Consider the following 57,671-nt stretch of genomic DNA (forward strand, 5'->3'; position numbering starts at 1 on the left):
AGCGAATACCACACGCCCACAACATAATCAGACACTCACACACCACAACCCCGCCCACCTGAAACCTCATCCACGGATCCAGGCTGAGGTGCGAGGAGCGATAGCGACGAGCCACGAAGGGTCTTGGCGACGCATCTCGCCAGGACCCTTCGTGACGGCCTCCGCAAGCTCCGGCCTCCTCAGGGAGCAGGTTGGGCCACAACACGTTCGGGCCGCCTAGCGGTCAGCGCCGAACAGTTCGACGAGCGGCGCCGGGCGGCCGAACAGGAAGCCCTGGGCGTAGTCGAACCCGAACTCCTCGAGCATCGGGAGCAACGCCTCGGATTCGATTCCCTCGGCGACCATCTTCACCCCGGTGGCGGCGGCCATCTCACCGATCGCGCGGACGACGGCGCGGTCGGGCGAGCTGTCGGCCAGTTGCGCGATGAGCGTCCGATCGACCTTCAGGACGTCGACCGGGAGATCGCGGACGTAGCGCAGGGCCGAGAACCCGGCCCCGAGGTCGTCGATGCAGATCGTGCAGCCGAGGTCGTGGAGCGCGTCGATCGCCCGCGACGCGGAGGTGTCGACCCGGATCGCCTGGTCCTCCCGCACCTCGACCCAGACCCTCGACGGCTCGACACCATGACCGTCGATCAGGCCGTGGACGTACGAGACGAGCCCGTCGTCCCACAACTGCTGCCCGGACAGGTTGAGGGAGACGAACGTGCTCGGCCCGACGTTCCGGGTGATCGCCCCCGACAGGTCCCGGATGGCCTCGCCGATCGCATGCCGTCCGATGGGGGCGAGCAGCGAGATCCCCTCGGCCACAGACAGGAACGCGTCCGGAGCCAGCACACCGGACTCGGTGTGCCACCGGAGCAGCGACTCGTACCCGACGACCCGCCGGTCGGGTACCGCGACGATCGGCTGATAGAAGACCGAGAAGTCGCGCTCGACCGATCTGGTGAGCCAACCCGCGAGGTCGACCTCGGCCCGGATGTGGCGCAGCATCGTCGGCGATGCGAATGCGACGGCGGTGCGGCTGCTCAGCGCGATGCACAGGGCGGCATCGGCGTGGCGGACCAGATCGTCCTCGGACTCGGCGGCGAGGTGCACATCGCCGACGGCGACGCCCATGCACACGTCGAGGAACCAGTTGCGTTCCCCGTCGCTCACGGTGTGCGCACCGAGTTTGGTACGGGCCGCCTCGATCAGTGCGTTGCGTCCGCTCTCGTCGTCACCGGCGCCGGTCCACGGGAGGTGGATGAGCCAGTCGAAGTCCGACCGCCGCTGGAAACGCGCCCGCGGACTGATGGGCATCAGCACCTGTTCGATGAAGCGCTCGGCGGCCGCGGCCGACGTCTCGTAGCCATACGCGACGACGGCTCGGTGGTACGGGTCGACCGACACCGCGATCACCGAGGTGCCGAACGTCAACACGACGTCATTCGCTGGTCCGATCCCCCCAGGGCGACGCCGGGGGCGCCGCAGTTCTCCATCGCGGAGATACTACTCAGCCGGTCCGCTTCCGGGAAGGAGGACGAGGCGCCACCGCTGGCGGACCAGGGCCGGCCGTCATGACCGTTCTCACAAATGCCCGCCGCGACGGTTCGACGAAACCGTGTGCAATTTTCGTGGGCCCGGGTCGAGACATCGATTTCTTTTGACAGATGTTCACAAAATCTGAGACCGACGCGGCCGGCGATTCGCCACTATTCTCGGCAGCGCTGCTAACGATTCCGCGAGGTGCGGCAAAACTGCTGGTAAGGTGCTTTCATTGCCTATGCGTAGGACACGAAAGATTACGCGGTTTCCGCCAATGCAGTCGCAGTGGCATTAATGCGAATCTCGGCGAACAAGCGGCTGTCCCCACAGCCGCCGACGGAAAGCGGTCGTGGTAGATGTCGTTGATCAGGAGGGTGCTCCGGCGCTACGACGCCCGGTCGATGGCGACACTGATCAGCACCGGCGGTGTCATCCCGCTGCCGGTCATCAGCGTGCTCGCGCCCGAGACGCTGTACCCGGGCGGCATGCCCATCCTGCTCACCATCTGGTCGTTCATCGCGGTCGTCTTCGCGGTGACGGCCATCCGCGCCCGGCTGACCGACCTCGAGTTCGCGTTCCTGGGCGGGTTGGGGATCGTGGGCATCTGCGGCACCTCGATGATCCTGGCCTCGCCACGATCGTCGACGCTCGTCCTCGCCATCGTCGCGGTCATCCCGGCGATCGGCGCGATCTCGGCGACCACCCGACTCATCCTGTCCCATCTGGCGCTGGCGGTCGTCTGTGCGGCAACCGTCCTCGCGGTGACAACGCCCTCGCTGCCGGAGTACCTGATCAGCTTCGGCGCGATGCTCGGCCTGATCGTGGTGCCGGTCTTCCTGGTCGTCGCATTGCGCAAGTCGATGGAGGCCGTGCTCGATCAGCAGACCCGCCTGGTCGGGATCGACCCGCTGACCGGCCTGCTGAACCGGCGCGGCTTCCTGATCCGCGCATCGCAGCTCCTCTCGGCCGCACGGTCGTCCACCGGTTGGATCGGCATCCTGCTGCTCGACGTCGACCATTTCAAGAAGATCAACGACCAGTACGGCCACCTCGCCGGTGACGGCGTGCTGCTGGCGGCGTCGGCCGCGATCCGCGAGCACGCCCCCGTGGGTTCGGAGGTGTGCCGCTACGGCGGCGAGGAGTTCCTCATGTTCCACGTAGTCCACGACGCGGACGAACTGTGGCTCAGCGCCGAACGCCTACGGGCCGCCGTCGCCGCCGCAGCGCCGGTCACCATCAGCGTCGGCGGTGTCTGCGCGCCGCTTCGCGTCGCCGGCGACCCGCTGGTCTCCGGCCGTTTCGACACCGCCTATTCGACCGACGACGTGATCGGCAACCTCCTGGGCCAGGCCGACGCCTGCGTGTATCAGGCCAAGGAGAACGGCCGGGACACCACGGTCATCAAATCCATCGACGCAGTGACCTGGAACGACGGCGCGCCGAGCGCACATGCCGCCGACGCCGAGCGGACGGTGTCTCCGCCGTCGGCCAGCCTGTACGAGGTCTTCTACCGACGCCCGGCCGACTTCGTCGACATCGACAGCCGGACCAGCGGGCGCTGAGTCGTCGCGGCCTGGAGTGCGTCGGCCTCCCGGCGCATCCGACGCCAGGTCTCCGGGCTGGTGAGGGTGTCGAGCCGGGCGCGGTCCCACCACATGAGCCGGGTGCGGTACCGGTCGTCGGGGAACGGCGTCGCGGACACCGACTCGTCGAGGCGTCCACCACCGGATTGCCAACGGCGCAGAACGTGGTCGGCCGCGGTCGCCATCATGGCCTCGACCCCGGACATCTCCATGATGACCAGCCCCAACCGCGACAACTGACCGGCCACCGACCCCGCGATCGCCGATCGCTCGTCCACCCAGGCCGTCTTGACCTCGACGATGCCGTCGTGCAGGCGTTCTTCGATGGCGTTGACGAGCTGCACCTGACCGGGCTGACCCGCCCATTCGACCAGCGCGTGCGACTGCGCAGCCGCCTCCAACCGGGGTTGGACCCGTAGTCCGCCGACAACCTTGCCCTCGCTGTCGAGCACCGCGAAGAACATCGCGGTGCCCTCGCCGCCGGCGACCTCGTCGTACTCGAGTGCGGCCGCGCACCCGTGGCGGTGGTACGACGCGTCCGCGCCGGCGAGGTACTCACGCCACAGTTCGGGCTCCGACCGCGGGCTCGCCACGACCACCGAGTACTCCGCCCCGGTTTCGGGTGCGATCGATCGCAACATCCCGGTGCGAACCTGATCATTGGTGACTGACACCTTATTCATCGCAGTATTGCCTTCCAGGAATTAGTAAATTTAGAGACGAGATCTCCCCCGACCCCGCGTGTAATGCTGCCACAAGGCCACATTTATGCACTCCCACAAGCGCAGTTCTTTTTGCCCGACCGTCGCTTTGACGGTTGGCGTCGTGCAATCCCGTGCGACACCATGGGCTTATGCACACGCCGCCGGATGCCGCCGCCACCCTCTACTTCCCGGACGAACTACCCGCCGCGTTGACCGCCGAACCGTCCCTCACTGTGTCCGACATCACGGCCGGCGCCGCCCGCGCGCTCGATGAACTCCTCCCGCCCGCCGAGCCCGCTCTCCGGGACGAGACACCTCGTTACGCGCACTTTCCCTGGCGTAACGCCCTCGTCAAGATCCCCGGTCCGCGCACGTTCCGGCGCCTCCGGCTCGACCGCAACCGGCACAAACTGACCGCGTCGCAGCAAGACGCTGCGGGCGAGCTCCGGATCGGTGTCGTCGGTTTGAGTGTGGGACACGCGATATCACTCACGCTCGCACTCGAAGGCCTTACCGGCGAATTACGTCTTGCCGATTTCGACGATCTCGAACTCACGAATATGAATCGAATTCCGGCGACCCTCATGGATATTCACGACAACAAGGCCGTGATCGCCGCTCGACGCATTTCCGAGATCGATCCCTATCTCACCACCGTCGTACATGTGGACGGCATAACAATCGAGAACATCGATGAATTCCTCGACGGCCTGGATCTCGTCGTCGAAGAATGTGATTCTTTCGATGTAAAGGTCCTTGTGCGCCAGAAATGTCGCGAGCGAGGAATTCCGGTCCTCATGGAGACGAGCGACGGCGGAACCCTCGATGTCGAGAGATTCGACCTCGAACCGGATCGGCCTCTTTTCCACGGCCTGGCCGGCGACCTGCGGATCGAAGATCTCGTCGGACTCGACCGCGCGTCGCTCACCCCGCTCGCCGTCCGGGTACTCGAGCCGACGAAGGTGACCGCGCCGATGGCGGCGTCGGCCATCGAGCTCGGGCACACGGTCACCGCCTGGCCGCAGCTCGGCGGCGACGTCCTCCTGGGCGGCGCCACCGTGGCCGCGGCCGTCCGCCGCCTCGTCCAGGGCAAGTCCCTGTCGTCCGGTCGCGTCCGATTCGACCGGGACGCGTGGCTGGACGGCCTCGAGGACCCGATCGACACCCATGCCTCCATACCCGCAGCACAACCACCGGCCGACGCCGAACCGATCCGTCCGCAGGTGCAGCCCGCCGTCGAGGCGATGACCGATCGCGAACTCGTCGTGTACGCCGCGAGCCGGGCGCCGTCCGCCGGGAACCAGCAGCCCTGGCAGATCATCGCCGACGACGACGCCGTCACGATCGTCCTGGACCGCACCCGCACCTCGACCCTCGACGTGGAGCACCGGGCATCTGCGGTGGCGGTCGGCGCCGCCCTGTACAACGCGCAGGTCGCGGCCGCCGCGCGCGGGGTGCTCGACGACATCGAGATCGTCGACGCGGCCGACACGCTGGCCGGCCGGGCACGCCTCAAGGGCATCGACACCGGGTCGCGCTCTGCGGACGCGGAGACCGAACTCGACGCATTGCTCGCCCGCGGCACCCGACGTGGAGTCGGGGACGGATCACCGCTGTCGGCCTCCGATCTCGTCCGACTGCACGATGCCGCCACGAGCGATCGGACCCGGTTGGTGGCGCTCGACGACCGCGCGGACATCGACCGATATGCCTCGATCATCGCCCGATCGGATCGCGCCCGGTTCCTGACGCCCGAACTGCACCGGGAGATGTTCGCCGAGCTCACCACCGATCCGGCCGCCGCCGAGGGCATCGACGTCGCCTCGCTCGACCTACCGCCGGCGATGGCGGGGATGCTCGACGTGTTGCGGCGTGCCGATGTCATGGCGTTGCTCGACGAATGGGGTGGCGGTGCCGCGCTCGGTGCCGATGCCGGCGCCCGGGCCGCCTCGTCGTCGGCGATCCTGGTCTTGGTGCAGCAGGGCACGACCCCCGCCGATTACCTCCGCGGTGGGATCGTCGCGCAGCAGCTGTGGGTGGCCGCCGAGCGTCTCGGCTTCGCGGTTCACCCCATGACACCGACGTTCCTCTACGCCGGGGACGACGCGACCGCGCGAACGCTGTCGAGCAATCACGGCGACGAACTGGCCGCCCTGCGCGACGAGATGCTCGAGACGTGGCCCCTCGATGCCGGCGAGGCGCCGACCATCGTGCTGCGCCTGTCGCGCACGGATGCGCCGGTGGAGGTGAGCCGTCGGCTGCCCGTGCGCCCGCCGACGAGTGCTGGTCAGGCCTGACCGGGGTTGAGCTTGATGAACAGGGCATCCATCTCCGCACAGAGGCGGTCGCCGTCGTGCAGGGTGCCCTTGATGAAGACCTTGCGCCCCTCGATCCGGTCCGCCCAGGCGTGGATTCGCAGCGGCGTGTTCAGCGGTGTGATCGACCGGTATTGCACGGTCAGGTACGCGGTCCGGCTGACATGCTGGATCGCGACCGCCGACGCGAAGCCGCCCACGTCGTCGAAGGCGACCGCGACATGACCGCCGTGCGCGGCGTTGTTCCCGCCGAGGTGGAAATCGCGGAACGTCAGTTCGGCGACGACCCCGTTGTCGTTCACCTCGGTGACCACATACGGCGGCAGGGTGATGTTGCCGCGCGACGGGAGGTCGATGCGGGTCCCCGCCGGTGAGTGCCACTCGTCGATCCGGGAATCGGCGAGCCGGTCGTTGAGCGCCTTCAGTGACTCGATGAGTTCGTCGACGAGCTCGTCATCGGGACAGGCGTAGCGGGCGTTGTCCATCAGCAGGCGGACCTGCTCACTGAACTCGCCGTAGCGGGGTCCGCCGCGGTCGGTGGTGATGGCCGCATGGGCCCGGAAACCACCCTCGTGCGGGTCCTCGTCGACGGTCTCGACGGCGCGATCGTTCGCTTCGCTCACCGGCCAACCGTATAAGAGCCGGCGGTGCCGCGCCCTAGCCGGTGTCGGTGTCGGTGTCGGTTTTCCCCTCCGTGCGACGACGGTCGGCGAGATCCACACACACCCCGCCCCGGGCCAGCCGGCGCGTGGACTCGGGTATGTAGTCCGGCACGCCACGCGGACCGCGTTCCTTTTCGTCCCGGATCCGGACCGCCCTCCCGACGATCACCGCGACCGCCGCGGACACGACACACCACGCGCCCCCGAGGATCAGAATCCACCCCCATACAGCCATACGGACAGCTAAGCATCCGAAACTGAGATTTCGGTGATGTTCGAGCCGAAGACCGGCAGGCATCCAATGGTTGAATGCAATCCGCGTCGAACCCGTCACGACTTCGTGACCTCTTCCGACCAATCCGCCGCTTGCAGGCGTGCGAAGCGCCCGGTCGCCGCGTCGATAGGCTGACCCCATGAGTGCGACGCCCGACACCCAGGGACCCTCCGGCCAACCCTTCGACCCGGCATCGTGGGCGGTGGTGCCCGGCTTCGACGACCTGACCGACATCACCTATCACCGCCACGTCGGCGAGGGCCGCGAGTACGGGATCGTGCGCGTCGCATTCGACCGTCCCGAGGTCCGCAACGCCTTCCGCCCGCACACGGTCGACGAGCTGTACCGGGTCCTCGACCATGCGCGGCGGTCGCCCGACGTCGGCACGATCCTGCTGACCGGCAACGGCCCGAGCCCCAAGGACGGCGGGTGGGCGTTCTGCAGCGGCGGCGATCAGCGCATCCGCGGGCGTAGCGGTTATCAGTACGCCACGACACACGACGACGACGTCGCGGCGGCCGGCGCCGAGACGGTCGACGCGGCGCGGGTGAAGGCCGAGGGCGGGCGGTTGCACATCCTGGAGGTCCAGCGCCTGATCCGGACGATGCCCAAGGTCGTGATCGCGGTCGTCAACGGTTGGGCGGCCGGCGGCGGGCATTCGCTACACGTCGTGTGCGACCTGACCCTCGCCTCGGCCGAGCACGCCCGGTTCAAGCAGACCGACGCCGATGTCGGCTCCTTCGACGCCGGTTACGGCAGCGCCTACCTCGCCAAGCAGGTCGGGCAGAAGTTCGCGCGCGAGATCTTCTTCCTCGGGGAGGCCTACGACGCCGAGACCATGCACCGGATGGGCGCGGTCAACCGCGTCGCCCCGCACGCCGAGCTGGAGGCCACCGCGATCAACTGGGCGCGCCGGATCAACAGCAAGTCGCCGACGGCCCAGCGCATGCTGAAGTTCGCGTTCAACCTCACCGACGACGGCCTCATGGGTCAGCAGGTGTTCGCCGGTGAGGCGACCCGCCTGGCCTACATGACCGACGAAGCCGTCGAAGGGCGTGATGCGTTCCTCGAGAAGCGCGACCCGCGCTGGGACGATTACCCGTACTACTACTGAGCCGGGTGCCCGAGAGTGTCGAACGCACAGAGCATTCATTGAGGGCGGGTGACGACCAGCGTCGCTCGTCTGACGTAGATCGACGTTGGATGTGGGCGATCATTCTTCAGCGGGTTCGACCCCGTCGACAACGCAGCTCACGCTCCTCCGGGTTCTCGACCGGAGTCGTGAGTTGGCCACTCGCAGGCGATTCCGGACGATATTGACACCGCCCTGATCGAACCGGCGGCCAAACCAGGTCCGGTGCGAACGACGCCGCCGAATCGAGCTGAGAGACCACACCCGCCTCGGCGTGCGGCAGTAGTACGCGGTGAACCGTAGGTGCGTCGCGTGGCCTGCCAGTGCGCCAGACACTTCCAGATCGCGGCGCCGCCGCTGTCGTGGCGTCAACTCGACGCGGCGTTGCCGACCTGCACGCGCAGAAATCCAGTCCGCGAAATGATGAGAGGCGCACCGCCTTTCATGACATGATGGCAGGCGCACTCCGCGGCGATGAATTCGAAACGACTCACCGATGATGCTGCGCCGCATAGTACGCCGAAATTTCTTTCCGTAGCGCGACATCACGGCCCTTCTCGGCGAGCTCGGCACGCAGTCTGGTCCGTTCCGCGCGCTCACCCGCCGCCTCGGTCGGGCGGCACCTTGCGATCTCGTGGACGTTGAGTTCCCGTGCCACCTCGGTGACTGGCCCGTCCACCATCAATCACCCGACGAGCAGCGCCTGTGCTCAGTAGTAATCGACCGCTTCCTGGACAAGCAGATACTTCTGCAGCAGAACGACGCGCGACATTCGGTCATACGACAGTCGTTGGTCAGCAGCACATCTACCGTTCTGGGACAGAATACGGTACGTATGTGACAGGATTAGACTACTGACGACGATCGAGGCACAATCAACGAAACATGCTGCACAGTAGTCAGTTTCGCGATTTCCGAGCCTGTGGAAACTCCTCGAAATCGAACCCATGTTCCTGTACCTTGGAGTCATGCCAGAGCTCACCACGCTCCTCGATCAGCTCGTCGAGACCGCCCCACCCGCCGACGATCCCACGGGCAGAGCAACATTCGACGCACTTGACACGTGGCGCCTTATCCGCAACCTCGCCGATCATCAAATCGTCGCCCATGCAGCGCAACTCGACGAACTCGGCGTCACCCAGAAGGCCGGTAGCACCACCAAGAAGCTGCTGATCGAGTCAGGACATGCACCGGCCGCCGCTCTTCGCGCCATGCGCAGTGTCGACGCCCTGCCCAACCTGCCCGCTGTGGCGCGTCACGCTGCCGACGGGCGACTGTCCGGCGAGGTCGTCGATGCCATCGTGCGAGGGATCAACGAGATCGAGAAGCGTTGTCACAAAGCCCTTTCCGATGACGAGCGCGCCCAGTACGAACTCGAACTCATCGCCCAAGCACTCTCCGGCGCAACACCGACAGAAGTGCTCAAGCATGGCCGAGCCATCGCCAATATTCTGGCGGACACCGCCGACACCGGTGTACCGGCCGCCGACGACCCATCTCTCAATGCGGTGAACACGCACACCACCGACGACGGACGCGTCGAAGTCCGCGCCGACCTCACCCAGATCGTCGGCGAGAAGTTCCAGGCCATGATCGACGAACGGTCCTGCCCACGCCCCGAACCCGACGGCGCCGAGGATCGTCGCACCGCCGAGCAACGCCGCGCCGACGCCTTCGAACTGATCCTCGACCAAGCCGCGATCGGCACGAGCATCAACACCGTCGGAAGCCCACGCACGCAACTGATGCTGACCATCCCCGCCACCGGAGACCTCGCAACACTGCCGTGGACCGGATCGGTCAGCCACGCCACCGCGAAACAGGTGTCGTGCGACGGCTCGCTCACGGAGATCATCCTCGATAGTGAGGGCGTACCGCTTCAGATGGGTCACACCCGCCGGTTGTATCCGTCACACTTACGCAAAGCGATCATCGTCCGCGACGCGTGCTGCATCAAATGTGGTGCACCGCAGTCCCATACGCAGGTGCATCACATCAGGCCGTGGGCCGACGGCGGACCCACCGATCTCGACAACGGCTGCCTGCTCTGCCAGCGCTGCCACACACAGGTCCACCACCACGGGTGGGACATCGTGATGGGTTTCGACCGCCACCCCTGGCTCGTACCGCCCGTGTCGATCGATCCGCAACGCCGACCGCTACCCGCATACAACCGACGCACCATGCGCCTCGACGACGCCGCCTGACCGGCCCTCCGACACACACTTTCGCGCAACACCTTTTCGCACCCGGCCATCGCCCGGGATCGCATCTGTCCCTTGACAACTCCACAGTGACGCCCCAGTCGGCTCCGTTCCCGGTCAGATCGTCGGCCGGGGACGGGCCGTCGGGACCACGAGAGAACTCCGCTCTGCGAGCGAGCTTCCCCCCTGCTCCCTGAGCTGAGGAGCCAGGTTGCGAGCGTCCCCATCCGCTCCCTGAGGAGCGAGCTTGCGAGCGTCCCCCTCCGCTCCCTGAGGAGCGAGCTTGCGAGCCCAATTCCTGCTCCCTGAGGAGCGAGCTTGCGAGCGTCACGAAGGGTCTCGGCGAGACGAGTTGCGAAGACCCTTCGTGACGCGCCCTCCGCAAGCTCCGGTCGCTCCTCAGGGAGCAGGGCTGACGCGCCCTCCGCAAGCTCCGGTCGCTCCTCAGGGAGCAGGGCTGACGCACCCTCCGCAAGCTGCGGGCGCTCCTCAAGGAGCAGGGGGGCTGGTCGTTCTTTCGACTAGTGATTAGTGGCTACGCAGAGCCCCCGGGTTCGGCCAGAAGTTTCAGGGCACTTTGGCCCAGTCAGTTCTCCGGCCCGCACGCCGGGACGTCGACGGTGACGGTCGGGTCGTCGACGAGCGGCTGGATCGGGACCTCGGCGTCCCCGTGTGCCGAGGTCGGCTCGTCGATCTTCAGCACGATGGTGGCGGTCTCGCCCGGTGCGATGCCCACGCGGGTGGAGTAGTACGGCCGACCGTGCAGGGCCTGCTCGACGTAGAAGGCCCCGCCCTCGCCGAGGGTCATCTCCTTGAGGACCGCGCCCTTCGTCGCCAGGAACTCGACGTTGGCGAGGTTGGTTCCCTTCTTCACCGACAGTTCGGTCCCGAGGTTGCCGGCGACGTAGTCGGTGGTGTCCGTGGTGTCGAGGGTGTTGGTGAGCTTCACCGTGATCGTCGACTCCCTGGTGTCACCGTCGCACCCGCCCGAGGTGTAGCTGATCTCGCGCCGCAGGAAATAGTCCAGCTTCGTTCCGGACGCATTGCCGATGGCCACCTGCAGATAGGGCGACGACGTGTCGGAGATCTGGTGCCCCAGCTTCGTCGACTCGAGGATCTTCTGATCCTCGGCATCGGTGCTGTACACCATGATCCGCCGCTCGTGCACGCCACGGCCGAGCGCCTCGAGCAGATCCCGCGTGCTGCCGCCGGACGTGACGAGTTTGTTCACCACGGCCTGGGAGATTGCCTGCAGGTAGTCTTTTCGCGCGGCGTTGTCGTCCGCGAAGCGCTGATACGCCGTCGACAGCGTGATCGGGACGACGTTGTCGGCGGTGATCTTCTCCCGTCCCACCGACACCGGGCCGACGACCTCGAGGACATACTTCAGCGCGATCGGATCCAGCGCGATCGCCCCGTCGAGCTGGCGGCCGGTCTGGGCGCGCCAGTTCGCCAGCCAGATCTGCGCGGCGTCGGGGAAGTGGGCGCTGAGGTTGCCGTTCCGGAAGTCGGTGTAGGGGCGGTAGTAGGAGTAGATCGCGTCGTACTCGGGGCCGAGGTTGATCTGCGGGGTGGCCGGGTCGCGGAACTCCGAATTCGCACCGAGCTCGGGGATGGTCACCCGGCCCCCGGTCGCGTTCAGTACCGCGAAACCACCGACGAGGCCGCCGGTTCCACGAGCCTCGGACGGTGTCTGGAACGCCATGAAGTAGTTGCGCGGACCGTCGGCGCCGAGCATCGACGGGACGAGTTCGGCCGCGATGCTCGTCGCCTGCACCGTCGAGTCGGCAGCCTCGACCTGCTCGGCGAGCTGAGCCCGGGCATCAGCCACGACGCCCAGCCAACTCGGTTCGATCGCCGAGACCTGGGCGGCCACCGCCGCCGACTCCTCCGCGACCGACTTCAGCGCCGGCTGCGCATCCCGCAGCAGTGCCAGGTTCACGGTGTTGCCGGTGCGCAGGCGATTCGGGTCGAGCACGGTGGCGAGGTCGGCAGCCGGCACCAGCACGTCGGCCGACAGCGCCGCAACGGCATCGCTCATCTGCTGCACCGATTTCAGCGGCGATCCGACGACCGGCACCGCCGCAGCCGCCGACCACAGGAAACCGTTCGCACGGTCCTGGGCGTCCTCGGCCCGCACCGACGCCGCCTCGGCCGCCTGACGGGCGCCGGCCTGATCGCCGTCGAGCATCAACGCCCGGGCCCTGCTCGCATCCGCGCGCACCGATTCCAGGTCGTCGCGGACCTGGAATGCCGAGTACGCCAGCCAGATCAGCGCGGCGGCGACGAGCAGCAGCACCACCGCGACGACCTGGACGACGCGGTTACCCGCCAGTCGCCGGATCATCGGCTCTCCCCCGTCGCGTGCCGGCCCGGTCGAGTGGCGGAGGCCTGCTCGGCGGACGATTGGCCCGCTCGCTTCGCTCCCGGCGCCGCCAGCCACGTGACCAACGCCTCGACCTTCGGTTCGACCTCGGCGAAAACCCGGTCGAAGTCCTCGCGCGGGCGGCCCATCGGGTCGACGATGTCGAGCAGGTCCGAGTTCGGATCGAGGCGTCCACGCCCGGCGATGATCTCCGGCAGCGCGCCGAGGTCGCAGAGCGCGGCGAACTCGGTCAGCGTGAAGACCCGCTTCCAGCGTGCCGGGGCCATCTGCTGCGCGGCGGCACGGTGTTCGCGGCTCATGCACAGCACGAGGTCGGCCTCGGTGAGCATCGGCGGACGCAGATACCGGGACTCGAACCCCGATGCGTCGTAACCGTTCTCGACCAGGACGGCGGAGGCGTGCGGATGGATGGGCTGCCCGTTGAGCGCTCCGACACCGGCGCTCGACGACGTCACGGGGACACCCGCCAGGCCGGCGAGGCCGGTCAGCACGCGTTCGCCGATCGGTGAACGACAGATGTTGCCCGTGCACACGAACAGGATCGACATCTGCGGCGTCGCCGCTTCGGATCCGGTCACCATTCCTCCTCGATTCTGCGGGCAACCCGCGCCAATACGTCCGGCTGCCCCAGCTCTGCGTGCGCCGTGCCGGCGTGCAGCACGTCGACGACGACCCGTCCGTCCGGATCGACCGCACGCGTCCAGGCGTCCGGGTCCGGGTTGTCCTGCGCCGCAACGTAGAGCACCTTACCGGCGGCCACCGGACGCAGGTCGTAGGAGCGCGCCGCCGCGGCCAGGCCCCTCGTCCGGTCCTCGAACCGCCGCAGTGCGTCGGGGTCGTGCTGCTCGGCCAGGGCACGCAGGGGGTGATCGGCGGCTCGCAGCTCCGCGTCGTCCACAGTGGTCAGTTCGGCCGGCGTCCGCGCGTCGAGCAGCACCAGCAGCGCGACCTCTTCGCCGAGTTCGACGAGCCGGCGCGCGATCTCATGGGCGACGATGCCGCCGACGGACCAGCCGACGACCCGGTACGGTCCCTGCGGCTGGGTCGCCCGGATGGCCTCGACGTGCAGTGCCGCGATGCCCTCGATCGTCGTCGGAAGATCCCGCTCGGCGAGTACGAGTTCGGGCAGTTGCAGGCCGAACACCGACGCCGACGGCAGGGACTCGCCCAGCGCCCGGAACGGTTCGACGATCCCGGTCGCGGTGTGCACACACCAGACCTCGGGTCGTCGGCCGGTGCCGGGCGACAGCGGCACGACGCGTCGGCCGCTAACGCCGCCTTCCGGGTCGTCGAGCAGCCGGGCGATCTCGGCCGGGGTGCGATGACCGAAGAGTTCCGCCGCGTCGACGACCCGGCCCGTCCGGCGGGCCAGTTCGTCCCGCAACTGCAGCAGGGCGAGCGAATGCCCACCGGCGGCGAAGAAGTCGTCGTCCATGCCGATGGGTGTCCCGGCACCGTCTGCGCCCGCGTGCGGACCGGCCGCCGCGTCGCCCAGCACGGCCCGGAAGGCGTCGAGAACCGCTGCCTCGGTGGCGGTTCCCGGTTCGCGCACGGACTCCGACCAGACCGGTTCGGGCAGTCGGCGTACGTCGATCTTGCCCGCGCCGCTGAGCGGCAGGTCGTCGAGTACGACGATCCGGCTCGGCACCATGTGCCGCGGCAGCGACGATCGGCACGCGGCCCGGAGCTCGGTGGCCGGCACCGACGGTGCCACCACATAGGACACGAGCGCTGGTCCGACCGGGCCCGGCCGCAGGACGGTCACCGAGCGCTCGGCGCCCGCCCGCACGATCACCGCGTCGATCTCGGCGGGTTCCACTCGCTGACCCCGGATCTTGACCTGACGGTCCGCCCGGCCGACGTAGACCAGCTCGCCGGTGTCGCGATCCCACCGCACCAGGTCCCCGGTGCGGTAGCGGCGCACGCCGTCGGCGCCGGCGACGAACGTCGCAGCGGTGAGCGCCGGATCACCGAGATAGCCACGGGCGACCCCGGTTCCGCCGATGTACAACTCGCCGACGACACCCGGCGGGACGTGGCGCAGCTGGGCGTCGAGCACCTCGGCGCCGATGCCCGGGCGCGGATGCCCCAGTCGGATCGGGTCGCCGCGCCGGAATGCACTGGTGGACACGGTCACCGTCGTCTCGGTGGGGCCGTAGATGTTGAGAACCTGGGCATGTTCCGACCACACCGCGGCCAGATCGGCCGAGAGTGCCTCGCCGCCGATGTACACCAGGCGCAGCGCACCGATCGCCGCCGGTCGCAGTGTGCGGACGACCGAAGGCGTCGCCGTGAAGACGCTGACCCCGGTGCGGTCGAGGAACCGGGCGAGGTCGTCCCCGCCGGTGATCCCGGCCGGGACCACCACGAGGGTCGCGCCGGCGGCGAGTGGCAACAGCATGTCGTGGAACGTGGCGTCGAATCCCGGACTGATGGCCATCCCGACGCGGTCGTCTGGTTCGACGTCGCCGAGCGAGGCCACGCGGTGTACACCGCGATGGGTGACCCCGACGATGTTCGGGGTCCCGGTGGTACCCGACGTGGTGATGACGTAGGCCAGCGCGTCGCGCGACACCGATGTGACCGGTTCGGACACAACCGGTTCCGTCGGTTGGGCGGGGATGTCGGCGGGCGTGATCACACTCGCGGACGCGCCGGCGACCACGTGGCCGATCCGGGCCGTCGGGTAGGTGACGTCGACCGGTACGCACACCGCGCCGATCCGGCTGACCGCCCAGATCGCGACGACCGACTCGATCGACCGCGGCACCACGACGGCCACCGCGTCGCCGGCACCGAGCCCTCGACGTCGCATCGCGCGGGCGGTCACCGAGACCCACCCGTCGAATTCGCGGTAGGTCAGGGACCGGTGCTCGTCGGCGATGCCGGGACGGTCGCCGTACGCCTCGACAGCCGACGTGAAGAGCTCGGCCAGCAGCGGTTCGGCCCCCGTGGTCGATGACGCCCGCGCTCGGTCGGCGACGAAGCGTCGTTCGGCGCCGGTCAGCGGCTCGATGGCCGCGAGACGACGTGACGGCTCCCCCACGACGGCGGCGACCGCGGCGACCACTCGCTCGCCGAGAGCGCGGATCGTGCCCTCGTCGAACAGTTCCCGGCCGTGGTGGACGCGCAACCGCCAGCCGCCGGCGTCGGGCACCGCCTCGACGTGGATGTCGAACTCGCTGCGCGGCGACATCCACGTCGACGCGCCGGTGTCTGCCGGGTCGGGCCCGGGCATCTCCGGATCGGCCATCGAGAACGCCACCTGTACCAGCGGATGCCGCCCGGGGACGCGCGGCGGATCGATCAGGGCGACCACATCGTCGAAGGCGATCGCAGCATGATCGAGCGCCGCCAGGTCGTCGTCGCGGACCGCCGTGATCAGCTCGCCGACGGTCATGCCGGGGCGAATCCGGGTGCGTAACACGACGGTGGAGATGAGCATGCCGACCGTGCCGGCGGTGTCGGAGTCGCGGCGCATCGAGGCGGGCGTGGCCAGCGCGATGTCATCGGACCCCGACTGCACCGCGAGGGCCAGCACCAGCGCCGCGTGCAGGATGTGGAACTCGCTCGCCGACGCCCGGCGCGCGGCCGCCGGAATCGCCTGTCCGACCGCATCTTCCAGCAGATACTCGGTCGTCGAGGTCCGCAGGTCCCGAACGACGGGGCGGCGCTGGGCGAGGTCGAGCTCGCCGCTGTGCCCCTCGAGCGCGCGCCGCCAGAAGTCCACCAGGGCAACCCGGGATCGCTCGTCGTCGGCCGCCATCTGCCGGGCGACCGCCTCGAAACCCGTCGGCGCCGGGCCGAGGTCGTGACCCGCCAGCAGCGACGCGAGCTCACGCTGCACGATGCCGGCGGATTCACCGTCCATGGTGATGTGGTGCGCGATCACCACGACCGCCACCGGGGTCACCTGATCGTCGCCGGTGACCAGCCACACCCGGACCGGTGGCTCACCGGTGAGATCGAAGGCCTCCCCGAGCATCCCGATCCCCGCGGGCGTCGTGAGCTCGGCCGCACCCACCCGCCGCAGGGACGGGCGCCACGCGTCGAGAACACGCTGCCGGGGACCGTCAGGTGTCGCGAGGTACCGGGTACGGAGCGCGGGATGGCGGTCGACGAGGGCCTCGACCGCGCCGACGACCGCGGACTCGTCGGTTCCGGGCGGCACGGGCACCACCGCGGGCACGGCGTAGATCGGCACCGCTCCGAGCATCTGCGCGCCCACCCACATCCGGCGCTGCGTCGGGGCGAGTGGGAGGTCGCCGAGGTCGGACTCCGACGGGCCGGCCGGCGCGCCGCCTCCCGCGTCCGTCCCCTCCGCGGCGAGTTCGGTCACCGCCCGCGCGAGCGCGACCGGGTTGGGGTTCTCGAAGAGCAACCGGGTGGGCACGCGGACGCCGAGCCGGCGCCCCAGCGCGGAGGTCACCCGTGTGGCCGAGAGCGAGGTACCGCCCATCGTGAAGAAGTCGTCGGCGTCCCCCACCGAACCCGGAGAGACCTCCAGCACCTCGGCCATCGCGTCGGCGATCGCCGCGACGAGTGGAGCCGAGGACACCGCATGCGACGGCGCCCCGGCACCAGCCGGCGCCACCGCGGTGCCCGATACCCGTTCGGCCGTAATGACGTCGACGTCCGGTCCGTCGACCTCCGGGAACGGCTGATCGGCATCGGTTGCCGCCGCGACGACCGATCTGCGGAAGTCGTCGAGAAGCGCCTGTGCGACCACGGTCGGGACGGCGGCGGAGTGCACCACCGTGATGTGCAACTCGTCGTCGCGTTCGGCGAGCACGACCTCGACGTCGAACTTGGCGTCCACGGTCTCGGTGTACTCCGGGACCAGCCTGGCGATCACGGCATCCGCCTCGGGACCCGGGCCACCCGCCGACGCTCCGCCCAGCACCACCTCGCCGGAGGACTGGGGCACGACGTCCTGGTTGACCAGCAGTACCGAGATCAGCGGGTCCCCGGCCTCCCGGCCGTCGGGACGGACCATACGGGCGACGTCCTCATAGGGGACCTCACTGTGCGGTTGGGCGGCCAGGGCGGCGTCGCGAGCCCGCACGACGGCCTCGCGGATCGGGAGCCCCGGATGCAGCCGTGTCCGCAGGGCCACGGTGTTGACGAACATGCCGACCACCGACTCCCACTCCGGCGCGTGCCGGCCGTGCACCGGTACGCCGATCAGCAGGTCCCACTCACCGGTCCACCGGCCCAAGACCGTCGCGAGCGCGGCGTGCGCCACCTGGAACACACTCGCCGACATCGCTTTCGCGGTCTGGTGCAGTGAATCCGTGCCGACGATCGACGCCGACAACCGCCCGGCGGCAGCGTCGCGCGGCCGCCCGCCGGTGTCCGCGATGCCCGGCAACCGGAGCGGGCCGGGGGCCTCGGCGAGCGTCGACGTCCAGAAACGCAGTTGCCGTGCGTACCTGCTGCGCGGATCGGACGGGTCGCCGAGACGGGCGATCTGCCACTGGGTGAAGTCGGCGTAGGTGAACGCCTCGTCGGCGGGGACCGAGAGCCGCTGGCCGTCGTAGGCACGGAGCAGGTCCGTGAGCAGCACCCGGATCGACCACCCGTCGATCGCGACGTGATGCAGGACCACCGCCAGATGGGTGTGCGGATCCTCCGCCGAGTCGAGCTCGAAGACCGCGGCCCGGAACCCGGTCTCGGACTCCAGATCGAACGGCCGCCGCAGGAAGTCCTCGATGTCCCGACGGAGACCCTCGGGACCCGTCGCGGCGTCGACGAGGCGATGCCGTAGCACCGGACTCCGATGCTCGATCCGGCGCTGCCGTGGACCCGACGGCGAGTCCGGGTGGACGGTCCGGAGGACGGCATGAGCCGCGACCACCTCGTCGACCGCCTTCCGCAGGCGGGCGAGGTCGACACGGCCGCTCATCCGCAGCACGAGCGGAACATGGTAAGCCGTCGAACGCGGATCGAACTGATGGTGAATCCACATGCGGCGCTGCGGATATGCGAGCGGCAAGAACTCCGGGACCGGCAGTCGGGCGGGTACCGCGCCGGTGTCTTTCGGCCCGGTATCACTCGGCCCGCCCGCTCCGCTCCCGGCGCCGGCCAGCAGTTCGTCGACACGTCGCGCGACTGCGGCGACCGTGCGTGCCTCGAAGATCCCGCGGACCCCGATGTCCGCACCGGTCGCCGCCGTCAGCCTCGACGTCACCTGCGTGGCCGACAGCGAGGTACCGCCCTCGGTGAAGAAATCGGAATCGGCGTCCAGCGACCGGACGGGACGGTCGAGGACCTCCGCCCACACCGCGGTCACCAGTCCCTCGGTGGCCCCCGACGGCGGCCGCCCGGGGCGGACATCCGAACCCGCTGCCGCACCGGCGAAATCGGGATCGGGCAGCGCCGCCACGTCGATCTTCCCGTTGCGTCCGAACGGCAACGCCGGGACACCGACGATCGCACTCGGGATCATGCTGCGCGGCAACAGGTGCGCGAGCTGACGAGGCAGGTCGGCCACTTCCGCATCGTCTCCGTCGACCACGACCCACGACACGAGGATCTTCTCGCCCGCCGGGGTGGTCCGCGTCGCGGTCACCGAGGTCGCCACGCCGGGCAACCCCGACAGCGCCGCGTCGACTTCACCCGGCTCCAGACGCACGCCGCGGATCTTCACCTGATCGTCGGTGCGACCGTGGATCACGAACGTGCCGTCGGGACGACGGTGGACGAGGTCACCGGTCCGGTACATCCGCCCGCCGGCGAGAAACGGGTCGGCGCTGAACGGATCGGGGACGAACGCCCCGGCCGTCGTCACCGGGTCGTCGAGATACCCACGAGCAAGGCAGTTCCCGGAGAGGTACAGTTCACCGACCGTATGGTCGGGCACCGGCCGCAGCGCACCGTCGAGCACATACATCCCCACACCCGGCAGCGGAGCGCCGATGTGAACGGGCCCGCTCGGAGTTGCCGTGTACCGCGCACTGCTGACCGCGACGGTGGCCTCGGTCGGGCCGTACTCGTTGCTCAGCGTGTGGCCGGCCGTCCACTCCCGGACCAGCCCGGCGCCGAGGGGTTCACCGCCGACCGCCACGTGACGAACACCGGGGAGTTCGTCGGGTCGCAGGGTCGCGAGCACCGACGGGGTGGTCAGCAGGACGCTGACCCGTTCGGCGTCGACGAACTCGGCGAGCTCGTCCGCGGCGATGACATCGGGCGGGCACACGACGATCGTGGCGCCGGCAACCCGCGGGGGCACGAGCCCCATCAGGTGTGCGTCGAATCCGGTTGCATACGTGTGCAACACCGCGTCCGACGAGTCGAGCCGCAATCGGGACACGGTGTCGTGCGCCCAGTCCGTGAGGCCCCGATGGGTCACCTGGACACCCTTGGGCAGTCCGGTCGTCCCCGAGGTGAACGTGATGTAGGCGACGTCGTCCACCGACAGCGGGCGCACCCGCTCGGCGGCGTCGAACGGCGGCGAATCCGACGTGCTCGCAACGGAATCGGCATGGCGGGCGAGCAACTCGTCGAGGGCGAGCACCGGGATGCCGCCGGTCACGGATTCCGCGGTCGCCGCGAGGGTGACAATGGCACGCGGTCGGCACCGCTCGATGATCATCTGCCGGCGCCCCGCTGGGTCGGCCGGATCGACGTTCACGAACGCCGCTCCTGCGCGGGCGACCGCGACCGTGGCGAGCACGCCGAAGACCGAGCGCGGCAGCAGGGCGACCACCACGTCCCCCGGACCGATTCCCGCCTCGATGAGCGAGCGAGCCGTGAACGTCGCGAGCCGGTCGAGGTCGGAATTGGTGAGCGAGACACCCGACCCGGGCACCGGATGGCGCCGGTCGACGACCGCGATCGCATCCGGATCGTCAGCGAGCCCACCGGTCAGCAGCTCGTCGAGCGTGTCGAACTCGCGAATCCGATTCTGCGGCGCGGCTTCCGGGACCGACGTCGAGTCCGACGGGGCGAGCAGCGCCGCGACCGTCCGGTTCGGTTCGCGCACCCCGCGCCGTATCGTCTCGACGACGAGGTCGCACAGCGCGTCCAGTCTCGCGGCGCTCGCCACCGCATCCGTGCACGTCATCATCAGATGCAGTGCACCGTCCCGGCGATACATCGACACGTCCACACCGAACAGCGGCACTCCCCCGAAGGGACTCGCGTCCGACGGGACATCCGCTGCCGCAGCCGGACTCGCCGCCACCAGCTCGTCCGGGACGGCGCCGAGGGAGACCTCGAACAGCGGGGTGCCCGCCTTGACCCGACCGGGATCGGCGATCTCGGTGATCTCGGTGAGCGGGAGGTCGGCGTGCGCGAACGCGCCGAGGTCGACCGCGGTGACCGAGGCCAGGAGATCGACGAACGGCAGGTCGACGTCGATCGGGGTGTGCAGGGGTACGGCACGGGCGAACAGCCCCGGCACGGAGACCAGGCGCGGGTCGATCCGCCCGGACAGAGCGGTGCCGATCGTGACCACCTCGGCGTCGGACTGCCTTGTCAGCACCGCCGCGAGCGCGGTGTGCACGACGATGAACGGAGTGCTGTGTCTGGCCACCGCCAGATCGTCGAGTGCTCCGGTCTCGGTGCGGTCGAGCGACCGGTGCGCACGGTGCACCACCGCTCGTTCCGGCGCGGACGGATGCGGGGCCGCCGGGTTCAGTTCGGGCAGGCGCAGTGGTTCGACGGCCCGATCGAACGCCGAGACCCAGTGCGCGACGAGCTCGGTCCGCCGGGCGGCCAGCGACCCGGCTCGCCACGCCGAGTACTCCTGGTAGTCGACGTCGGCGGGCGCCGGGAGGGTCCCGGACAGGGCGGATCGCAGCTCTGCGGACAGGATGCCGAACGACTCGCCGTCGACCGCGATGTGGTGCGCGACGACGAGAAGCCAGGTCTGCCCGTCCACCGCGCAGATCCGTACCCGCCAGGGCAGTTCGGCGGCCAGGTCGATCGGCGTGTGCAGCGTACGCAGCGCGGCGTCGACCGACTCGATGTCTGCGACCGAGACCGTCTGCGCCAGTTGCGCTCTCAGTTCACCCGCGACATGGGAGTCGGGTCGGCGACGCTGCACCGGGCCGTCGGGACCCGAGGGGAACACGGTGCACAACGCGTCGTGCCGCGTCACGATCTCGAGCAGGGCACGGCGCAGCTCGTCGGGGCCGGCGTCGACGGGGAGGGCGAGCGGCATCAGATACCCGGTGAAGTCCGGCTCGGTGCGCCATCGGAGCCACAGATCCATCTGCTCGGGGGTGAGCGGCAGATCCACCCCGTCAGCGGCTGCGAAGTCGGCGAGACCGGTCCGGGAGCCGTCGGCGATCGTGCGTCCCGAACTCGCCGCGGACTCGATGTGCGCGGCGAGTGCGGGCACCGTCGGGTGGGCGAACACATCGGCGACGGAGACATGGTCGCCGATGCCCGTCAGCGTGGCCGCGAGTCGCGCTGCCGACAGTGATGTTCCTCCGGTCGCGAAGAAGTTGGTGTCCGCGGCGAGCACGGCGTCCGTGCCGATCACGGCACGCATGGCGTCGGCGACGGTCTGCTCGGCCGGTGTCAGTGCTCGGGTCGGTCCCGTCGGCACCTCGGGCAGCAGATCCGTGAGCCGGTGGCGGTCGAGTTTGCCGGTCGGGGTCATCGGCCAGCCGTCGACGATCGCGAGTCGCGCCGGGATCATGTGCGCCGGGAGCCTGTTCGCACAGGACACGAGGATCTGCTCGGCGGAGAGGGCGTCCAGCACATCGAAGTCGGCGAGGCCGTCCTCGGTGACGAATGCGAGCAGCCGTTCCTCGCCGCGGCGGCTGCCCGGGTCGAGGAGCACGCGCGCGTCACCGACGCCGGGGTGCTCGCGCAGCACCGACGTGATCTCACCGAGTTCGATGCGGTGCCCGCGGATCTGGACCTGGTCGTCGCTGCGGCCGAGATAGACCATGCGGCCGCCGGCGATCTCGCGTACGCGGTCGCCGGTACGGTACATCCGGCGGCCAATGCCGCGCGGGTCGGCGACGAACCGCGAGGCGGTCGTGGCCGGGGCGTTGTGATAGCCGATCGTGACCTGATCGCCGCTCACGTACAGTTCGCCGATGGCGCCCACGGGAACCGGGCGTAGGTCGCGGCCCAGGATCGCCGTCGAGACGCCGTCCAGCGGGACACCGATGTCGCTCCGGGCGTCGTCGACATCGACGTCGACCGCAGTGAGGTGCACGGTCGTCTCGGTGATGCCGTACATGTTGACCAACCGGACGTCCGGATGCGCGGCCGACCACTCCCGTAACAGCCCCGGCGACAACGGTTCGCCACCGAAGACGACGGCTCGCAACGCGGGTGATCCGGCGTCCGGGGCGACGGCGGCCACCGTCGGGTCGATGAGGTTGCCGAACGCCGTCGGGGTCTGCGAACAGACGGTGACCCCGTACCGGTCGATCGCCGCCGCCAGCAAGCGCGGGTCGAGCACAGTGGCGCGCTCCAGTACGACCACGGCACCACCGGAGGCCAACGGCCCCAGGATCTCCCAGACGGAGAAGTCGAACGCGTAGGAGTGCACCCAGCTCCACACGTCGTCGTCGGACGCGGCGATCGTGTCCAGCGCGGCGCCGAGCATCGCCGCCAGATTCGCGCGGGTCACCAGGACGGCTTTCGGTACACCGGTGGAACCGGAGGTGTGGATCACGTAGGCGCCACCCGGAACCGGTTGTGCACGTTCGCCCGTCGCGACGGCGCGCACCGCCGGCCCGGCTTCGATGACCGCGACGGGAGCGGTGGCGTCGACGATCAGCTCCGTCCTCGACGGCGGATCGTCGGGTTCGATGGGCACGTACACCGCGTCGGCCAAGAGCACCGCGACGATCGCGATCACGGCCTCGGCGCTCCGGGGCAGTGACAGCGCGACTCGGTCGCCCGGTTGTACCCCGTTCTCCCGCAACGTGTTCGCGAGGGCCTCGGCGCGACCGAGCAGTTCCCGATAGGTCAGGGCCGTGTCGTCGGCGATGACGGCGGCGGCGTCCGGCTTCGCCTGCGCACGGCGTCGCAGGGCATCGATCGGGTCGACGGGAGTGGTCCGGCGGCTGCGGTCGGAGAGCGCCCGGGCGGCGGGAACCGGGATGCACCCCGCGACGACCGAGTCGGGCGTCGCGACACCGAGCGCGGCGACCGTCTCGACGAAACGGTCGAGCAGGTGGCCGGCAGCCATCGGGTCGACCCGGCGTTCGGCGACGGTCAGCGAGACCGACAACCCGTCCGGCTCGTCGAAGACGGTCAATTCCAACGCGGTTCGCGCCTGGCCGGCGGCCAAGGTCTGGACCTCGGCGAACACCGCCGGGTCCGCGACGTCGGGCCGGGAGGCGTGATAGGCGAAGATGACATCGGCGAGCCCCGTTGGTGCCGCGTCGGCGTGGGTGATCGCCGCCGTCAGGTCCGCGCCCACGCGGGCGAGGGCCTCCGCAACGCTGCGGCGCCGCACCCCGGTGATCCGCACCGGTACCGTCTCGACGAACATGCCGACCGGGCGTAGTTCCTCGGTGGTGAATCGTCCTGAGACCGGCACCGACAACACGAAGTCGTCGGAATCCGAGTACTCGGCCAGTACGGCCGAGAGCGCCACGCACAGCATCGTGTTGAGCGTCGTCCCGAAGTCGCGTGCACGAGCAGCGGCACGGTCCCGGGCCCCACGGTCGACGTCACGACGCAGGACGGTCGCCGGACCGGAGGTGAGTCCCGCCGGCACCGGTTGCGCCGGCTCCGGCAGCACGAGGCGAGAAGGGGCCTCCCGCAATGTCTTCGCCCAATAGACCTCGGCCGCCGCATCCACCGCGGCCGGCCGCGCGGACAGCGCGGCACTGAAGGCCACCGCGTCCTCGGTCCACACCGGAGTCGCACCGTCGAGACGAGCACGCAGTGCATGCGCGAAGTCGTCGACGACGGTGTGCAGCGACCACTCGTCGATCGCGATGTGGTGGGCGACGAGTACGAGCTCGGTCCGTTCGCCGGTCTCGTCGACGACCGCACGCCACGGCAGGTCCACCGTCAGGTCGAAGGGGGCCGCGACGGCGAGGTCGATGCCGGTCGCGTCGAGGGTGGCCGCGGTCATCGGCGCGGCCACACTCGCCTCGTCGACTCCGCGGACGACCGCGACCGGCTCCCCGCCGTTGTCGGGGTACACGGTCCGCAGCGCCTCGTGCCGCGCCGCGACGTCGATGAGTGCGGCGCGGACGACTTCGGCCGAGATACCCTCGGCGAGAACGACATGCACCGGCAGGTGATAAACGGTCGCCTGCCGGTCGGCGCGATTGAGCAGCCAGATCTCCTGCTGCGCGCGGGTCGGCCGGTAGCGGACGGTGCCCGCGGGATCACCCGGCGCGGCGCGGCGCGGCGCGGAGGCCTCGAGGACGGCGGCGAGTTCGGCGAGGGTCGTGACATCACCGAGATCGCGCACGCTGACGACGACCTGCAAGGTGCCACCGAGGTGCGTGGCCAGTTGCATGAATCCCAGTGACGTGGCGCCGAGCTGGACCAGTTCGTCGTCCAGGGACGGGTCGGGCACGCCGAGGACGGACGTCACCGCGTCGGCAACGGCGCGTTCGATCGGCGTCGACGGACGGCGGCGCGCGGCGGGCGTTTCGGGCGCCGCGGCGATCAGCCCGGCGGCGGCAGACCGGTCGACGCCGCCGAACCCGTCGAGCGGTACCGCATCCAGGATCGTGACCCGGCGAAGCCACAGCACCGCCGGGAGTTCCGCGTTGACCCGGCGCCGAGCCGCCGCCCGAATCCGTTGCGGGTCAAGGGGTTCGGTCGCCTCCGACGACGCGGAACGGGCGGGCACGAGTCCGAGCGCGAGCCCGTCGCCGTCGCCGTCGCCGAGTACGACCGCGGTCGCGGCCGCAACACCGGGGACCTCCGCGGCGGCACGTTCGAGCAGTGCGAGATCGACTCGGATGCCGTCGATCTCGACGATCTCACCGGCGCGGTGATCGATGACGAGAAGTCCCGTCCCCGGTTCGAGATGCCCGCGGTCGCCGGTGACCAGCATGCGCCGGCCGGGATGCCACGGACAGGCGACGAGTGTCGTCGACGTACACGAGCCTTCCCCAGCGAAGTGCTGTGGCACAACGCTTCCCACGACGTACACGTCGCCCGTGATGCCGGGCGGCAGGGGTCGTAGACGGCGGTCGAGGATCGCGATGCCGACGCCGTCGCGCGGGTGTCCGCTCGGGAGTGGCCGGCCGATCGGCTGGTCGGGACGGACACGGTTCGCAGCGGTGTAGGGGCCCAGCACGCCCCGAGGGCTGTAGGCGGTCCGCACATCCCGGCCGGCGGCGTATCGGACGGCCGGCGCCGGCGCTGCGCCGGCGTCGACGATCAGCACCGTCGTCGCGGCGCCGCGCCCCGTGTCGTCGGCAAGTAACCCGGAGGGCACGATCCGGTGCGTCACGCCGGCGGCGTCGGGCTCGACGAGCCGCAACCCGTGGGCGGCACCGGCGACGATCTCGAGGTGGGCCGCCCAGGACGCCTTCGGCGCCGTGACCGCGAGCTGTCCGTGTCCCGCATCGGATGTGTTGTGGCCGAATGATTCCGGCGCGAACAGGCCGTCAACGATGAGCGCGGCCACGGCCCGCTGCGGGAGTGCGACCACACCCTCGACGCCGACGGCGAAGCAGGCGGTGTCCTCCGGACGGGGCGACGCGGGCTCCGCCGACGGCGCGACCCCGGTCAGGCCGGCCAGCGTGTGCACGTCCTCCGCGCGGACACCGGCCGGCACGTCCGCATCGTCGTCGGCGATCACCAGCACGCCGGACACCCCCGGGACATCCGGCGACACCGAGTGCGGTGCTGCGGGATCGAGCAGGATCACGGCGGCCCCTGTCGCCGCGACGGCCCACCACGACAGCACCCGGTCCGCGTCCGACCCGACCAAGACGCCGACCGCCGAGCCGGGTCGCGCTCCGAGCGTGCGCAACCGGGCGCCGAGATCGCGAGCCCGCGCGTGCAGCTGTTCGAAGGTCAGCAGCGTTGCGTCCGAAGATGTTCCAGAGATCTCGACGGCGGGATCACGCCGTTGCCGCAGCGCGACGTCGGTGAGGGCCGTCCAGACGGTGCCCGCGTCCGGCGCCTCGTTCGCCGGCAGCTCACGCGCCTCTCCGGCCGAGGTGTCGGCGAAACGCAGCGGCAGGTCGTCGACGCGGGTGTCCGGCGCCCGGAGGAGCGCATCGGCGAACGTGTCGAGCATCGACAGGAACTGCCCGTGGTGTTCGGCGACCTCCGCGTCGTCGTATCGGTTGGGGTTCGCCTCGACGCCGATCATCAGCGAGGAATCCTGATCCTCACCGGGTACCGGGTAGATGTTGATCGTCAGGTCGTCGGCTGGGCCGACGGTCAGGATGTGAAACGTGGCTCGTGCTTCGCCGCAGGGGAATTCGCGGTCGAACAGCATCAGGTTGAGCATCGGGCCGGAGCGTTCCTGAGCCGCCGTGCGCGGTGTCGCCCCGGAGGATTCGTCGGCGGCGAGGTCGGCCCAGATGTCCTCGCCGCGGTAGCGCTGGTGCCGCAGCGCGCCCATGAGCGCGGCCTGGGTGGACGCGAGCGCGTCGGCGACGCTGCCCGATCCGGTGACCCCGGTGCGCAGCGGCACGATGTTGGCGACCGGGAGCGGGGTGGCACGCAGCGCGGCGGTCGTCCGCGCGGCGACCGGGAACTGGAAGATCACCTCGTCGCCCTGCGCGGCCGCGCGGCCCAGATAGGCCGCGAAGGCGGCGACGAGAACGTTGGGCAGGATCGTCGAACCGCGTTGTGCGGCAGCACGTAACCGCGCCATCGTGTCGGCGGGCACCGCGGCGGCGACGCGTCTGGCAACGGCTGCGGGACGTCCCGGGCGGTGCGCCAGGGTCGCGGCGATCCCCACGCCCGCCATGTTCTCCCGCCAGTACGCGCGGTCGGTGGCGAAGCGCTTCGACTGGCGGTACTCGGCGTCGGCGCGGGCCGGAAGGTCCAGGTCGACCGGCTTCTGGGGCGGCGCGGGCTCGCCGGTGACCGCCGCGTGATAGGCCGCGAGGGCCTCGACCATCCGGTCCTTGCCGCCCATCCCGTCCGAGAGCAGGTGATGACCGCGGTTGTAGACCAGCGCCTTGTCGTCGGACAGCCGGAACAGGCACCCGCGTGCGGTCCGGTCCACCCGGGGGTCGAGGGGTCGCGAATAGTCCTGCGCCATCATCTCCTCGGCGACGGCGCGCGGGTCCGGCCGGTCACGGAGATCGATGATGTCGGCCCAGTAGTGCAGGGCGGGGTCGTACACGCCGACCAGCCCGTCCTCGGTGTCGACGAACCGGAGCTGGGTGAACTGCGCGCGCTGCACCACCGCGCTGGTCGCCCGCACGAAGAGCTCGGCGTCGATGGGACCGTCGATCTCGACGTACTGGGCGACGTTGATCGGCACATCGAGCGCCGCCTGCTGGGTGAACCACAGCGATCGCTGGGCCGCGCTGAGGGTGAAACGACGCGGGGCGTCGGGGTCGGAGGGACCCGACGGGGCCACGAACTCGCGCTTGGACGAATCGCTCATACGACGACCCGGCCTCTACGCGTGCGGCCGGGGAGAACGGGGCTCACGGGGCGGGCCGACCGTCTGATCCCCCCGGTCCCAGAAATGCCATGCCACACCCAGCCGTGCATGAAAAAGGCATGCGTCGGCCGCGAGATCGAAACACGGGCGTCGTCGAATTCAACGCCTTGCCTCACCACTCACCATGTGCCGTCCTCTTGTCACGCCGATCCGTTGCCGCCGGTCGCGTGGTGATTCTCATCATCGACGCGTCACCGGGGCGAACGGCCATTTCCCGACACTGTCATCGCGACGGCCGCTCGGCGTGAAACCGATGCGGGCCGAGCGGATGACAAGAGCCTATGGGACGGGTTGTCGCCTCACAACTCGGGGGGAACGCCGTTACTGACGCTAATCGATGTGAACGGAATGGTATTTCGCGCGACCTGCGACGGGATTCGGAAACACCGTGAATGCACACCCGAATTCACGGTCGGCAGAACATCGTCGAAGTGTAGTGAAATGTCTCGGAATTGCACCCGAGGAGCAAATGACCGAGAAAGGAAAACAATCGCCGATCGCGCGATCAGCCCCCGAAGATGTCGCGCAGGTGCTCGACCTCGGTGACGCGCTCGGCGTGGGTCGGCGCGGTGGGCGAGGCCAGGATGCACGTGACACCGGCCTCCCGGAACGCCGCGACCCGCTCGGCCACCTGGGCCTTGGAACCGATCAGCGACATCGACGTGACGAGGTCCTCGGGGACCGCGGCGGCGGCCTCCATCTTCTTGCCGTCGAGGTAGAGGTCCTGGATCAGCTTCGCCTCGTCGGTGTAGCCGTAGCGGATGGCGAGCTGGTTGTAGAAGTTCTTCCCACGGGCGCCCATCCCGCCGATGTACAGGGCGGCATGATGGCGCACGAGCTGCTTGGCGTTGTCGATCTGCTCGGCGTCGTCGGAGATGCGGGCGGTGGCCTGGACGACGATGCCCAGATCCCCCAGCGACGGATCGCGCTTGGCCTTGCCCGCCGCCAGCGACTCACCGAAGGCCGCGTCGATCTGCTCGGGGTGGAACAGGATCGGCTGCAGCTCGTCGAACATCTCCGCGGCCAACTCGATGTTCTTCGGGCCGATGGCGGCGAGGAGCAACGGGATGTTGTCGCGTACGGGGTGATTGATGATCTTCAGGGACTTGCCCAGTCCCGAGCCGCCATGCTCCTCGTCGAGCGGCAACGTGTAGTGCTTGCCCTGGTAGTTCAGCTTCTCGCGGCGCCAGACCATCCGGCAGATCTCGGCGTGCTCGCGGGCGCGTCCCAGCGGGTAGTCGTACTTGACGCCGTGGAATCCCTCGATCACCTGCGGACCGGATGCGCCGATACCGAGCACCGCGCGACCGCCGCTGATGTAGTCGAGGCCGGCCGCGGTCATCGCCAGGTTGGTGGGCGTCCGCGAGTACATCGGCAGGATCGCGGTCTGCAGTTCCATCGTCTCGGTCTTGGCCGCGATGTACCCCAGCTGCGAGACGGCGTCGAAGCTGTAGGCCTCCGGAACCGCGATGCGCTGCACACCCGCGGCTTCGAAGTCCGCGAGGTTGTTGATGGTCTCGCGGAAGTCGCCCGCGTAGTTGATCGGCATGCCCAGCTTCATCGATGTCATGCCGACGGATTCTTCCACAGCGGCGACCGGTTTCCGAGGGTCTGTTGAACGTTCGATAGGTCGGCCCCGGCCGGGGACCCCGCGCACCGGAACTGTGCCCGATGTTTAGGTAAATGAGGGCGGTAGGTCCCACAATCGTCACCATGAGCGGCGAGATGCTGATCCTGGTGCTGTTGGTGGTCACAGCCCTCGGCTTCGACTTCACCAACGGCTTCCACGACACCGGCAACGCGATGGCGACGTCGATCGCCACCGGCGCCCTGAAGCCGAAGGTCGCGGTCGGGCTGTCGGCGTTGCTCAACCTGGTCGGCGCCTTCCTGTCCGTGGAGGTCGCGGCGACCATCACCAAGGACGTGCTGAACATCCAGCAGACCTCGGGACCCGACGCCGGGGAGCTGGTGGCCGGCTTGTCGGCGACGACGGCGCTGCTCATCATCTTCGCGGGCCTGATCGGCGGCATCCTGTGGAATCTCTTCACCTGGCTGTTCGGGCTGCCCTCGAGTTCGTCCCACGCCCTGTTCGGCGGGCTGATCGGTTCGGGCCTGGCCGCGATCGGTGTCAGCGGGATCAACTGGTCCGGGATCACCTCCAAGATCCTCATCCCCGCGCTGGCCGCACCGGTCATCGCCTGTCTGGTCGCGGCGTGCGGAACCTGGCTGGTCTTCGCGATCACCCGCCGGATCGCCGACCGGCAGAAGGAGGACGGCTTCCGCTACGGGCAGGTCGCCACCGCATCGTTGGTCTCGCTGGCCCACGGCACCGGAGACGCCCAGAAGACGATGGGTGTCATCGCGATGGCCCTCATCGCCACCGGACACCTCGAGGCGTCGAGCGTCAGCCACGGACTCCCCTTCTGGGTGGTCTTCAGCTGCGCCGCGGCCATCGCGATCGGCACCTACCTGGGCGGCTGGCGGATCATCCGCACCCTCGGCAAGGGACTCGTCGAGATCACCTCGCCGCAGGGCATGGCCGCGGAAGCGTCGTCGGCCGCCATCATCCTCACCTCGAGTGCCGCGGGCATGGCGCTCTCGACCACCCAGGTCGCGACCGGCTCCATCCTGGGTTCGGGGGTCGGCCGCAAGGGCGCCCAGGTCCGCTGGTCGGTCGCCGGCCGGATGGCCGTCGCCTGGGTGACGACCCTGCCCGCCGCCGGCGCGGTCGGTGCCGCCTGCTACTTCCTCGCGCACCTGTTCGGCGACGTCACCGGGGCCCTCATCATCTTCGCGATCCTGGTCGTCGCGTCGGGCTACATGTACTGGCGCGCGCAGGAGAACAAGGTCGACCACGAGAACGTCAACGACGCCTGGGAGGGCGAGGCCCTCGCGGGCGAGGAGTGGGAGGAAGCGGTCGCCACCGAGACGGACGACACGACCCTCCCGCTGCCACCGGTCATCCCGGCCGAGATCATCGTGCAGCACGACCCGGAGAGGAGCGCCTGAGAATGGAGACGTTCGAGGCCATCGGCAAAGTCCTCATCGTCGGACTGGTACTGGGAGCGGGACTGCCCGCGCTGTTCGCAGTCGGGTTGCGTCTGCGGTCCCTCGCCGAGGGTTCCGTCGCCGCCGACGGAACGACCTCCGATCCGCATCCCGCGCTGAAGCCCGTGGCGTACCTCATCTTCGGCGTCGTCATCCTGGTGATCGTCGTCGGGATCCTCTGGATCACCCGGCAGACGATCTTCTACTACACCGGCGTCAAGATCTTCCCGTTCGGCTACAAGTGATCGTCCCCGCTTCTGATCGGAGACACCCCGTGGACCGCCCGACACTTCTGCAGAAGGTCGTGGAGTGGTTGCGCGCCGGCTACCCCGACGGCGTCCCGCACAACGACTACATACCGCTCGTGGCGCTGCTGCGCCGGCAGCTGACCGACGACGAGGTGAGCCAGGTGTCGGCGGAGCTGGCCCGCGAGTCCCCGCCGCCACCCGAACCGATATCGCGGATCGACGCGGCGGTGAAGATCACCCACTACACCCATGAACTGCCGCACGAGGACGACATCGCGCGGGTACGCGCACACCTCGTCGCCCGCGGATGGCCGTTCAGCGACGAGCCCGATCCTGATGGGGACGGTCCGACCGATGGGGACCTGCCCTGAGGACCCTGCGAACCCTGCCGCTGCCGTCGACCGACGCCGTGCTCGACCACGCCGATGACCTCCGGGCGATCCTCGACGGTTCCTCGGCCTCCCTGCCCGTGCCCGACGACGCCCGCGCCGCAGCCGAACTCGCCTCGGCGCTGCAGGTGGGCGCACCCATCGACGACCCCGTGTCCCTCGTCGTCTCGACGTCGGGGTCGACGGGCACCCCCAAGGGTGCGCAGCACTCTCCCGCGACCCTCGCCGCGTCGTCGCGGGCCACCGCCGATCATCTGGGCGGGCCGGGCAACTGGCTGCTGGCGCTGGCCCCGCACCACATCGCCGGCCTGCAGGTCCTGCTCCGCGCGCTGACCGCCGGGCAGACGCCGGTGGTCCTGGACATGCGGGCCGGTTTCGATCCCGAGGTCTACGCCCGCGCCGTACGCGACTTCGAGGGTCCGCGGCGATACACCTCGCTGGTGCCCACCCAACTCGTCAAGGTTCTCGACCAGCCCGCCGCGACCGCCGCCTCGCGGGAGCTCGACGCCATCCTCGTCGGCGGTGCGGCGACCCCGAAACCGTTGTGGTACAGAGCGATCGACGAAGGTCTGCCGGTCGTCGCGACATACGGGATGAGCGAGACCGCCGGAGGGTGCGTCTATGACGGGCGACCCCTCGACGGCGTCGCGGTCCGCATCGCCGATCCGGCACCCGAGGGCGTCGGGCGCGTGCTGCTCGGCGGTCCCGTCGTCGCCTCCGGCTATCGCAATCTGCCCGACCATCCGGCCTTCGCCGAGCCGGGCTGGTTCCGCACCGACGACCTCGGCCGCGTCGACGACGCCGGGCTGCTCTCGATCGTCGGCCGCGCCGACGAGGCCATCTCGACCGGCGGGCTGACCGTCGTACCGCAGGTCGTCGAGGCCGTGATCGCCGACGACCCGGCGGTCGCCGAATGCGTCGTCGTCGGACTCCCCGACGACCGGCTCGGCGAGGCGGTCACCGCGTTCGTCGTCGTCCGTCCCGGAGAACGCCTCGACGTCAACCGCATTCGCGGTTCGGTCACCGAGCGGCTCGACAAGTACGCGGCCCCCCGGCGGGTCGTCGAACTCGACGCCCTCCCCCTCCGCGGACCCGGCAAGTACGACCGACGCGCGTTGCGGGCCCGCTTCGGTGCGCAGATGTAGTGTGTCGTCGCGCCTGGCGCAACGATGTGCGACAACTGCAGTTCAGGCGGCGGTCGCAAGTGCCTGGGAGATCGACGTCGCGACGTACTCCGCTCGGTCGCGGAGGTCACCCCAGGTGTAGTTCAGCACCGTCCAACCCGCCGCGAGGAGCGCGTTGCGTCGGGTGCGGTCACGCTGGAACGTCTTCGAGTCGCGGTGGAAAGCGAACCCGTCGATCTCCACCGCCACCATCCGGTCGAGGAAGGCGAAGTCGATCTCGTACCCACAGGCCGGATGGTTCGCCACCCACCCTTCGATACCCGCGGTCCGGAGGATCGTGACAGCGAGACGCTCGGCGGCCGACCGCGCACCCGATTCCAGCAGTTGGACCATCGGACCCATGTCCGCCGCGCCGACGCACCGGCGCCGCCGCTCGTAGGCCTCGACGAGACGCTCGACCGTGGTGCGCCGCTGCTGCAGCGCAGCATCGATGACCTCGATGCCGCCCTCTACCGCACCCTCCAAAACCGACAACGCGACCCCGGTGACCGGTAGCCCGTCCCGGGTCAGCACGTCGGCGTCGGCGAGAGCGCGGTTGAGAATCCGGACTCCCGTCACCGGATGACCGTGGCGGCCGCGGAGCGCGGTGACCGTGGGCAAGGCGGGTGGGGCTTCGACGATCCCATGCCACCATGCGGCAGCGAGTCCCGAGAGGACCCCGTGAGTGCCGACGGCAAGCGTCGCGGTCCGGATTCGCGTGCGGTCGGTCTCGGGGTGGTCGGCGAGCCGATAGACACGAGGATGCACCGATACCCACTCGCCGGCCCGCACCCGACGGTGCACCGCCGACCGGTTGATGCCGTGTTCGCGGGCATCGGCCGCGGTGAACACGCCATCCTGGTCGAGGGCGAGCGCCCGAAAGTCCGGCGGAAGATGCATGACCTTCAGACGCACCTGCACCGCAACCGGTTCCATCGCTCGACGGCCCCGCAGATGTAGTGTGTCGTCGCGCCAGGCGCTACGAAGTTCTACACCTGCCGGGCAGCCGCCGGCTCGCGCGCGCGGCCGTGACACGATGAACCCCGTGGCTACCCCCTCGCAGTGGATCCAGGGCGCTCGTCCGCGCACGCTCCCCAACGCGATCGCGCCGGTCGTGGTCGGTGTCGGCGCGGCGGCGCACTCCGGCGACGTCACGTGGTGGAAGTCCGTACTCGCGCTGGCGGTGGCCGTCGCGTTCATCATCGGCGTGAACTTCGCCAACGACTACTCCGACGGCGTGCGGGGGACCGACGACGACCGGGTCGGTCCGATGCGCCTGGTCGGGTCGGGCGCCGCCTCGCCGAAGGCCGTGAAGACCGCCGCGTTCCTGTGCTTCGGGATCGGCGCGGTCTGCGGGCTCGTCCTCGCCATCGCGACGGCGTGGTGGCTCGTGCTGGTCGGCGCGATCTGCATCGCCGGCGCCTGGTTCTACACCGGCGGCAAGCGCCCCTACGGCTACGCCGGCTGGGGCGAGGTCGCGGTGTTCACCTTCTTCGGGCTCGTGGCCGTCCTCGGCACCCAGTTCGTCTCCGCCGGTCGCATCGATTGGGTCGGACTGGCCGGCGCGATCGGGATCGGCGCGATCTCGAGCAGCGTGCTGGTCGTCAACAACCTCCGAGACATCCCCAGCGACACCGAATCCGGCAAGATCACCCTCGCCGTGCGACTCGGTGACGCCCGGACCCGGATCCTGTTCGCCGTGCTTCTGCTGACCCCGCTCGCGATGAGCCTGGTCCTGGCGTTCGCGACCCCCTGGGCGCTGCTCGGCCTGGTGACGTTCCCACTGCTGTGGCAGGCCTACGCCCCGGTCCGAACCGGGGCGGCCGGACCGGGACTGATCCCGTCGATCGGGACGACCGGCAAGGCGATGCTCGCCTGGGCGGTCGTCACGGCGGTCGCGCTCGCGCTCACCTGACGGACCTCGACGCCAGACCTGCGCCGACGATCAGACCTGCGCCTCGACGTCGGGCAGGCTCGCCACGACCGCGGCGCGGAGTTCGTCGGCGGTGGTGGCGGATTCGATCAACGCCCGCGACGCGTCGTCGGCGGTGTCGATGATCCCCAGCAACAGGTACTCCGCGCGGAGGCGGCGGTCACCCCGTTCCCGCGCGATCTCCATGGCCCGGCCGAACACCGTCCGGGTGTCGTTAGCGAAACGCGGACGGGCGCCCCGGCCCCGCGGTCCGCGCCGGCCGCGCCCCGGCTCCCAGGGCCCCTCGCCGCCGAACGGTCCGCCCGGCCCGAAGCCTTCGGGTCCGAAACCGCCCGGCCCGAAACCCTCTGGCCCGAGACCCTGTGGGCCGCAATTCGGCCGGGGTCCGCGACCGCGACCATGGTGCCGGTGCCCCCGACGCCCGTGACCACGTCCTCGGGGGCCGCGCTCGGCACGCTCGCCCCAGCCATCGGACAGGTCCTCACCGAAGCGCCCGCGCACCGCTTCCCGGACCTTGTCGAGGTCGATTCCGATGCCGCGCAGGGCTTCTCGATCCTCCTCGTAGCGTTCGCGAGCCGACTCGTCGTCGGCGGTCTCCGCGGTGTCGGACCGTTCCGAGTGCTCGTCGTGGTACTTCCGGACCACCTCCCGGGCCGACGTCAGCGTCAGCCCCTGGTCGGCCAGCAGCGCGAACAACGGGCTGCGGGCATTGCAGAGCATGCCCAGGATCACGTGGTCGTTACCGAGTTGCCGATGACCCAGGTCGCCGGCCTCCTGCGTGGCGAAAGCCAGCAGCATCTTGTCATCGCGACTGATTCGCTCAAACATCTGTGTCTCCTTCTGGCCCACTCGCGCGGGCCTCACGTTGTGAGTGCTTCTGATGCACGGCCTGTCGGCTGATCTGCAGCACTTCTGCGATCGCCTGCCAGCTCCACCCGTGGGCACGGGCGTTGGCCACCTGCACGTCCTCGAGTCGGTCGGCCAGGGTGCGCAGGGCGCGTACCGCGGCCAGGCCCCTCGCCGGATCGCCGCTCGCGGCGTCTCCGGCCAGCTCGGCGCTCGGTGCGTCGGGTGCGGTGTCGGTGCTGTGGTCGTCGTGCATGATGTCAGGTTATGTTGACATCGACGATGTGTCAAGAATTGTTGACGAGCGGGCATGGCGAATCTCGTCCGACCGCGCCGCCGCGACGGGACTACTCGTTCTGGATCGACTCGCTGATGTTCATCCGCCCGGCCCGGACCGCGGGGACGAAGGCACCGATCAGGCAGAGGGCCACGGCGATGGTCACGAAGAGCAGGGCCGACGGCCGTGGCGAATACAGCACCGTCAGGGACGTCGTGATGGTCAGGATCTGGTTGCTGAGCAGATGCATGGCGGCACCGAGGACGACGCCGAGGACCGACCCGACCAGGGCGACCGCTCCCGCCTCGGCGAGCACCGTCCGCGAGACGAACCGGCGGGAGGCCCCCATCGCCCGCAGGACGCCCAGTTCGCGGCGTCGTTCGAGGACCGACAGCAGCAGCGTGTTGAGCAGTGCGATCGCGGCCGCACCGGCGACGATCCACTGGATGGCGACCGCGAACGCGCCCGCCTGCTCGACAGTGGCCTGGGTGGCCGCGAGGGCCTCGGCACCGCTGTAGACACTGATGGGCTTGTTGCCCGTCGTCGGGACGCCGTCGACGAGCGCCTCGAGGTCCCGGCGGACCTGCTCCGGGTCGGCATCGGGCGAGGTGATCACCTGAAGGTAGGTGTCGCCGTCGCGGTCGAACCACTCCCCCAGCAACTCCTGCGACATGGCCGCCACACCGGAGTCGAGGGAGACGTAGTCGACGGTGTCACGCACGACCGTCTGCCGCGGACCGTTGGGGGTCGCGAGTTCCACCGTGTCGCCCGTGCCCACGCCCAATGCGCGGGCCAAGACGTTCGACATCAGGATGCCGTCGCCGGCGAGGACGCTCGCCACCGCCTCCGGCGACGCCTTGCGCATGAACGGTGCGCGCGAACCCGGCTCGAGCCCTTGCACATTCGCCTTGCTCTCGCCGATGTTGACCGCGGCCCACTGACCGCCGACGACCTCGGTGACCCCGGGAACCGCCGCGACGCGCTCGGCCACCGAGGGCGGCAGGATCGGCCCCAGGGGCAGGCTCGCGGCCGACGTCGACGACACGTAGAAGTCCGGATCACCCAGTCCGTCGAGCGATTTCGACATCGACGAGACGAGGTTGTCCAGTGCTCCCGACGTCCCCATGCCGACCGCGATGGCCACCGCGACCGTCATCAGCGTCGCCCACGCGCGCCGCGGGGCGCGCTCGCTGTTCACCGACGCGAGCTGTCCGGGGCCACCGAACCAGCGCGCCACCCGAACCACCGCCCAGGCCAACGGTTTCGACAGCGCGAAGCACAGCAGCAGCGCGCCGACCAGATAGAAGACGCCGGCCACGATGGCCGGGCGGCCCGGTACGGTTGCCACGACCACCCACGACGCGATCAGGCCGGCGACCCCGAGCACCGCGGCGATCACCACCGCGGGACCACGCCGCGCGGCGGAGTCCGACACCTCGACCGGAGCCATCGCCTCCACCGGCGAGACCGCGAACACCGCCCGCGCGGCCAGCGTCGTCGCCGCGACACACGCGACCACGCAGGCGATCACCGCCGCCGCGGGCGCGTACCCGGGCAGGTGGTAGTTGATGACGGTGCCGACGGAATCGGCCGGGGGTTCGGGCAGGCTGCTGATCACCGCCCGCCCGGCCAGGATTCCGAGGGGGATGCCGAGTACGCCGCCGACGAAACCCATCAGCGCGGCCTCGCCGAGCATGTCCCCGACGAGGTGAGACCGCTTGGCGCCCAACGCCCGGATCATCGCCAGCGACCTCCGCCGCGACGCCACCGCCATGTTCATCGTGTTGAACACCAGGAAGGCGGCGATCACCAGCGACACGAGCGAGACCAGCAGGGTCGCATCGCGGGTCACCGAACTCGCGACCTCGGCCTGCTTGGCGCGGAAGTCCGGATCGACCACCACCGCACGGCCGTCCACGATGCCCTGCACCTGCGAGCGCACGGCGGACACATCGGCGTCGGGCTCGGTCACGACGAGGATCGAGTCGAGCCGGCCCTCGAGTCCGACGAGTCGCTGCGCGAGGTCGACGTAGGCGAAGAGAAAGCGGCCGTTGTTGAGACCGGCGGCCTGTTCGTTGTCGACGACCTCGAGGACCTCGACCTCGATCCCGTTGACGGTCAATCGGTCTCCGCGGTCGAGCCCGAGTCCCGGGCCGACGAACACGCCGGTGCGCAGTCGGTCCAGGTCGACGGTGCCCGGACCGGTCCCGGCCTGCCCCTGCTGCAGGGCGCCGCGCAGACTGCCCGAGAGCTGGGTGACGCGTTGATCGGAGCCGAGCAGCGGCACGGCCGAACCGTCGACGACGACCGACCCGCGGATCATCGGCACGACGGCCGCCGCCGCGTCGACGTCGCGACGGATCTCGCCGGCCAGCGACTCGTCGACGCCGGTGTCGGTGATGCCGGCGACCTCGATGTCGGCGACCCCCGACACCGCATTGTTGAAGTCCCGCACCGACTCCGACGCCGACCCGTAGGTCCCGAGCACCGCGATCAGCAACGCCGACGACACGACCACCACCGCCAGCGAGGTGAGCAGGCGCAGCCGGTGGGTACGGATCTCGCGCAGGTTCAGCAGGCGGATGCGGGTCAGACCGGCGGCTAGGGCGGCGGCCCGAGAACCCCGTCCCGCCACTAGGCGATCTTCCCGTCGCGGACCGTGATGGTGGTATCGGCGACCGCAGCGGCCTTCGGGTCGTGGGTCACCATCACCACCAGCCGGTCGGGGGTGTCGTGCGCGACCTCGGAGAGCAGTTCGAGTACCGCCTCACCCGTCTTGGAGTCCAGGTTGCCGGTCGGTTCGTCGGCGAGCAGGATCGTCGGGTCCATGATGAGCGAGCGGGCGATCGCGACGCGCTGCATCTGGCCGCCGGACAGCTCCGAGGGCCGATGGTCGATTCGATCGCCGAGTCCGACCCGCCGGAGCAGTTCCACGGCACGGGGTTTCGCCTTGCGGAGCGACTGGTTGTCGAGCAGTCGCGGCAGCGCGACGTTCTCCCACGCCGACATCGTCGGCACGAGGTTGAAGAACTGGAAGATGAACCCGACGCGGTTGCGCCGGAACTCGGAGGCGGCGGTGTCGTCGAGTGCCCCGAGGTCGACGCCGTCGATGCTGATCCGGCCCGACGTCGGGGTGTCGAGAGCTCCGAGTACGTGCAGCAGGGTGCTCTTGCCCGCTCCCGACGGGCCGACCACCGAGACGAACTGGCCGCCGTCGATCGACAGGTTCAGACCGTCGAGGGCGCGAACCCGTTCCTCGCCCATCTGGTACTCGCGCACCAGATCGACCGCTTCCACCAGGGCACTTCCGGTGCCGGGCGTCCGCCCGGGTTCCATCGACACTCCCGGATCGTAACCCACCCGCGGCGGCCGGCCCGGCTCTCAGGTAGTCCAGCGACCGGTGGCGAGGAACTGGTCGAGCACCGTCTCGGCGGGGCCGAGGTCGAACGAACCGGCGGCGAGCCAGTCGTCGTCGAAGTAGGTCGTCGCGTACCGATCCCCGGAGTCACACAGCAGGGTGACGATGCTGCCGGGCGTGCGCGCGGCGACCATCTCGGCGACGAGCGAGAAGGCCCCCCACATGTTGGTGCCGGTGGAGCCACCGACCCGACGACCGAGGAGGTCGCTCACGCGGCGGGCGGTCGCGATCGACGCCGCATCGGGCACCCCGATCATGCGGTCGATGACCTGCGAGATGAACGACGGCTCGACCCGCGGCCGGCCGATGCCTTCGATGCGCGAACCGGTCTGGGCGGTCAGCGTGCCGTCCGCCGACGCGTAGGCCGGCAGGAACACCGAGTTCTCCGGGTCGACGACGGCCAGCCAGGTGTCGTGGCGCCGGTAGCGCACATACCGTCCGAGGGTCGCCGACGTACCACCGGTACCCGCCCCCACGACGATCCAGGTGGGGATCGGATGCTCTTCCTCGGCCAGTTGGGCGAAGATCGACTCGGCGATGTTGTTGTTGCCGCGCCAGTCGGTCGCACGCTCGGCCATCGTGAACTGGTCGATGAAGTGGCCGCCGAGTTCGGCCTCGAGACGCAGCGCCTCGGCATAGACCTCGCCGGGGTGGTCGACGAAATGGCACCGCCCGCCGTGGCGTTCGATGAGTGCCGTCTTCGCGGGCGAGGTGCTCCGCGTCATCACCGCGATGAACGGGACCCCGATCAGTTCGGCGAAGTAGGCCTCGCTGACCGCCGTCGACCCCGACGACGCCTCGATCACCGGCGTGCCCTCGACGACCCACCCGTTGCACAGCGCATAGAGGAACAGCGAACGCGCGAGCCGGTGCTTCAGCGACCCCGTCGGATGGGTCGACTCGTCCTTGACATAGAGGTCCACGCCGACCTCGCGGCTCGTGTCGCCGTCGGCGACGGTCCAGCGCGACCATGCGGGCAGCGCGACGCGGAGGAGATGGGTGTCGGCACTGCGCCGGCCGTCGGCCTCGATGAGGCGGACGGCGTTCTGGGTCCAGGCCCGATCAGCGCGACGGTCGACGACTCGCGTGGGTTCCACGGGTCGGCGAACTCACTTCTCGCCGCGGAGCCGAGCCTGCAGGTCGTCGTGCTTGGAACGGCGACCGGCCTCCAGTGCCGCGATCTCGCTGTTGACCTTCAGACGCAGGGTCTTGAAGAGGACCATGCCGAGCGGGAGCGCGATCAGCACCCCGAACACCGCCGCCACGAGGAACGGCACCTCGACGCCGACCAGGTTGCCGCCGACCATGATGATCACCACGACCGCGGTGACGAGCAGCAGACGCGCGAACGTGTACGCGAACAGGGCGAACGCCAGGGTCATCGGGCGTCCACCCGCCTGCGGCGTGGCGTCGCCGGCCGTGGTTTCGCGGGTGGCCGCGTCGGGCGTGGCCTTCTTGCCGGGGGTGGGGTCAGGCGTTTCACTCACCCCCTCAGCGTACTGGGCGGTCTCGGCGCTCCCGCAGGTCGCGGGCCTTTGCATGCTCTTTACCTCCCACTGACGGTTCGAGTACCTGGGCGATTTGCGTGTATTCATAAGGAACTCGTCCACCACCGTGCAGAGCCGCTTCGCCATCTCGGCGCACCGACCGAGCACTCCAACACGCACAGGGGGAATCATGACCAGCATCGAGACCGCACCGCCCACGACCTACATCACCCCGGGACTGGCCAGCCAGCACACGTTGACCCCCGGCCAGGTCGCCGCGATGTTCAACGTGAATCCCAAGACGGTCGCCCGCTGGGCGAGCTCCGGCATCCTCGGCTCGATCCGCACGCCGGGCGGCCACCGACGCTTCCGCGAGGAGGACGTCGTCGCCTTGCTCAACCGCCGCGCCCACTGACCCGACGGCCCTGTAGTTCTCCCGACGACCCGACGCCCGGCCGGACCTCATCCGATCGGTGGAGAAGTGCGGGTCAGGTCGGCTTTCGCCCTGACCTCTCAGGCGTCTCACGTACGCTGGTCGTCGGGAGGTTGTCATGATCTATCTGTTCGCCGTTCTGGGTCTGCTGGCCATCGGTTTCCTCATGTGGCGCGCCTTCGGACCCCACTCCGACGAGTCCGGCGACACCCCTTCGCCCGGCCCGCGTCGATCCCGTCCCCGCGGCCCGCTCGGCCCCGACGACGACCCCGATTTCCTGCGCGACCTGGACAATCGCACCCGCGGCACCAACGGCACCGACGGTGATGAGATCTGAGGCGTGACGCGCGGCCGAAAAGCTGAGACCAGGTTCAGAACGTCTCTGCGGAACATACCCGTGGGTAGGGTATTGTCCACTTCACCATCGACTCCCCGATGGCCGGACCGAGAGAAGGCGCCGTTGAACCCGGGACGATCTCCGCGAGGGGCGTCGACCGATGACGACCTGAGCTTCGCCGAGAAGATCGGATACCTCTTCGAACACAGCCGTGACGAGAACGGCATCCGATATACCGGCAAGAAGATCGCCGAGAAGGCCAACCGTCTCGGCTACTCGCTGTCCGACGCGTACATCTCCCAGCTACGCACCGGCAAGGCCCGCACGCCGTCGTTCCGCACCGTCGAGGCCATCGCCCGCGCCTTCGACGTCAGCGTCACCTATTTCCTGTCCAACCCCGACGAAGACCTCGAACGCGTTCGGCAGCAACAGAATTACGTCGAGATGCTCCAAGTCACCGGGAGCCACCTGTCCGGCATCGACATGGGTTCGCTGTGCCCGGACACCATCGACGCACTCATCGACCTGCTCAAACTGGTCAAAGCCCAGGCGATCGCCAAGCGGGCCGAGGAGAACTCCCCGAGCGAGGCGTCCGGCTGACGGTTTCCGCCGGCGGGCCTCACGACCGGGCGGTACTCACAGACCGGCGTAGGAGTGCAGCCCCGAGACGACCAGGTTGATGATGAACAGGTTGAACAGCATCGCCACGAATCCGGCGACGTTGATCCAGGCCGCGGCATTGCTGCGCCAGCCCGCCGTCGCGCGTGCGTGCAGATAGGCCGCGTAGATCACCCAGGCGATGAAGGACACCGTCTCCTTGGGGTCCCAGCCCCAGAATCGGCCCCAGGCCGCCTCGGCCCAGATGGCACCGCAGATCACCCCGAGGCCGAACAGCGGGAAGCCGATCACGACGCACTTGTAGGCCAGGCGGTCGAGTTGCTCGACGGACGGCAGATGTTCGACGACCCGACGGACCGCGCCGCCCAGACCCGGACGGGTCGCGGCTGTGGCGGAGTCGTCGGACGAGGTCGGAGCCCAGCGCATCTTGATCAGGTAGAGGATGCTCGCCACACCGGACACCAGCAGGATGCCCGAGGACACCGAGATGATCGAGACGTGCACGGCCAGCCAGTAGGACTTCAGGGCCGGGACAACGGGTGCGGCCTGGGTGTAGAGCCAGCGGCCGGCGATGAACATCAGCAGGATGACGGGCAACAGCACGAACGAGAGCAGCGGCCGGTGCTCGCGCTTGCGCAGGATGATCAAGGCGGCGAGCACACCCGCGGCGCACGTCATCGAGATGAACTCGTACATGTTGCCCCAGGGCGCACGGTCGGTCGCGATGCCGCGGAGCACGATCGAACCGATGTGCGCGGCGAGGCCGACGACGACGACCGGGAGCGCCATGTTGCCGAGCTTCTCGCCCAGGGTCCGGCGCGACGACTCGTCGACCCGCCCGGGCACCCGCGTGTCGGTTCCGTTCACCCCGGCGTTGACCAGCTGCTTCTGCTCGAGGCGTCGGCCGCGGACCGCGGCGAGGGCGCCCAGGAACAAGATGACCGCGACGACGTAGACCGTCATGGCCGTGCCGTAGAGCAGGTCCGAGTACCGCGCGAGAGTCTCGTCGATCGGCATCGCCGGAGCGTCGGTGTTCATGTGCTTCCTTTCGCCGGCCGCTAGAGCCGCCGGGTCGTCCGCCGCGAGGCAGGTCCGTCGGCGTCGTCGGCCACCAACTCGGCCGCCTGCTCGTCGAAGCCCTCACCCCAACCGGCCTGATCGGTACGCGCCAGCCCGGCGATTTCTACTACAGTACGTCGTTGCCCAGTGTCCGGGCCATCGGTGTCCGGGCCATCGCCGTCGGCATGAGCGCTCACGGCCGGCACCGGGACCAGGCGGGCCCAGATGCGCCGGCGGCGGATCAGCAGCGACACCAGCAGACCGCCGAGCATGACGATCGAGCTCACCAGCACCCAGATCTGGGCGGGGTCGTGCGAGACCTGGACCGACACCCACCGCTCGTAGCCGTCGAAGGTCACCGTCGTGCCGTCGGCGAGGGTGTGGCTCTGGCCGACCGCGAGGTTGACCTGCGCCTGACGTTGGAGGCGGCCCTGTTCGATGAGGTCCTGATCGAGCGAGTAGACGTTCTGCGGTCTGCCGGTGTCCAGACCGGTGTCGCCCTTGAAGATCCGGATCGCGACGAAGGGGTCGTCGGGGGTCGGCGACGACGACGTCAGCAGCGAGCCGTGGAACGACGCGGTGGGCGCGAACAGGCCCTCCAGCGCGATCTGGTTCTTCCGGCGGTCGTCGGCGTCGGGGTACAGGCCCGCCGGGGTGTCGAAGCGTGCCGCGCCCGACGAGAGCATCGTCTGGAGCTCGTCCGGCACGAACGGGGTGGTCTGCGTGCGCTTCTCCCCGTTGGGGAAGGTCACCGTGAACGTCGGCGCGAAACCGTTGCCGAGGACGTAGACCCGGTCGCCCGCGACGCGAAGCGGTTCGTTGACGCGCACCGACGCGGTGTCCCAGCCGGCGGGATCGCCGAGGTTGCCCACGCTGCCGTCACTGCCCGCGGCGTACCGGATGGTGGCGTCGTACATGTCGGGCTGACCGCTGGGCAGGAAGGTCGCCAAGAAGTCGTCGACGCGGAAGCAGAACGGCGACAGGTCGGTGCCGTCGACCAGGTTGCCGGCGCGGAACGAGTCGTAGACGGCGGTCGAGGTGTTGCACAGTCCCTGTTCGCCGTCGGCGACGAGGCTGCGGGTGCCCTCGTAGCCGTACATCTTGCCGAGCGCGATCGACACCAGCAGCGCCAGCAGCGCGAAGTGGAACACCAGGTTGCCGAACTCGCGCAGATAGCCCTTCTCCGCCGAGACCTCGACGCACCCGTCCGGATACGCCTTGCTCGGCTCGCGGACCACGACCTCGCGACGCCACCCGCGCAACCGGCCGTCGATCCGTCGGGCGACCGTCTCCGGATCCCCGTCGACGGTGTGGGTCACGTGCCGCGGCAACCGCGACAGGTTGCGCGGTGCGGCAACGGGTTTCGCGCGCAGGCTGTGGAAGTGCTCGACCATGCGCGGCGTCAGGCAGCCGACGAGGGAGATGAACAGCAGGACGTAGATCGCGGTGAACCAGGCGCTGGAGAAGACGTCGAAGAGCTGCAGGCGGTCCATCCACACGCCGAGCTGACCGCGGGCGGCGATGTACTCCAGGGTCTTCTGCTCGTTGAGCTCGCGCTGCGGGAGCAGGGCACCGGGGATCGCAGCGAGCGCGAGCAGGAAGAGCAGGATCAGCGCGGTCCGCATCGAGGTCAGCGAACGCCACAGATTGCGCAGGGGCCACAGCACCCGGCGGCGGGCCCAGTGGGGCTTCGGGGCCGGCTCGGGGGTGTCCACCTGCGGGCGGTCGGTCACATCGGTCATCAGGACAGCACTCAGATCGGTAGTTGGGTGTCGGTGACGAAGCGGACCTGGACCCACACGATGAACTGGTCCCACCAGCCGGTCAGGAGGGCGACGCCGACCCCGATCAGCAGGACGCCCCCGATCACCTGGATCGTGCGGGCGTTCCGGCGGAGCCAGCCGAGACTGCGCAGGGCCCAGGCCGAGGAGAACGCCAGGATCACGAAGGGCAGGCCCAGGCCGAGGCAGTACGCGACGATGAGGGTCACGCCCTTGGCCGCCGTCGACCCCTCGGTCCCGCTGACGGTGGCGATCACCGCGGCCAGGGTCGGCCCGAGGCACGGCGTCCAGCCGAGTGCGAAGACCGCTCCGAGCAGCGGCGCCCCGACGATGTTGGAGACCCGCCGCGGTTCGAAGCGGACCTCGCGCTGCAGAGCCGGGATGAGGCCGATGAACACCAGGCCCATGGCGATGGTCACGACCCCGCCGATGCGTTGCAGCAGTTCGCGATTCAAGACGAAGGTACTGGTCACGCCGAGGACGGTGGCGGTGGCGGCGACGAAGACGACGGTGAAGCCGAGGACGAACAGGCCGGCGGCCAGCGCGACCCGCGACCGGCCGCTCTTGGCGCTCTCCCCCACCTCCACCGCGGGCGCCTCGGCCCCGACGAGACCCGCGAGGTAGGACAGGTAGCCCGGGACGAGGGGCACGACGCACGGCGAGGCGAAGGACACGAGCCCGGCGAGCAGGCAGGCGGCGAAGGCGAGCAGCAGCGGTCCGCTGGAGACGGTGTCGGCGAACGTGTCGCCGATCGAGGAGGCGAGCACCAGGGTGGTGGGGTCCAAGGTGGTCGGATCCAAGGTGGTCGGGTCCATCACACCGACCCCGCCGGCTCGGCCGCGACGCGCTTGACGACCTCGTCGAGCTCGTTGTCGGAGACCGCCTTGAGGAACACCGCCGCCGGCCGGTGCTCCCGATCGAGGACGATCGTCGTCGGCACCACCGAGGTGGGCGTGGTCAGAGCGGCCAGTGACATCCCCGGGAAGTCGTAGATCGACGGGAATCCGACCTTGCGGTCGATGACGAAGTCCTTGGCCGACTCGCGGTCATCGCGCAGGTTGATGCCGAGGAATTCTACCCCGTCGGCGCGATTGCGTTCGTAGACGCGCTCGAGGTCGTCGGCCTCACCGCGGCAGGGTCCGCACCACGAACCCCACACGTTGACGACGACGACCTTGTCCGCGAATCGCGGGTCGGACAGCGACAGCGGCTGCTCGGTGACCAGGTCCTCGCCGGCGAGTTCGGCGATCGGCTTGCGCTCGTCGGGCGCGTAGGTGATGACGGTCTGCCCGCCCGGTGACACGAACTGGAAGGTGTTCCCCTGCGCGACCGCGTCGTCGCCGGTGCTGCATCCGGCGACCAGCAGGATCAGGGCCGACAACATCGTCGGCAGGAGGAACTTGCGCACTACGTCAGGCTTTCTTCACGCACCGGTGGCCAGTGGGTCCGAGGACCCGGCCGGCTCGGAGTAGATGATGTCGACGAGGGCGTCGTCGTCGTAGATGAGGCTGGTCAGCGAGGCCAGGGAGCACTGCCGGCGACGCGGGTCGTGCCAGAGTCGCTGACCTTCGAGGAACCGGCGCAGGGTGTACACGGGCAGCTGGTGGCTGACGCAGACGGCTTCGTGACCGCGGGCGGCGTCGCGGGCCTTGTTCGCGGCGGCGAGCATGCGGTGGGCGAGCTGGATGTAGGGCTCGCCCCAGGAGGGGGTGAACGGGTCGCGGAGTTTGGGCCAGTGCCGGGGCTTGCTCAGCGCACCGTCGCCGACAGAGACCTTGAGACCCTCGAAGACGTTGTCCGCCTCGATGAGGTCGTCGTTGGTGAGGATCGGGATGCCGTGCGCGGCGGCGATCGGGGTGGCGGTCTCCTGCGCGCGCTGCAGCGGCGAGGCGAACACGGCCTTGACGTCGTGGTCGGCGAGGGTGTCGGCGACCTTACGGGCCTGCGCCTGGCCGTCGCCGGAGAGGCGGAAGCCGGGGAGACGGCCGTAGAGGATGCCGTCGGGGTTGTCGACCTCTCCATGGCGCATCATGTGGACGATCGTGTGCATCAGGCGTTGTCCCCCGGGGTGGCTGCGGTCGCGGCCGCCTGCGCTGCCGCGGGCAGCGCATCGGCGATCTGCGAGAAAGCATCCTCGTCCAGCGCCGCGGACACAAACCAGGCTTCGTAGGCGCTCGGCGGCGCGTACACGCCGCGTTCGAGCAGGGCGTGGAAGAACGGCGCAAACCGCCAGGTCTCGGTGGCGGCGACGCCGTCGTAGTCGAAGATCGGGATCTCCGGGTCGGTAGTGAAGAACACACTCAGCAGGCTGCCCGCCTTCTGCACGCGGTGGGCCACCCCGGCCGCGGAGAGGGCCTCGTGCAGCAGAGTCGCGAGGCGGTCGGCGTTGGCGTCGAGCGTGCGGTAGACCTCGACGTCGGCGTTGCGCAGGGTCGCGAGGCCGGCGGCGACGGCGACGGGATTCCCCGACAGCGTGCCCGCCTGGTACACCGGCCCGGTCGGCGCGAGACGTTCCATGACGTCCGCGCGGCCACCGAACGCCGCCGCGGGCAGTCCCCCGCTCATGACCTTGCCGAAGGTGTAGAGGTCACCGGCCACGCCCTCGAGCCCGTACCAGCCGCTCGGGCTCACCCGGAACCCGGTCATGACCTCGTCCATGATCAGCAGCGCGCCGTGGCGGCGCGTCAGGTCGCGGAGTCCGGCGTTGAAGCCCTCCACCGGCGCGACCGCGCCCATGTTCCCGGCCGCGGCCTCGGTGATGACGGCCGCGATGTCGTCGCCGAACTCCGCGAAGGCGTCGGCGACGGCGGTGAGGTCGTTGTAGGGCAGCACGAGGGTGTCGTGCGCCGACGCACCGGTGACGCCGGGGCTCGTCGGCAGGCCGAGCGTGGCGACGCCGGAGCCGGCCGCGGCCAGCAGTGCGTCGACGTGACCGTGGTAGCAGCCGGCGAACTTGATGATCTTGGACCGGCCCGTGTACCCGCGGGCCAGGCGGATCGCCGACATCGTCGCCTCGGTGCCGGAGTTCACCAGCCGGACACGCTCGACGGGGTCGACGCGGCCGATGATCTCCTCGGCGAGTTCGATCTCGGCCTCGGTCGGGGCGCCGAACGACAGGCCGCCGGTGGCCGCCTCACGCACCGCCTCGACGACGGCCGGGTGCGCGTGCCCCAGGATCATCGGACCCCAGGAGCTCACGAGGTCGACGTAGTCGTTGCCGTCGGCGTCGGTCAGCCGGCATCCGGACGCCGAGGCGATGAAGCGAGGGGTCCCGCCGACCGCGGAGAACGCGCGCACCGGGGAGTTGACGCCGCCCGGGATGGCCTGCGTCGCGCGGGTGAACAGCGCGGCGGAGGCGGCCGTGCCGGGAGCGGGCGTGGCAGCAGCGGAAGGGGTCACGGCCTACAGTGTTCCAAACGGCACCGGGTGACCCAAATCCTCGCTGGTCGGAGGGGGTGCGACCCGGCTCGAACCGGACCCGGTCAGCTCGCGAGCGCGGTGCGCACCTGCTCGGCGATCGCCGCCTGACCCGCCTCGTTGGGATGCGCCGCGCCGGGTCCCGAGGTGGTCATCGGCTCGATCCAGCGCTGCGCGCCGGCACACGCGTCGTGCCCCTCGGACACCTGTGACATGTCGACGAACTCGACGCCCTCGTCCTGCGCCGCGCGCCGCCCGTACGTGTTGAGCGCGGTCTGGAGCTCGCGGATCATCGATACGTCCCCGGCGGCGAGTCGCATCTCGGGATAGCAGCCGGCGGTCGGCGGGACCAGCCAGGGATAGCCGACGAGCAGGACGCGCGCGTTCGGCGCGCGGTCCCGGACGTCGCGCAGGGCCTGGCGCACGGCGGGATAGATGTCGGTGGCGACCGGCTCGATCAGCGCCCGTCCGTAACGGTCCGTGCACGGCGAGCCGGTGCGGTCGGCGTCGGCCAGTTCGCCGCAGAGCCGGATCGCGCGACCGTACGTCTCCTCGTCGTTGCCGCCGATCATCATCGTGACCACGTCGGTGTCGCCGTCGAGGGCGTCGAGCTGGGGCGGCACGCCCTGGTGCTGCGACTCGCGGAAGTCGTCGGTGTCGGCGCCCGCGCAGCTGACGTCGGTGAGGTCGAAGTCCTCGTCCGCCGCGACGACGTGCGCGTAGTTCCTCGACGACCGCAGGCAGTAGATCGGCGAGTCCTCCTCCAGTGGCCGCACGCCGGTCCCGGCGCTGAAGCTGTCGCCGAGGTTCACGAACGCCGTCGACTGTGCAGGCGTTCGCGTCGACTGGGCAGGTGTTTCCGTCGACTGGGCGTCGTTCTGCGTCGACTGGGCACAGCCGGCGAGGACCGCTCCCGCCGCGAGCAGCACGAGCCCGGACCGGATGAGCCGCCGTGGACGTCGATCGTCGAACCTGCGTGCCGTCATGCCGCCATCCTGCGTCCGGTGAAGCCCGTCGGCAACCACCGACCGGCCGCCCGCCCACGCGAGTAGCGTGGTTCGCCGAGGGGGATCGCCGCATCGTGCGGGGTCCCGCAGCCGAGTCACGAGGATGTGAATGCGCATGAGCGACAAGGAGATTCTCGACCCGCAGGCCGTGCTCGACGGTGTGCCGACCGGGCTCTGGATCGACGGCCGGTCCACACCCGCAGCCGACGGCGGGACCTTCGAGGTCTACGACGCCGCGACCGAGGAGTCGCTCGTCTCGGTCGCCGACGCGGGGGTTGCCGATGCCCGCCGCGCTCTCGATTCCGCCGTCGCCGCGTCGGCGGACTGGGCGGCCACCGCGCCCCGGGAGCGCGGCGAAATCCTCCGTCGGACCTTCCAGTTGCTCACCGATCGCGCCGACGACATCGCCATGCTGATGACCCTCGAGCTGGGCCGCGCCCTCCCCGACAGCCGGGCGGAGACGACGTACGGACTCGAGTTCTTGCGGTGGTTCGCCGAGGAGGCCGTCCGGATCGGCGGTCGGTTCAGTCCGTCGCCGGCCGGCAACGGGCGCATCCTGGTGGCCCACCAGCCCGTCGGGCCGTGCCTGGCGATCACCCCGTGGAACTTCCCGCTCGCGATGGGGACGCGCAAGATCGGGCCCGCGCTCGCCGCGGGCAACGTGATGCTCGTGAAGCCGGCCCGCGAGACGCCGCTGACGATGCTGGCACTGGCCGAGGCCTTCGCCGAAGCCGGTTTGCCGCCCGGCGTGCTGTCGGTGTTGCCCACCACGTCGAGCGGCGACGTGTCGTCGACGTTGATCACCGACGATCGCATCCGCAAGATCAGCTTCACCGGGTCGACGCCGGTGGGTCGCAGTTTGCTCGGTCAGGCCGCCGACCGCGTCCTGCGCACGTCGATGGAGCTCGGCGGCAACGCCCCGTTCCTGGTCTTCGACGACGCCGACGTCGACGCCGCGGTCGAGGGCGCGTTCGCCGCCAAGATGCGCAACGGGGGCGAGGCCTGCACCGCCGCGAATCGGTTCCTGGTGCAGTCCGGTGTCGCCGAGGAGTTCACCGAGAAGCTGGTGGCGAAGATGTCGGAGGTCCGGATGGGACCGGGGTACGACGACGGGGTGACCCTGGGGCCGCTGGTGAACGCCGACCAGCGGGACAAGGTCGCCGACGCGGTCGAGCAGGCGGTGGCCGACGGTGCCCGCGTGCGACTGGGCGGTGAACGTCCGGAAGGTCGGGGTTTCTTCTATCCCGCAACGGTTCTCGACAACGTCGATCCGTACGCAACGGTGACGCGCGAGGAGATCTTCGGTCCGGTCGCGGTGATCAGCACCTTCGACGACGAGTCCGCGGGCATCGAGGCCGCCAACTCGACCGAGTACGGCCTGGCGTCGTACTTCTACAGCCGTGACCTCGAGCGCTGCATGCGCGTCGCGAGCGCCCTGGACTCCGGCATGGTCGGGGTCAATCGCGGCGTGATCTCCGACGCCGCAGCACCGTTCGGCGGCATCAAGCAGTCCGGGATCGGACGCGAGGGCGGCAGCGAGGGCATCGACGAGTACCTCTCGGTGAAGTACATCGCGCTCACCTGACACCTTCTGATCCGGTGCGAGCTGCGTCCTCCCTCCGCTCCCTGAGGTGCGAGGAGCGCAAGCGACGAGCCACGAAGGGCCATGTTACGTATGTGACTAGTGATGCAGGTGTCATCAACCCGATACCTGTACGACCGTACTGATCCCTACACTCGGTCACCATGCGTCGTAGAACCCTCACGACCGCGGCAGCCGCGGCCGCAATCGCAACTGCCGCCTCGGTGGCGGTCGCCGTCGCACCCTCCGAGCCGGTGGCGAAGGTCGAGAATGTCGCGATCAGCACCGATTTCGGCAGCGTCGACCTCGGCAGCTCCGAACTCGGGACCCCCAACAGCAACTTCCTCTGGCAGAGTCCGGGGACCCGGTACATCGTCGTACTCGGCGCCAAGTTCGGCGTTCTCGGGCAAACTCCGGATGTCCTCAAGCGTCGTCTCGACGTCGCGGCGAACCTCGGCAAGAAGCACCCGTTCAACCGCATGATCGTCTCCGGTGGCGACACCCACTGGCTTCCGGTCACCGAGGCCCAGTTCATGAACCTCGGACTCATCCGACGCGGAATCCCCATGTGGCAGATGGTGAACGAGGTCGCGTCGACCTCGACGGTGCAGAACGCCCAGAACACGGTGGCGATGCTAAAACGGATGGGCGGAACCGGCGCGCTCATCGTCACCAACGGCTTCCACATGGAACGCGCGATGAAGAACTTCCGCGACGCGGCCCGGCAGCAGGGCGCGCGCATCGAGTTCCGCTCCGCGTACGCCTAGCACCCCACGGACACCCTTCCCGCGTCGCCGATTCCGTGCCGCTGATTCGATCCCATCAGCGGGACGAAAACGGCACCGCGAGAACGCAGCTCGCCCCGCCGGCCGAAGCCGACGGGGCGAGATCGTGTTGCTTCAGGGGCGATCAGCGCAGGAGCGCGCGGCTCATGACGACGCGCTGGATCTGGTTGGTGCCCTCGTAGATCTGGGTGATCTTGGCGTCGCGCATCATGCGCTCGACCGGGAAGTCGCGGGTGTAACCGGCACCGCCGAAGAGCTGGACGGCGTCGGTGGTGACCTCCATGGCGACGTCGGAGGCGAAGCACTTCGACGCCGAGGAGATGAAGCCCAGGTTCTTCTCGCCGCGCTCGGCGCGAGCGGCCGAGGTGTAGACCATGAGGCGAGCGGCCTCGACCTTCATCGCCATGTCGGCGATCATGAACTCGACGCCCTGGAACGAGCTGATCGGCTTGCCGAACTGCTTGCGGTCCTTGACATATGCGATGGCCTGGTCGAGCGCGCCCTGCGCGATGCCGACGGCCTGCGCGCCGATGGTCGGGCGGGTGTGGTCGAGGGTCTGCAGGGCGGTCTTGAAGCCGGTGCCCTCGTCGCCGATGATGCGGTCGAGCGGGATGGTGCAGTCCTCGAAGTACAGCTCCGCGGTCGGCGAACCCTTGATGCCGAGCTTCTTCTCCAGCGGTCCGACGGTGAAGCCGGGGTCGTCCTTGTGGACCATGAACGCGGAGATGCCGTTGGCCTTCTTCTCCGGGTCGGTCACGGCCATCACGGTGTACCAGCTCGACTTGCCGCCGTTGGTGATCCAGCACTTGGACCCGTTGAGGACCCAGTTGTTGCCGTCCTTACGGGCGCGGGTCTTCATGCCCGCGGCATCCGAACCGGCCTCGCGCTCGCTCAGGGCGTACGACGCCATGTCCTCACCGGCGGCGATGCCGGGCAGCACCTGCTGCTTGAGCTCGTCGGAGCCGTTGAGGATCAGGCCCATGGTGCCGAGCTTGTTGACCGCGGGGATGAGCGACGACGATGCGTCGACGCGGGCGACCTCTTCGATGACGATGCAGGCGGCGATGGAGTCGCCACCCTGGCCGCCGTATTCCTCGGGCACGTGGATGGCGTTGAAACCCGATGCGACGAGGGCGTCGAGCGCCTCCTGCGGGAACCGCGAGTTCTCGTCGACGTCGGCGGCGTGCGGCTCGATCTCCTTCTCCGAGAGCGCACGAATCGCCTCGCGCAGCGCGATGTGCTCTTCCGGGAGCTCGAAGACGTTGAAGTCGGGATTTCCGTAGCCCATGACAACTCCTCACGGCACAGCGAGTGCCTGTTCGTTCCCGGCACACGGGGTGCCGGCAGATGTTGACAACCAGTTCAGCACGGCACTGAGTGCCATGTCAATCGATGCAGTCCCCGTCCCCGCCGATTGTCCTCGAAACCGGCGCCGATGTCCCGCAGCCCTCCGCCGGATCAGTCCTCCCCCAGCTCTTCGGCCACCCGACGTGCGACTTCCGACCGAGACATCCCGGCCGGATAGGCGACCACGGTGACCCGTCCGCCCGACCCGCCGCCCGGGACCGGTGCGCCGCCGGCGCCCCCGGCACCGAGTGCCATCGCCACTCGGTGCAGCTCGTCCCGCAGTCGTTCGGGGGTGGCTTCGGCGTCGCCGCGGATCATCTGCCGCAGCAGGAAGTTGTGGGTGCCCGTGACCGCCGCGACGTAGGCAACCACCCGCACCGGCGACTCGCCGGGCAACCGTGCGCGCAGGAACTCCTCGAACGCACCCTGGTAGCGGTACGTCGTCACCAGCTCCCGATCCCGCAGCGCGGGCACCTCCTGCACCACCTGTGCGCGCCGCACCGCGAGTTCGCGATCCCGGACGAAGTGGGCGAAGACCAGCTCGGCCGCCGCACATACCGCCAGCCACGGATCCTCGTCGGAGGCCGCGAGCCGGTCGCCGACCTGCGCGAGCAGCGACTCGTGGTCGGCGAAGATCACGTCCTCCTTCGACCCGAACTGCCGGAAGAACGTGCGACGGGACATCCCGGCGGCGGCCGCGAGCTGCTCGACGGTCGTCGACTCGTAGCCGTGCTCGCTGAACAGACGGATGGACTCGGCGACGACGCGCGTGCGGAAGGCGGCCGGATCGGTGTCCGCGACTGACATGGGACAAGTATCACCACATCGAGGCGACGAGACCCTCGGACCGTCCCGAACCGGGAGTTCGGCGCGGACCCGTGCAGCGGATCGGTGCGCATTACTCGTCAGTAGCGACCGCCACAAAAGCTGGGTCCGACGCGTGGTCACTACGTACGGTGGAGCCATGGCAACCCCCACCGCTCCCACCGAGAAGACCCCGGCTGAGAAGAGCTCGACGGAGAAGACCCCGTCGACGACGAGTCCGACACCCATCGCGACCGAACCGACCGTCGACGACCCGGTCGCCCCGACCGACGTCTCCGCCGACGACGAACTGTCCGCGGACGAGCGTGCCCTGCTCGTCGACAATCTGCGGTTCGTCCTCGACGGTCGCTGGCGCGCGACGAGGGAGACGGTGCGGGAGAACTCGAACCGCGCCGACCTCCTGCCCGACCCGTCCCGGACGCTCGACGAGGCGCGCGCCCACACCCTCGAGGTGATGCGCGAGCTCGCCTCGCAGGGTTTCGCGGCCGCCGGTTTCGCCGAGGACCACGGCGGCAGCGGCGACATCGGCGCGTCGATCACCGCCATCGAGATGCTCGGCTACGCGGACCTGTCCCTCATGGTCAAGGCGGGCGTGCAATGGGGTCTCTTCGGCGGCGCCGTCGAAAACCTCGGTACCGCACGGCATCACGAGAAGTACGTGCCCGGCATCATCGACCTGAGCGTCCTCGGGTGCTTCGCGATGACCGAGACCGGGCACGGCTCGAACGTGCAGGCCATCGAGACCACGGCGACCTACGACCGCGAGGCCCGCGAGTTCGTGATCAACTCCCCCACCCCGTCGTCCCGCAAGGACTACATCGGCGGTGCCGCCGCGCACGCCCGGTACGCCGCGGTGTTCGCCCAGCTCGTCACCGGTGGGCCCGACGAGGAGCCCGAAGGCCGTGGCGTGCACTGTTTCGTGGTGCCGATCCGGGACGAGGACGGCTCCGACCTGCCCGGCGTCACGACCAGCGACTGCGGGTACAAGGGCGGACTCGCCGGCGTCGACAACGGCCGGATCATGTTCGACAACGTCCGCATCCCCGCGGAGAACCTGCTCAACCGCTACGCCGACGTCGCCGAAGACGGCAGCTACAGCTCGCCGATCGAGAACACCAACCGCCGCTTCTTCACCATGCTGGGCACCCTCATCCGCGGCCGCGTCAGCGTGGCGGCGACCGCGGGTGCCGCCGGCCGCAAGGCGCTGGCACTCTCGACCCGCTACGGATTGATCCGCAAGCAGTTCGAGGCGCCCGAGGGCACCGACGAGATCACCGTGATGGACTACCTCGGTCACCAGCGAAAGCTGTTGCCGCTCATCGCGAAGTCGTACGCGATCGGATTCGCGCAGAACGAGATCGTCGACGAACTGCACGAGGTCCAGTCGGTCGCACCCGACGACTCCGACGCCGGACGCCAGCGCCAGCTCGAGGGGCAGGCCGCCGGCCTCAAGGCCTACGCCACGTGGCACGCCTCCCACGCGATCAACGTCAGCCGTGAGGCCTGCGGCGGCGCAGGCTATCTCGACGAGAACCAGCTGTCGATCATGCGGGGTGACATCGACGTCTTCACCACCTTCGAGGGCGACAACACGATCATGACGCAGCTCATCGCCAAGGAGCTGCTGTCCGCGTACTCCGAAGACGTCCAGGGCCTTTCGGCGGGCGGCTGGGTGCGCTTCATCGCGGGCATGGCCCGCGACGTGGTGGCCGAGAAGACCGCGGTCCGACAGGTCGTGCAGACCCTGCTCGACGGTTCCGACGAGGACACCGAGAAGTCGGCGCTCACCGACCGCAGCACCCAGATCAGGTTGTTCCGTAACCGTGAGGACCACCTCGTCCGGACGTGCGCCCAACGTCTACGCCGCGCGCTTGACGACGACAACGACGCTTTCGAGGTGTTCAACAACGCGCAGGACCACCTGCTGAAGGTCGGGCACGCTCACATCGAACGCGTGGTGCTCGAGGCCTTTGTCGAGGCGATCGAGAATTGCGATTCCCGTTCGGCGGCCGAGCTTCTGGGCAAGGTGTGCGACCTCTTCGTCTACTCGGCACTGGAGGACGACCTGTCCTGGTTCATGATGCACCGGCACATCTCGGTGGAGCGCGCCAAGGCGATCCGCCGCGGCGTGAACGAGCTCTGCCAGGAATTGCGGCCGCATGCCCGGTCGCTCGTCGACGCCTTCGGCGTCCCGGAAGAGTTGCTGCGCGCACCCATGCTCCAGAACGGCTGACCCCCGCTCTCGAGACCATCGCGGCCACCGTCGAACAGGCGGTGGCCGCGTTGTCGTTTCGGCACCGGTGTTTGGGCCTGCGCACCACGGGAATACTGCCGCCGACGCCGCTGTGGAGACCACGCTGCGACGCACCGACGAGATCGCGCGGGCCCGCGTCCGGGAATCGCCCGCGCCCGACTTGTCCATCTGCGCTGCGACAGCGTGCCACAAGCCGATTCGGAAAGAGAACACATGTTCCGCCACACCGATTACATGCAATTCGACGTCAAACCCGAGAAGCCCGACCCCGTCTACGCCCGCAAGCTCCAGGAGTTGCTCGGCGGCGCCTATGGCGAGATGACGGTGACGATGCAGTACCTCATGCAGGGCTGGAACTGCCGCATGAAGGGCAAGTACAAGGACATGATCATGGACATCGCGACCGAGGAGATCGGTCACGTGGAGATGATCGCCACCATGGTCGCACGTCTGCTCGAAGGCGCGCCGGTCACCAACTCGACCGAGAACGCCCTCGGTGACCCGGTGGTCGCCGCCGTCCTCGGCGGCACCGACCCCACCCAGGCCATCTTCTCCGGCGGCGGCCCCCGTCTCGCCGACAGCAACGGTGTGCCCTGGAACAGCGGATACATCACGCACAGCGGCAATCTGCTCGCCGATTTCCACGCCAACGTGACCGCCGAGGCGCAGGGGCGCGTCCAGACGGCCCGCCTGTGGCACATGACCGACGATCCGGGCGTGAAGGCCATGCTGCGGTTCAACCTCGCCCGCGACACCTTCCACCAGAACCTCTGGCTGAAGGGGATCGAGGAGCTCAAGGAGGACGGCCTGGAGGGCACGATCGCCCCCGGCGACCTCTTCGACGAGGAGTTCAGCGAGCACGCGAGCACCCTGTGGCACCTGTCCGACGGCGAGGACTCGGACAAGGGCGGCTGGGCCAGCGGCCCCACCCCCGACGGCGCGCACGAGTTCAAGTTCCTGGCCGATCCGCAGCCCCTGGGCGACCGGCAGTCGGGTCCGCCGCCGGACCCGAAGCTCTACGCGACCTACGACGGCGCGATGGGCACC

The 57,671-nt window shown here is 69.4% G+C and carries 41 protein-coding genes (1 of these 41 running past the window's edge); 16 read left to right on the plus strand and 25 right to left on the minus strand.

Annotation, left to right across the window (positions count from 1 at the left end):
• Positions 1 to 216: 216 nt before the first annotated feature.
• Entirely contained in the window at positions 217 to 1,422 is a 1,206-nt protein-coding gene (locus tag FFS52_RS10860; RefSeq protein WP_137809701.1) for an EAL domain-containing protein, read from the minus strand.
• Between the two features lie 461 nt (positions 1,423 to 1,883).
• On the opposite strand from FFS52_RS10860, the gene FFS52_RS10865 reads away from it, so the two are divergent.
• Positions 1,884 to 3,089: a GGDEF domain-containing protein gene (locus tag FFS52_RS10865; protein WP_223258822.1), complete on the plus strand. Its 1,206-nt coding sequence runs from the start codon at positions 1,884 to 1,886 to the stop codon at positions 3,087 to 3,089.
• Here FFS52_RS10865 and FFS52_RS10870 read toward each other — a convergent pair.
• A complete protein-coding gene (locus FFS52_RS10870; protein WP_171011612.1) occupies positions 3,035 to 3,751 on the minus strand; it encodes a hypothetical protein in 717 nt (238 codons plus the stop codon). The genes FFS52_RS10865 and FFS52_RS10870 overlap by 55 nt on opposite strands.
• 212 nt (positions 3,752 to 3,963) lie before the next feature.
• Here FFS52_RS10870 and FFS52_RS10875 point away from each other — a divergent pair, with 212 nt between their 5' ends.
• A complete protein-coding gene (locus FFS52_RS10875; protein ID WP_137809703.1) occupies positions 3,964 to 6,111 on the plus strand; it encodes an Rv1355c family protein in 2,148 nt (715 codons plus the stop codon).
• On the opposite strand, the gene FFS52_RS10880 is transcribed toward FFS52_RS10875, so the two are convergent.
• The gene (locus tag FFS52_RS10880; RefSeq protein ID WP_058253345.1) at positions 6,102 to 6,752 is read right to left on the minus strand and encodes a PaaI family thioesterase; all 651 of its coding nucleotides are present in this window, start codon (positions 6,750 to 6,752) and stop codon (positions 6,102 to 6,104) included. The genes FFS52_RS10875 and FFS52_RS10880 overlap by 10 nt on opposite strands.
• Before the next feature lie 34 nt (positions 6,753 to 6,786).
• Positions 6,787 to 7,026, minus strand: coding sequence for a hypothetical protein (locus tag FFS52_RS10885; RefSeq protein WP_171011609.1), 240 nt, complete (start codon positions 7,024 to 7,026; stop codon positions 6,787 to 6,789).
• A 178-nt stretch (positions 7,027 to 7,204) separates the two neighbouring features.
• Here FFS52_RS10885 and FFS52_RS10890 point away from each other — a divergent pair, with 178 nt between their 5' ends.
• The gene (locus FFS52_RS10890; protein ID WP_137809704.1) at positions 7,205 to 8,179 is read left to right on the plus strand and encodes a 1,4-dihydroxy-2-naphthoyl-CoA synthase; all 975 of its coding nucleotides are present in this window, start codon (positions 7,205 to 7,207) and stop codon (positions 8,177 to 8,179) included.
• A 508-nt stretch (positions 8,180 to 8,687) separates the two neighbouring features.
• On the opposite strand, the gene FFS52_RS10895 is transcribed toward FFS52_RS10890, so the two are convergent.
• Positions 8,688 to 8,879, minus strand: coding sequence for a hypothetical protein (locus tag FFS52_RS10895; RefSeq protein ID WP_083207227.1), 192 nt, complete (start codon positions 8,877 to 8,879; stop codon positions 8,688 to 8,690).
• Positions 8,880 to 9,144: 265 nt separating this feature from the next.
• Between FFS52_RS10895 and FFS52_RS10900 the strand changes: the two genes are divergently transcribed.
• The gene (locus FFS52_RS10900) at positions 9,145 to 10,404 is read left to right on the plus strand and encodes an HNH endonuclease signature motif containing protein (RefSeq protein ID WP_137809705.1); all 1,260 of its coding nucleotides are present in this window, start codon (positions 9,145 to 9,147) and stop codon (positions 10,402 to 10,404) included.
• Positions 10,405 to 10,987: 583 nt separating this feature from the next.
• Here FFS52_RS10900 and FFS52_RS10905 read toward each other — a convergent pair.
• The 4 genes from FFS52_RS10905 to FFS52_RS10920 all read right to left on the minus strand — a co-directional run bounded on the left by FFS52_RS10905 (position 10,988) and on the right by FFS52_RS10920 (position 29,940).
• Positions 10,988 to 12,748, minus strand: coding sequence for a DUF4012 domain-containing protein (locus tag FFS52_RS10905; protein WP_137809706.1), 1,761 nt, complete (start codon positions 12,746 to 12,748; stop codon positions 10,988 to 10,990).
• The gene (locus FFS52_RS10910; protein WP_226512600.1) at positions 12,745 to 13,368 is read right to left on the minus strand and encodes a low molecular weight phosphotyrosine protein phosphatase; all 624 of its coding nucleotides are present in this window, start codon (positions 13,366 to 13,368) and stop codon (positions 12,745 to 12,747) included. The genes FFS52_RS10905 and FFS52_RS10910 overlap by 4 nt, the downstream gene beginning before the upstream one ends.
• Positions 13,362 to 28,310 (minus strand): non-ribosomal peptide synthetase, encoded by a 14,949-nt coding sequence (locus FFS52_RS10915; RefSeq protein ID WP_137809707.1) that lies wholly within the window; start codon positions 28,308 to 28,310, stop codon positions 13,362 to 13,364. The genes FFS52_RS10910 and FFS52_RS10915 overlap by 7 nt, the downstream gene beginning before the upstream one ends.
• A gap of 565 nt (positions 28,311 to 28,875) precedes the next feature.
• Positions 28,876 to 29,940 carry an LLM class F420-dependent oxidoreductase gene (locus FFS52_RS10920; protein WP_068970733.1) on the minus strand — a complete coding sequence of 355 codons (1,065 nt, stop codon included), beginning with the start codon at positions 29,938 to 29,940 and terminating at the stop codon, positions 28,876 to 28,878.
• A 143-nt stretch (positions 29,941 to 30,083) separates the two neighbouring features.
• Here FFS52_RS10920 and FFS52_RS10925 point away from each other — a divergent pair, with 143 nt between their 5' ends.
• Genes FFS52_RS10925 through menE form a run of 4 tightly spaced genes read left to right on the plus strand, consistent with a single transcriptional unit; the run spans position 30,084 to position 33,200 of the window.
• A complete protein-coding gene (locus tag FFS52_RS10925) occupies positions 30,084 to 31,379 on the plus strand; it encodes an inorganic phosphate transporter (protein WP_137809708.1) in 1,296 nt (431 codons plus the stop codon).
• Between the two features lie 2 nt (positions 31,380 to 31,381).
• Positions 31,382 to 31,663: a hypothetical protein gene (locus FFS52_RS10930; protein WP_065629227.1), complete on the plus strand. Its 282-nt coding sequence runs from the start codon at positions 31,382 to 31,384 to the stop codon at positions 31,661 to 31,663.
• A gap of 29 nt (positions 31,664 to 31,692) precedes the next feature.
• On the plus strand, positions 31,693 to 32,037 hold the full coding sequence (locus FFS52_RS10935) for a DUF3349 domain-containing protein (protein WP_058252672.1): 345 nt from the start codon (positions 31,693 to 31,695) through the stop codon (positions 32,035 to 32,037).
• A gap of 38 nt (positions 32,038 to 32,075) precedes the next feature.
• Positions 32,076 to 33,200, plus strand: coding sequence for an o-succinylbenzoate--CoA ligase (menE, locus tag FFS52_RS10940; protein WP_249356235.1), 1,125 nt, complete (start codon positions 32,076 to 32,078; stop codon positions 33,198 to 33,200).
• Positions 33,201 to 33,242: 42 nt separating this feature from the next.
• Here menE and FFS52_RS10945 read toward each other — a convergent pair whose 3' ends face one another.
• On the minus strand, positions 33,243 to 34,118 hold the full coding sequence (locus FFS52_RS10945; RefSeq protein WP_137809745.1) for a type IV toxin-antitoxin system AbiEi family antitoxin domain-containing protein: 876 nt from the start codon (positions 34,116 to 34,118) through the stop codon (positions 33,243 to 33,245).
• A 145-nt stretch (positions 34,119 to 34,263) separates the two neighbouring features.
• Between FFS52_RS10945 and FFS52_RS10950 the strand changes: the two genes are divergently transcribed.
• Entirely contained in the window at positions 34,264 to 35,133 is an 870-nt protein-coding gene (locus FFS52_RS10950; RefSeq protein ID WP_137809710.1) for a 1,4-dihydroxy-2-naphthoate polyprenyltransferase, read from the plus strand.
• Positions 35,134 to 35,163: 30 nt separating this feature from the next.
• Here the strand turns inward: FFS52_RS10950 and FFS52_RS10955 are convergent, their stop codons facing one another.
• The 6 genes from FFS52_RS10955 to FFS52_RS23885 form a co-directional block, all read right to left on the minus strand.
• A complete protein-coding gene (locus FFS52_RS10955) occupies positions 35,164 to 35,979 on the minus strand; it encodes a Clp protease N-terminal domain-containing protein (RefSeq protein WP_137809711.1) in 816 nt (271 codons plus the stop codon).
• A complete protein-coding gene (locus FFS52_RS10960; RefSeq protein ID WP_065629224.1) occupies positions 35,972 to 36,253 on the minus strand; it encodes a hypothetical protein in 282 nt (93 codons plus the stop codon). The genes FFS52_RS10955 and FFS52_RS10960 overlap by 8 nt, the downstream gene beginning before the upstream one ends.
• A 91-nt stretch (positions 36,254 to 36,344) precedes the next feature.
• Positions 36,345 to 38,909, minus strand: a complete 2,565-nt coding sequence (locus FFS52_RS10965) for an FtsX-like permease family protein (RefSeq protein WP_137809712.1) — start codon at positions 38,907 to 38,909, stop codon at positions 36,345 to 36,347.
• Complete coding sequence (locus FFS52_RS10970; protein ID WP_065629222.1) at positions 38,909 to 39,610, minus strand: ABC transporter ATP-binding protein; 702 nt, start codon at positions 39,608 to 39,610, stop codon at positions 38,909 to 38,911. The genes FFS52_RS10965 and FFS52_RS10970 overlap by 1 nt, the downstream gene beginning before the upstream one ends.
• Positions 39,611 to 39,655: 45 nt before the next feature.
• The gene (locus tag FFS52_RS10975) at positions 39,656 to 40,789 is read right to left on the minus strand and encodes a PLP-dependent cysteine synthase family protein (protein ID WP_137809713.1); all 1,134 of its coding nucleotides are present in this window, start codon (positions 40,787 to 40,789) and stop codon (positions 39,656 to 39,658) included.
• 12 nt (positions 40,790 to 40,801) lie between these two features.
• Positions 40,802 to 41,074 carry a DUF4229 domain-containing protein gene (locus tag FFS52_RS23885; protein WP_223258954.1) on the minus strand — a complete coding sequence of 91 codons (273 nt, stop codon included), beginning with the start codon at positions 41,072 to 41,074 and terminating at the stop codon, positions 40,802 to 40,804.
• Positions 41,075 to 41,369: 295 nt separating this feature from the next.
• Here FFS52_RS23885 and FFS52_RS10985 point away from each other — a divergent pair, with 295 nt between their 5' ends.
• From FFS52_RS10985 to FFS52_RS10995, 3 genes are all read left to right on the plus strand, one after another.
• On the plus strand, positions 41,370 to 41,594 hold the full coding sequence (locus FFS52_RS10985) for a BldC family transcriptional regulator (protein ID WP_058252666.1): 225 nt from the start codon (positions 41,370 to 41,372) through the stop codon (positions 41,592 to 41,594).
• 136 nt (positions 41,595 to 41,730) lie between these two features.
• Positions 41,731 to 41,949 (plus strand): hypothetical protein, encoded by a 219-nt coding sequence (locus tag FFS52_RS10990; protein ID WP_058252665.1) that lies wholly within the window; start codon positions 41,731 to 41,733, stop codon positions 41,947 to 41,949.
• 123 nt (positions 41,950 to 42,072) lie between these two features.
• Entirely contained in the window at positions 42,073 to 42,549 is a 477-nt protein-coding gene (locus FFS52_RS10995) for a helix-turn-helix transcriptional regulator (RefSeq protein WP_058252664.1), read from the plus strand.
• A gap of 36 nt (positions 42,550 to 42,585) precedes the next feature.
• Here the strand turns inward: FFS52_RS10995 and ccsB are convergent, their stop codons facing one another.
• The 7 genes from ccsB to FFS52_RS11030 all read right to left on the minus strand — a co-directional run bounded on the left by ccsB (position 42,586) and on the right by FFS52_RS11030 (position 49,810).
• Positions 42,586 to 43,605 (minus strand): c-type cytochrome biogenesis protein CcsB, encoded by a 1,020-nt coding sequence (gene ccsB, locus FFS52_RS11000; RefSeq protein WP_137809714.1) that lies wholly within the window; start codon positions 43,603 to 43,605, stop codon positions 42,586 to 42,588.
• A gap of 20 nt (positions 43,606 to 43,625) precedes the next feature.
• Positions 43,626 to 45,368: a cytochrome c biogenesis protein ResB gene (locus FFS52_RS11005; RefSeq protein WP_137809715.1), complete on the minus strand. Its 1,743-nt coding sequence runs from the start codon at positions 45,366 to 45,368 to the stop codon at positions 43,626 to 43,628.
• An 11-nt stretch (positions 45,369 to 45,379) separates the two neighbouring features.
• Positions 45,380 to 46,222 carry a cytochrome c biogenesis CcdA family protein gene (locus FFS52_RS11010; RefSeq protein ID WP_137809716.1) on the minus strand — a complete coding sequence of 281 codons (843 nt, stop codon included), beginning with the start codon at positions 46,220 to 46,222 and terminating at the stop codon, positions 45,380 to 45,382.
• Positions 46,222 to 46,815, minus strand: a complete 594-nt coding sequence (locus FFS52_RS11015; protein ID WP_137809717.1) for a TlpA disulfide reductase family protein — start codon at positions 46,813 to 46,815, stop codon at positions 46,222 to 46,224. The genes FFS52_RS11010 and FFS52_RS11015 overlap by 1 nt, the downstream gene beginning before the upstream one ends.
• A gap of 15 nt (positions 46,816 to 46,830) precedes the next feature.
• Complete coding sequence (locus tag FFS52_RS11020; RefSeq protein WP_078113019.1) at positions 46,831 to 47,457, minus strand: histidine phosphatase family protein; 627 nt, start codon at positions 47,455 to 47,457, stop codon at positions 46,831 to 46,833.
• On the minus strand, positions 47,457 to 48,806 hold the full coding sequence (gene hemL, locus FFS52_RS11025) for a glutamate-1-semialdehyde 2,1-aminomutase (protein WP_078113018.1): 1,350 nt from the start codon (positions 48,804 to 48,806) through the stop codon (positions 47,457 to 47,459). Before hemL ends, FFS52_RS11020 begins: the two co-directional genes overlap by 1 nt.
• Before the next feature lie 83 nt (positions 48,807 to 48,889).
• Positions 48,890 to 49,810: an SGNH/GDSL hydrolase family protein gene (locus tag FFS52_RS11030; protein WP_137809718.1), complete on the minus strand. Its 921-nt coding sequence runs from the start codon at positions 49,808 to 49,810 to the stop codon at positions 48,890 to 48,892.
• A gap of 136 nt (positions 49,811 to 49,946) precedes the next feature.
• Between FFS52_RS11030 and FFS52_RS11035 the strand changes: the two genes are divergently transcribed.
• The gene (locus FFS52_RS11035) at positions 49,947 to 51,416 is read left to right on the plus strand and encodes an NAD-dependent succinate-semialdehyde dehydrogenase (RefSeq protein WP_137809719.1); all 1,470 of its coding nucleotides are present in this window, start codon (positions 49,947 to 49,949) and stop codon (positions 51,414 to 51,416) included.
• A gap of 161 nt (positions 51,417 to 51,577) precedes the next feature.
• Positions 51,578 to 52,180 (plus strand): YdcF family protein, encoded by a 603-nt coding sequence (locus FFS52_RS11040; RefSeq protein WP_137809720.1) that lies wholly within the window; start codon positions 51,578 to 51,580, stop codon positions 52,178 to 52,180.
• Between the two features lie 142 nt (positions 52,181 to 52,322).
• Here the strand turns inward: FFS52_RS11040 and FFS52_RS11045 are convergent, their stop codons facing one another.
• Together FFS52_RS11045 and FFS52_RS11050 are read right to left on the minus strand one after the other, a co-directional pair.
• Positions 52,323 to 53,486 carry an acyl-CoA dehydrogenase gene (locus FFS52_RS11045; RefSeq protein WP_137809721.1) on the minus strand — a complete coding sequence of 388 codons (1,164 nt, stop codon included), beginning with the start codon at positions 53,484 to 53,486 and terminating at the stop codon, positions 52,323 to 52,325.
• Between the two features lie 170 nt (positions 53,487 to 53,656).
• Positions 53,657 to 54,352, minus strand: a complete 696-nt coding sequence (locus FFS52_RS11050; RefSeq protein ID WP_137809722.1) for a TetR family transcriptional regulator — start codon at positions 54,350 to 54,352, stop codon at positions 53,657 to 53,659.
• Between the two features lie 157 nt (positions 54,353 to 54,509).
• On the opposite strand from FFS52_RS11050, the gene FFS52_RS11055 reads away from it, so the two are divergent.
• Both FFS52_RS11055 and FFS52_RS11060 read left to right on the plus strand, forming a co-directional pair.
• A complete protein-coding gene (locus FFS52_RS11055) occupies positions 54,510 to 56,603 on the plus strand; it encodes an acyl-CoA dehydrogenase (RefSeq protein WP_137809723.1) in 2,094 nt (697 codons plus the stop codon).
• Between the two features lie 234 nt (positions 56,604 to 56,837).
• Positions 56,838 to 57,671, plus strand: the 5' portion of a protein-coding gene (locus tag FFS52_RS11060) for a manganese catalase family protein (RefSeq protein ID WP_137809724.1). It continues 81 nt past the right edge of the window; only the first 834 of its 915 coding nucleotides appear in the window; the start codon lies at positions 56,838 to 56,840; the stop codon falls past the right edge of the window.

Origin of the sequence: Gordonia sp. ALPHA1B1 (genome assembly GCF_005502615.1) — a bacterium.
In the GTDB taxonomy this organism is placed as follows: domain Bacteria; phylum Actinomycetota; class Actinomycetes; order Mycobacteriales; family Mycobacteriaceae; genus Gordonia; species Gordonia hongkongensis.

Bases quoted from the DNA above. Each gene is read 5' to 3' on its own strand.
- FFS52_RS23885 (WP_223258954.1), bottom strand. From the start codon at position 41,074: ATGACCCTGGCGTTCGCCCTGTTCGCGTACACGTTCGCGCGTCTGCTG.
- FFS52_RS10970 (WP_065629222.1), bottom strand. From the start codon at position 39,610: ATGGAACCCGGGCGGACGCCCGGCACCGGAAGTGCCCTGGTGGAAGCG.
- FFS52_RS10865 (WP_223258822.1), top strand. From the start codon at position 1,884: ATGTCGTTGATCAGGAGGGTGCTCCGGCGCTACGACGCCCGGTCGATG.
- FFS52_RS10925 (WP_137809708.1), top strand. From the start codon at position 30,084: ATGAGCGGCGAGATGCTGATCCTGGTGCTGTTGGTGGTCACAGCCCTC.
- FFS52_RS10885 (WP_171011609.1), bottom strand. From the start codon at position 7,026: ATGGCTGTATGGGGGTGGATTCTGATCCTCGGGGGCGCGTGGTGTGTC.
- FFS52_RS10875 (WP_137809703.1), top strand. From the start codon at position 3,964: ATGCACACGCCGCCGGATGCCGCCGCCACCCTCTACTTCCCGGACGAA.
- FFS52_RS11040 (WP_137809720.1), top strand. From the start codon at position 51,578: ATGCGTCGTAGAACCCTCACGACCGCGGCAGCCGCGGCCGCAATCGCA.
- FFS52_RS10890 (WP_137809704.1), top strand. From the start codon at position 7,205: ATGAGTGCGACGCCCGACACCCAGGGACCCTCCGGCCAACCCTTCGAC.
- FFS52_RS10920 (WP_068970733.1), bottom strand. From the start codon at position 29,940: ATGACATCGATGAAGCTGGGCATGCCGATCAACTACGCGGGCGACTTC.
- FFS52_RS10960 (WP_065629224.1), bottom strand. From the start codon at position 36,253: ATGCACGACGACCACAGCACCGACACCGCACCCGACGCACCGAGCGCC.
- FFS52_RS11010 (WP_137809716.1), bottom strand. From the start codon at position 46,222: ATGGACCCGACCACCTTGGATCCGACCACCTTGGACCCCACCACCCTG.
- FFS52_RS10930 (WP_065629227.1), top strand. From the start codon at position 31,382: ATGGAGACGTTCGAGGCCATCGGCAAAGTCCTCATCGTCGGACTGGTA.
- FFS52_RS11035 (WP_137809719.1), top strand. From the start codon at position 49,947: ATGAGCGACAAGGAGATTCTCGACCCGCAGGCCGTGCTCGACGGTGTG.
- ccsB (WP_137809714.1), bottom strand. From the start codon at position 43,605: ATGAACACCGACGCTCCGGCGATGCCGATCGACGAGACTCTCGCGCGG.
- FFS52_RS11030 (WP_137809718.1), bottom strand. From the start codon at position 49,810: ATGACGGCACGCAGGTTCGACGATCGACGTCCACGGCGGCTCATCCGG.
- FFS52_RS11050 (WP_137809722.1), bottom strand. From the start codon at position 54,352: ATGTCAGTCGCGGACACCGATCCGGCCGCCTTCCGCACGCGCGTCGTC.
- FFS52_RS10910 (WP_226512600.1), bottom strand. From the start codon at position 13,368: ATGGTGACCGGATCCGAAGCGGCGACGCCGCAGATGTCGATCCTGTTC.
- FFS52_RS10955 (WP_137809711.1), bottom strand. From the start codon at position 35,979: ATGTTTGAGCGAATCAGTCGCGATGACAAGATGCTGCTGGCTTTCGCC.
- FFS52_RS10985 (WP_058252666.1), top strand. From the start codon at position 41,370: ATGACCAGCATCGAGACCGCACCGCCCACGACCTACATCACCCCGGGA.
- FFS52_RS10905 (WP_137809706.1), bottom strand. From the start codon at position 12,748: ATGATCCGGCGACTGGCGGGTAACCGCGTCGTCCAGGTCGTCGCGGTG.
- FFS52_RS10945 (WP_137809745.1), bottom strand. From the start codon at position 34,118: ATGCATCTTCCGCCGGACTTTCGGGCGCTCGCCCTCGACCAGGATGGC.
- FFS52_RS11020 (WP_078113019.1), bottom strand. From the start codon at position 47,457: ATGCACACGATCGTCCACATGATGCGCCATGGAGAGGTCGACAACCCC.
- FFS52_RS11005 (WP_137809715.1), bottom strand. From the start codon at position 45,368: ATGACCGATGTGACCGACCGCCCGCAGGTGGACACCCCCGAGCCGGCC.
- FFS52_RS10900 (WP_137809705.1), top strand. From the start codon at position 9,145: ATGTTCCTGTACCTTGGAGTCATGCCAGAGCTCACCACGCTCCTCGAT.
- FFS52_RS11045 (WP_137809721.1), bottom strand. From the start codon at position 53,486: ATGGGCTACGGAAATCCCGACTTCAACGTCTTCGAGCTCCCGGAAGAG.
- FFS52_RS10870 (WP_171011612.1), bottom strand. From the start codon at position 3,751: ATGTTGCGATCGATCGCACCCGAAACCGGGGCGGAGTACTCGGTGGTC.
- FFS52_RS11055 (WP_137809723.1), top strand. From the start codon at position 54,510: ATGGCAACCCCCACCGCTCCCACCGAGAAGACCCCGGCTGAGAAGAGC.
- FFS52_RS10895 (WP_083207227.1), bottom strand. From the start codon at position 8,879: ATGGTGGACGGGCCAGTCACCGAGGTGGCACGGGAACTCAACGTCCAC.
- FFS52_RS10915 (WP_137809707.1), bottom strand. From the start codon at position 28,310: ATGAGCGATTCGTCCAAGCGCGAGTTCGTGGCCCCGTCGGGTCCCTCC.
- FFS52_RS10990 (WP_058252665.1), top strand. From the start codon at position 41,731: ATGATCTATCTGTTCGCCGTTCTGGGTCTGCTGGCCATCGGTTTCCTC.